Annotated in this window: 55 protein-coding genes (2 of these 55 cut by a window edge); 32 read left to right on the forward strand and 23 right to left on the reverse strand. The window is 59.6% G+C overall.

What is annotated here, in order from left to right; all coding sequences use genetic code 11:
• Positions 1 to 910 carry the 5' portion of a choline-sulfatase gene (gene betC / locus BLS87_RS26965; protein ID WP_074757628.1) on the reverse strand. The gene continues 596 nt to the left of window position 1, outside the view, so only the first 910 of its 1,506 coding nucleotides appear in the window; the start codon lies at positions 908 to 910; the stop codon falls past the left edge of the window.
• A 114-nt stretch (positions 911 to 1,024) separates the two neighbouring features.
• Here betC and BLS87_RS26970 point away from each other — a divergent pair, with 114 nt between their 5' ends.
• The 3 genes from BLS87_RS26970 (at position 1,025) to BLS87_RS26980 (ending at position 3,899) form a co-directional block, all read left to right on the forward strand.
• Positions 1,025 to 1,975 (forward strand): choline sulfate utilization transcriptional regulator, encoded by a 951-nt coding sequence (locus tag BLS87_RS26970; RefSeq protein WP_074757474.1) that lies wholly within the window; start codon positions 1,025 to 1,027, stop codon positions 1,973 to 1,975.
• Between the two features lie 446 nt (positions 1,976 to 2,421).
• Positions 2,422 to 3,342 (forward strand): hypothetical protein, encoded by a 921-nt coding sequence (locus BLS87_RS26975; protein ID WP_074757476.1) that lies wholly within the window; start codon positions 2,422 to 2,424, stop codon positions 3,340 to 3,342.
• A gap of 224 nt (positions 3,343 to 3,566) precedes the next feature.
• Positions 3,567 to 3,899, forward strand: a complete 333-nt coding sequence (locus BLS87_RS26980) for a DOPA 4,5-dioxygenase family protein (protein WP_074757478.1) — start codon at positions 3,567 to 3,569, stop codon at positions 3,897 to 3,899.
• Positions 3,900 to 4,056: 157 nt separating this feature from the next.
• Here BLS87_RS26980 and BLS87_RS26985 read toward each other — a convergent pair whose 3' ends face one another.
• The 3 genes from BLS87_RS26985 to trpB form a co-directional block, all read right to left on the reverse strand.
• Complete coding sequence (locus tag BLS87_RS26985) at positions 4,057 to 4,557, reverse strand: anti-virulence regulator CigR family protein (RefSeq protein ID WP_074757480.1); 501 nt, start codon at positions 4,555 to 4,557, stop codon at positions 4,057 to 4,059.
• 125 nt (positions 4,558 to 4,682) lie between these two features.
• A complete protein-coding gene (gene trpA, locus BLS87_RS26990; protein ID WP_074757482.1) occupies positions 4,683 to 5,495 on the reverse strand; it encodes a tryptophan synthase subunit alpha in 813 nt (270 codons plus the stop codon).
• The gene (trpB, locus tag BLS87_RS26995; RefSeq protein ID WP_074757484.1) at positions 5,495 to 6,721 is read right to left on the reverse strand and encodes a tryptophan synthase subunit beta; all 1,227 of its coding nucleotides are present in this window, start codon (positions 6,719 to 6,721) and stop codon (positions 5,495 to 5,497) included. The genes trpA and trpB overlap by 1 nt, the downstream gene beginning before the upstream one ends.
• 121 nt (positions 6,722 to 6,842) lie before the next feature.
• Between trpB and BLS87_RS27000 the strand changes: the two genes are divergently transcribed.
• Positions 6,843 to 7,742 (forward strand): LysR family transcriptional regulator, encoded by a 900-nt coding sequence (locus BLS87_RS27000; RefSeq protein ID WP_074757486.1) that lies wholly within the window; start codon positions 6,843 to 6,845, stop codon positions 7,740 to 7,742.
• Here the strand turns inward: BLS87_RS27000 and BLS87_RS27005 are convergent, their stop codons facing one another.
• On the reverse strand, positions 7,743 to 8,069 hold the full coding sequence (locus BLS87_RS27005) for an ElaB/YgaM/YqjD family protein (protein WP_074757488.1): 327 nt from the start codon (positions 8,067 to 8,069) through the stop codon (positions 7,743 to 7,745).
• 202 nt (positions 8,070 to 8,271) lie between these two features.
• Between BLS87_RS27005 and BLS87_RS27010 the strand changes: the two genes are divergently transcribed.
• Together BLS87_RS27010 and BLS87_RS27015 are read left to right on the forward strand one after the other, a co-directional pair.
• A complete protein-coding gene (locus BLS87_RS27010; RefSeq protein WP_074757490.1) occupies positions 8,272 to 8,487 on the forward strand; it encodes a dodecin in 216 nt (71 codons plus the stop codon).
• Between the two features lie 150 nt (positions 8,488 to 8,637).
• Positions 8,638 to 8,862 (forward strand): DUF1161 domain-containing protein, encoded by a 225-nt coding sequence (locus BLS87_RS27015; protein ID WP_074757492.1) that lies wholly within the window; start codon positions 8,638 to 8,640, stop codon positions 8,860 to 8,862.
• A 62-nt stretch (positions 8,863 to 8,924) separates the two neighbouring features.
• On the opposite strand, the gene BLS87_RS27020 is transcribed toward BLS87_RS27015, so the two are convergent.
• Positions 8,925 to 9,926 carry an LLM class flavin-dependent oxidoreductase gene (locus tag BLS87_RS27020; protein ID WP_074757494.1) on the reverse strand — a complete coding sequence of 334 codons (1,002 nt, stop codon included), beginning with the start codon at positions 9,924 to 9,926 and terminating at the stop codon, positions 8,925 to 8,927.
• A gap of 292 nt (positions 9,927 to 10,218) precedes the next feature.
• On the opposite strand from BLS87_RS27020, the gene BLS87_RS27025 reads away from it, so the two are divergent.
• Both BLS87_RS27025 and BLS87_RS27030 read left to right on the forward strand, forming a co-directional pair.
• Entirely contained in the window at positions 10,219 to 10,650 is a 432-nt protein-coding gene (locus tag BLS87_RS27025; protein ID WP_074757497.1) for an OsmC family protein, read from the forward strand.
• Between the two features lie 132 nt (positions 10,651 to 10,782).
• On the forward strand, positions 10,783 to 11,016 hold the full coding sequence (locus BLS87_RS27030) for a DUF1161 domain-containing protein (protein ID WP_074757499.1): 234 nt from the start codon (positions 10,783 to 10,785) through the stop codon (positions 11,014 to 11,016).
• Positions 11,017 to 11,048: 32 nt separating this feature from the next.
• Here the strand turns inward: BLS87_RS27030 and BLS87_RS27035 are convergent, their stop codons facing one another.
• Entirely contained in the window at positions 11,049 to 11,465 is a 417-nt protein-coding gene (locus BLS87_RS27035) for a PA0061/PA0062 family lipoprotein (RefSeq protein WP_074757630.1), read from the reverse strand.
• A gap of 110 nt (positions 11,466 to 11,575) precedes the next feature.
• Here BLS87_RS27035 and BLS87_RS27040 point away from each other — a divergent pair, with 110 nt between their 5' ends.
• Positions 11,576 to 12,637: an aminopeptidase gene (locus tag BLS87_RS27040; RefSeq protein WP_074757500.1), complete on the forward strand. Its 1,062-nt coding sequence runs from the start codon at positions 11,576 to 11,578 to the stop codon at positions 12,635 to 12,637.
• Between the two features lie 120 nt (positions 12,638 to 12,757).
• On the opposite strand, the gene BLS87_RS27045 is transcribed toward BLS87_RS27040, so the two are convergent.
• Positions 12,758 to 13,408 (reverse strand): HAD family hydrolase, encoded by a 651-nt coding sequence (locus BLS87_RS27045; protein ID WP_074757502.1) that lies wholly within the window; start codon positions 13,406 to 13,408, stop codon positions 12,758 to 12,760.
• A 171-nt stretch (positions 13,409 to 13,579) separates the two neighbouring features.
• Positions 13,580 to 14,128 (reverse strand): gamma carbonic anhydrase family protein, encoded by a 549-nt coding sequence (locus BLS87_RS27050; protein ID WP_074757504.1) that lies wholly within the window; start codon positions 14,126 to 14,128, stop codon positions 13,580 to 13,582.
• Between the two features lie 54 nt (positions 14,129 to 14,182).
• On the opposite strand from BLS87_RS27050, the gene prlC reads away from it, so the two are divergent.
• Positions 14,183 to 16,270, forward strand: coding sequence for an oligopeptidase A (gene prlC / locus BLS87_RS27055; RefSeq protein WP_167362113.1), 2,088 nt, complete (start codon positions 14,183 to 14,185; stop codon positions 16,268 to 16,270).
• A complete protein-coding gene (locus BLS87_RS27060) occupies positions 16,267 to 16,554 on the forward strand; it encodes a YheV family putative zinc ribbon protein (RefSeq protein ID WP_074757508.1) in 288 nt (95 codons plus the stop codon). The genes prlC and BLS87_RS27060 overlap by 4 nt, the downstream gene beginning before the upstream one ends.
• 62 nt (positions 16,555 to 16,616) lie before the next feature.
• Here BLS87_RS27060 and BLS87_RS27065 read toward each other — a convergent pair whose 3' ends face one another.
• Positions 16,617 to 17,294 carry a dual specificity protein phosphatase family protein gene (locus BLS87_RS27065; protein ID WP_074757632.1) on the reverse strand — a complete coding sequence of 226 codons (678 nt, stop codon included), beginning with the start codon at positions 17,292 to 17,294 and terminating at the stop codon, positions 16,617 to 16,619.
• Positions 17,295 to 17,505: 211 nt separating this feature from the next.
• Between BLS87_RS27065 and BLS87_RS27070 the strand changes: the two genes are divergently transcribed.
• The 3 genes from BLS87_RS27070 (at position 17,506) to BLS87_RS27080 (ending at position 21,324) form a co-directional block, all read left to right on the forward strand.
• A complete protein-coding gene (locus BLS87_RS27070; RefSeq protein WP_074757510.1) occupies positions 17,506 to 18,564 on the forward strand; it encodes a PA0069 family radical SAM protein in 1,059 nt (352 codons plus the stop codon).
• Between the two features lie 361 nt (positions 18,565 to 18,925).
• Positions 18,926 to 19,654 carry a carbonic anhydrase gene (locus tag BLS87_RS27075; protein ID WP_074757512.1) on the forward strand — a complete coding sequence of 243 codons (729 nt, stop codon included), beginning with the start codon at positions 18,926 to 18,928 and terminating at the stop codon, positions 19,652 to 19,654.
• A gap of 140 nt (positions 19,655 to 19,794) precedes the next feature.
• Complete coding sequence (locus BLS87_RS27080; RefSeq protein WP_074757514.1) at positions 19,795 to 21,324, forward strand: SulP family inorganic anion transporter; 1,530 nt, start codon at positions 19,795 to 19,797, stop codon at positions 21,322 to 21,324.
• Positions 21,325 to 21,459: 135 nt separating this feature from the next.
• Here the strand turns inward: BLS87_RS27080 and BLS87_RS27085 are convergent, their stop codons facing one another.
• A complete protein-coding gene (locus BLS87_RS27085) occupies positions 21,460 to 22,110 on the reverse strand; it encodes a hypothetical protein (RefSeq protein ID WP_074757516.1) in 651 nt (216 codons plus the stop codon).
• Between the two features lie 418 nt (positions 22,111 to 22,528).
• Between BLS87_RS27085 and coxB the strand changes: the two genes are divergently transcribed.
• The 4 genes from coxB (at position 22,529) to BLS87_RS27105 (ending at position 26,911) form a co-directional block, all read left to right on the forward strand.
• A complete protein-coding gene (gene coxB / locus BLS87_RS27090; RefSeq protein ID WP_074757519.1) occupies positions 22,529 to 23,656 on the forward strand; it encodes a cytochrome c oxidase subunit II in 1,128 nt (375 codons plus the stop codon).
• Between the two features lie 178 nt (positions 23,657 to 23,834).
• Positions 23,835 to 25,421, forward strand: a complete 1,587-nt coding sequence (gene ctaD, locus BLS87_RS27095) for a cytochrome c oxidase subunit I (RefSeq protein WP_074757521.1) — start codon at positions 23,835 to 23,837, stop codon at positions 25,419 to 25,421.
• Positions 25,422 to 25,435: 14 nt separating this feature from the next.
• Positions 25,436 to 25,999 carry a cytochrome c oxidase assembly protein gene (locus BLS87_RS27100; protein ID WP_074757523.1) on the forward strand — a complete coding sequence of 188 codons (564 nt, stop codon included), beginning with the start codon at positions 25,436 to 25,438 and terminating at the stop codon, positions 25,997 to 25,999.
• 27 nt (positions 26,000 to 26,026) lie between these two features.
• Positions 26,027 to 26,911: a cytochrome c oxidase subunit 3 gene (locus tag BLS87_RS27105; protein WP_074757525.1), complete on the forward strand. Its 885-nt coding sequence runs from the start codon at positions 26,027 to 26,029 to the stop codon at positions 26,909 to 26,911.
• A gap of 193 nt (positions 26,912 to 27,104) precedes the next feature.
• On the opposite strand, the gene BLS87_RS27110 is transcribed toward BLS87_RS27105, so the two are convergent.
• A complete protein-coding gene (locus BLS87_RS27110) occupies positions 27,105 to 27,308 on the reverse strand; it encodes a twin transmembrane helix small protein (protein ID WP_074757527.1) in 204 nt (67 codons plus the stop codon).
• 71 nt (positions 27,309 to 27,379) lie between these two features.
• Here BLS87_RS27110 and BLS87_RS27115 point away from each other — a divergent pair, with 71 nt between their 5' ends.
• The 5 genes from BLS87_RS27115 to BLS87_RS27135 all read left to right on the forward strand — a co-directional run bounded on the left by BLS87_RS27115 (position 27,380) and on the right by BLS87_RS27135 (position 31,514).
• Entirely contained in the window at positions 27,380 to 28,156 is a 777-nt protein-coding gene (locus tag BLS87_RS27115) for an SURF1 family protein (protein WP_074757529.1), read from the forward strand.
• Positions 28,122 to 28,715 (forward strand): hypothetical protein, encoded by a 594-nt coding sequence (locus BLS87_RS27120; protein ID WP_074757531.1) that lies wholly within the window; start codon positions 28,122 to 28,124, stop codon positions 28,713 to 28,715. The genes BLS87_RS27115 and BLS87_RS27120 overlap by 35 nt, the downstream gene beginning before the upstream one ends.
• Positions 28,716 to 28,725: 10 nt before the next feature.
• Entirely contained in the window at positions 28,726 to 29,781 is a 1,056-nt protein-coding gene (locus BLS87_RS27125) for a COX15/CtaA family protein (RefSeq protein WP_074757533.1), read from the forward strand.
• 204 nt (positions 29,782 to 29,985) lie between these two features.
• Entirely contained in the window at positions 29,986 to 30,885 is a 900-nt protein-coding gene (gene cyoE, locus BLS87_RS27130) for a heme o synthase (protein ID WP_074757535.1), read from the forward strand.
• Positions 30,882 to 31,514 carry an SCO family protein gene (locus tag BLS87_RS27135; RefSeq protein WP_074757537.1) on the forward strand — a complete coding sequence of 211 codons (633 nt, stop codon included), beginning with the start codon at positions 30,882 to 30,884 and terminating at the stop codon, positions 31,512 to 31,514. Before cyoE ends, BLS87_RS27135 begins: the two co-directional genes overlap by 4 nt.
• A gap of 179 nt (positions 31,515 to 31,693) precedes the next feature.
• On the opposite strand, the gene BLS87_RS27140 is transcribed toward BLS87_RS27135, so the two are convergent.
• The 3 genes from BLS87_RS27140 to BLS87_RS27150 form a co-directional block, all read right to left on the reverse strand.
• Positions 31,694 to 32,467: a MetQ/NlpA family ABC transporter substrate-binding protein gene (locus BLS87_RS27140; RefSeq protein WP_074757539.1), complete on the reverse strand. Its 774-nt coding sequence runs from the start codon at positions 32,465 to 32,467 to the stop codon at positions 31,694 to 31,696.
• A gap of 66 nt (positions 32,468 to 32,533) precedes the next feature.
• A complete protein-coding gene (locus BLS87_RS27145; protein WP_062386400.1) occupies positions 32,534 to 33,208 on the reverse strand; it encodes a methionine ABC transporter permease in 675 nt (224 codons plus the stop codon).
• A complete protein-coding gene (locus BLS87_RS27150; protein ID WP_074757541.1) occupies positions 33,208 to 34,215 on the reverse strand; it encodes a methionine ABC transporter ATP-binding protein in 1,008 nt (335 codons plus the stop codon). Before BLS87_RS27150 ends, BLS87_RS27145 begins: the two co-directional genes overlap by 1 nt.
• A gap of 404 nt (positions 34,216 to 34,619) precedes the next feature.
• Here BLS87_RS27150 and katE point away from each other — a divergent pair, with 404 nt between their 5' ends.
• Positions 34,620 to 36,779, forward strand: a complete 2,160-nt coding sequence (katE, locus tag BLS87_RS27155) for a catalase HPII (RefSeq protein WP_074757542.1) — start codon at positions 34,620 to 34,622, stop codon at positions 36,777 to 36,779.
• A gap of 192 nt (positions 36,780 to 36,971) precedes the next feature.
• Here the strand turns inward: katE and BLS87_RS27160 are convergent, their stop codons facing one another.
• From BLS87_RS27160 to BLS87_RS27175, 4 genes are all read right to left on the reverse strand, one after another.
• A complete protein-coding gene (locus BLS87_RS27160) occupies positions 36,972 to 37,685 on the reverse strand; it encodes a PA5502 family lipoprotein (RefSeq protein ID WP_074757544.1) in 714 nt (237 codons plus the stop codon).
• 157 nt (positions 37,686 to 37,842) lie between these two features.
• The gene (znuB, locus tag BLS87_RS27165; protein ID WP_074757546.1) at positions 37,843 to 38,625 is read right to left on the reverse strand and encodes a zinc ABC transporter permease subunit ZnuB; all 783 of its coding nucleotides are present in this window, start codon (positions 38,623 to 38,625) and stop codon (positions 37,843 to 37,845) included.
• Entirely contained in the window at positions 38,618 to 39,442 is an 825-nt protein-coding gene (gene znuC, locus BLS87_RS27170) for a zinc ABC transporter ATP-binding protein ZnuC (protein ID WP_074757548.1), read from the reverse strand. The genes znuB and znuC overlap by 8 nt, the downstream gene beginning before the upstream one ends.
• Positions 39,442 to 39,924: a Fur family transcriptional regulator gene (locus BLS87_RS27175; RefSeq protein WP_074757550.1), complete on the reverse strand. Its 483-nt coding sequence runs from the start codon at positions 39,922 to 39,924 to the stop codon at positions 39,442 to 39,444. The genes znuC and BLS87_RS27175 overlap by 1 nt, the downstream gene beginning before the upstream one ends.
• 66 nt (positions 39,925 to 39,990) lie before the next feature.
• Here BLS87_RS27175 and BLS87_RS27180 point away from each other — a divergent pair, with 66 nt between their 5' ends.
• Positions 39,991 to 40,917 carry a zinc ABC transporter substrate-binding protein gene (locus tag BLS87_RS27180; RefSeq protein WP_208605206.1) on the forward strand — a complete coding sequence of 309 codons (927 nt, stop codon included), beginning with the start codon at positions 39,991 to 39,993 and terminating at the stop codon, positions 40,915 to 40,917.
• A 239-nt stretch (positions 40,918 to 41,156) separates the two neighbouring features.
• Here the strand turns inward: BLS87_RS27180 and BLS87_RS27185 are convergent, their stop codons facing one another.
• Both BLS87_RS27185 and BLS87_RS27190 read right to left on the reverse strand, forming a co-directional pair.
• Positions 41,157 to 42,107 (reverse strand): homoserine kinase, encoded by a 951-nt coding sequence (locus tag BLS87_RS27185; RefSeq protein ID WP_074757554.1) that lies wholly within the window; start codon positions 42,105 to 42,107, stop codon positions 41,157 to 41,159.
• A 34-nt stretch (positions 42,108 to 42,141) separates the two neighbouring features.
• Positions 42,142 to 42,429, reverse strand: coding sequence for a DUF2782 domain-containing protein (locus BLS87_RS27190; RefSeq protein ID WP_074757556.1), 288 nt, complete (start codon positions 42,427 to 42,429; stop codon positions 42,142 to 42,144).
• Between the two features lie 74 nt (positions 42,430 to 42,503).
• On the opposite strand from BLS87_RS27190, the gene polA reads away from it, so the two are divergent.
• Complete coding sequence (gene polA / locus BLS87_RS27195) at positions 42,504 to 45,269, forward strand: DNA polymerase I (protein WP_074757558.1); 2,766 nt, start codon at positions 42,504 to 42,506, stop codon at positions 45,267 to 45,269.
• 268 nt (positions 45,270 to 45,537) lie between these two features.
• On the opposite strand, the gene yihA is transcribed toward polA, so the two are convergent.
• Positions 45,538 to 46,173 carry a ribosome biogenesis GTP-binding protein YihA/YsxC gene (gene yihA / locus BLS87_RS27200; RefSeq protein WP_062386430.1) on the reverse strand — a complete coding sequence of 212 codons (636 nt, stop codon included), beginning with the start codon at positions 46,171 to 46,173 and terminating at the stop codon, positions 45,538 to 45,540.
• Between the two features lie 174 nt (positions 46,174 to 46,347).
• Here yihA and BLS87_RS27205 point away from each other — a divergent pair, with 174 nt between their 5' ends.
• The 6 genes from BLS87_RS27205 to BLS87_RS27230 all read left to right on the forward strand — a co-directional run bounded on the left by BLS87_RS27205 (position 46,348) and on the right by BLS87_RS27230 (position 53,509).
• Positions 46,348 to 46,965, forward strand: a complete 618-nt coding sequence (locus BLS87_RS27205) for a c-type cytochrome (protein ID WP_074757560.1) — start codon at positions 46,348 to 46,350, stop codon at positions 46,963 to 46,965.
• A gap of 202 nt (positions 46,966 to 47,167) precedes the next feature.
• On the forward strand, positions 47,168 to 47,809 hold the full coding sequence (locus BLS87_RS27210) for a thiol:disulfide interchange protein DsbA/DsbL (RefSeq protein ID WP_074757562.1): 642 nt from the start codon (positions 47,168 to 47,170) through the stop codon (positions 47,807 to 47,809).
• Positions 47,810 to 47,818: 9 nt separating this feature from the next.
• Positions 47,819 to 48,697 (forward strand): endonuclease/exonuclease/phosphatase family protein, encoded by an 879-nt coding sequence (locus BLS87_RS27215; RefSeq protein ID WP_074757564.1) that lies wholly within the window; start codon positions 47,819 to 47,821, stop codon positions 48,695 to 48,697.
• A complete protein-coding gene (locus tag BLS87_RS27220) occupies positions 48,694 to 50,925 on the forward strand; it encodes a diguanylate cyclase (protein WP_074757566.1) in 2,232 nt (743 codons plus the stop codon). Before BLS87_RS27215 ends, BLS87_RS27220 begins: the two co-directional genes overlap by 4 nt.
• Before the next feature lie 102 nt (positions 50,926 to 51,027).
• On the forward strand, positions 51,028 to 51,804 hold the full coding sequence (locus tag BLS87_RS27225; RefSeq protein WP_074757568.1) for an N-acetylmuramoyl-L-alanine amidase: 777 nt from the start codon (positions 51,028 to 51,030) through the stop codon (positions 51,802 to 51,804).
• Positions 51,805 to 51,886: 82 nt separating this feature from the next.
• Positions 51,887 to 53,509, forward strand: coding sequence for an EAL domain-containing protein (locus BLS87_RS27230; RefSeq protein ID WP_074757570.1), 1,623 nt, complete (start codon positions 51,887 to 51,889; stop codon positions 53,507 to 53,509).
• Between the two features lie 60 nt (positions 53,510 to 53,569).
• On the opposite strand, the gene BLS87_RS27235 is transcribed toward BLS87_RS27230, so the two are convergent.
• Positions 53,570 to 54,641, reverse strand: the 3' portion of a protein-coding gene (locus BLS87_RS27235) for a KinB sensor domain-containing domain (RefSeq protein ID WP_074757572.1). 716 nt of this gene lie beyond the right edge of the window; 1,072 of the gene's 1,788 nt are visible here — the last part of the coding sequence; the start codon falls outside the window, past its right edge; its stop codon occupies positions 53,570 to 53,572.

The following is a 54,641-nucleotide window of genomic DNA, read 5'->3' on the forward strand; positions in this document are numbered from 1 at the left end:
GCATTTTGTACCAGAGCCCACGTTCGCCGAGCATGTCGCCGTGATCGCCGGAGAACACGATGATGGTGTCGTCGGCCAGACCGGTGTCTTCCAGGGTCTTGAGCAGCTTGCCGACGTTATCGTCGATGTAGCTGCACGCGCCGAAGTAAGCGCGGCGAGCGTCGCGGATTTTGTGTTCCGGCAGCGGCTTGTCCCACAGGTCATAAACCTTGAGCAGGCGCTGGGAGTGCGGGTCCTGATCGGCTTGCGCGGGCGGTGCAGGCGGCATGGGAATCTCGTCGTCGGTGTAGAGATTCCAGAACGACTTGGGAATGGTGTACGGGTCGTGCGGGTGAGTCATCGACACAGTCAGGCAGAACGGCTGGTCACCGTCTTCACGCACATGGTCGAACAGGTACTGCTGCGCCTTGAAGACCACTTCTTCGTCGAAGTCGAGCTGGTTGGTCCGCACGCACGGGCCGGCCTGCAGCACCGACGACATATTGTGGTACCAGGTCGGGCGAACGTCCGGCTCGTCCCAATTGACCGCCCAGCCATAGTCGGCGGGATAGATGTCGCTGGTCAGGCGCTCCTCATAGCCGTGCAGTTGGTCGGGACCGCAGAAGTGCATCTTGCCCGACAGCGCCGTGCGATAGCCAAGACGGCGCAGATAGTGGGCGTACGTCGGGACATCGGCCGGGAAGTCGGCAGCGTTGTCATAAGCGCCGATTTTGCTCGGAAGCTGACCGCTGACGAGGGTAAAGCGCGACGGAGCGCACAGCGGGCTGTTGCAGTAAGCAGCGTCGAACACCACGCCGTCAGCGGCGAGGCGGCTCAAATTCGGCATTTTGATTGGAGATGAGGCGTAAATCGGCAACATCGGCGCGGCCATTTGATCGGCCATGATGAAAAGAATGTTCTTGCGCTTCATGTATTCGCGGCATTCCATAGTGAATATTTATGCGAAATTGCTGCTCCAGAGAATGAGACCCATGGGATCAGCGGTAAAGCCCATAAAACGCAATGCCTAGGATAAGCCACGCTTATGTTTGAAGCCCTCGGTGATATGTCATTGGACCTGCTGCGCGGTTTTGAAGCTGCCGCCCGGTTGCGTAGCTTTACGGCGGCCGCCGTCGAGCTCGGCACCACTCAACCGGCCATCAGCCAGCAAATCAAAAGGTTAGAAGAACAACTGGCAACGCGCCTCTTTGATCGCATCTACCGAGGCATCGAACTCACCGACGCCGGCGAGATTTTGTTCAATCACGTGCAAAGTGGATTGCAGTCGATGGATGCCGGTCTGAGCCTCATCACCGAGCAGCATCAACATGAGGTGTTGCAGGTCGCGACTGACTTTGCCTTCGCCGCGTATTGGCTTATGCCGCGCCTGCATCGCTTCCACAAAGACAACCCCGACGTGGACGTGAGCCTGGTGACCAGCGAGCGTAGCCACAGCATGCTGCGCGCGGACATCGACGTTGCCGTACTGTTTGGCGACGGGCGCTTCAAGCAGGGGGAAAGCCACTGGTTGTTCAGCGAGGAAGTATTTCCGGTCTGCAGCCCCAAGTTGCTGGCTGGACGCCCCCTGCCCTTACCCAATGAGGCGTTGAAGGAATTTCCCTTGTTGCACTTGCGTGGCGAAAACAGCACCAACTGGTTTGACTGGGGCGGCGTCTTCCGCGCGCTGAACATCGCCCAGGCGCCCGCGCCGGGACAGCTGCGATTCGACAACTACACATTGCTGATTCAAGCGGCGATCGGCGGCCAGGGTGTCGCCATTGGTTGGCGACATCTGGTGGACGATCTGCTGGATCAAGGCTTGTTGTGCCGTCCGATCGACGCGACGGCAATATCGGGTTACGGATATTACATCGTGTTGCCACAGCGAAAGCGGCGGGTGCAGATCGTGCAGCGTTTCGTCGATTGGTTAAAAAGTGAGCAAGCGTTGAGCGGGGATTCGTTGGTCGGCAAGCCGATGCCTTCCATCGCGATTTGAAGTTCTCTTAAATGCGACTGTTCCGACCCCTGACACTGGACAGAGGCTCGATTGCTCAGCCGCCCAATGAACGACGGCGAAATTTCCTACGGTTTTATCGGACGGGGCCGGGTTTACTCTCTTCTTAAATCAGGGTTACTTCTTCTCTCGAGATCAGATGAACGCTAGAGAGTATGGTGCATTCGCCCCACTGTTAAAGCGAAGACAGTTTTGAAGGAGTGCTGTATGCGACCTCAGCTACGGCGGGTACTGCTGGATATAAAAGTCGTTTTTATATCGAGTTGGAGATGGTTGGGCGAGCGAGTTAACAGAAGATTTGTAAATGTCTTCCTTAATATTATTCGATGGACACTGATCGTCTACCTAAGTCTTTTCTTCTACGGATTCTATAGCTTCGGATGGCTTCTTTAACAAAAATTATTAGATGCAGTTATAGGGAATTTATGATGCCACAAAATTTAACCCAGCAAGATCTGAAAAGTTTGGATATCTTGCTCACCCACGACTCTGTATCCTCGATGTACGCGGTCCTGCAACTTAAAGGCTACAACTATGCCATTTTGGCGGAAAATGTGGTGAGTCAAAGCTCTGCCTCTGGTGCCGCTGCTGTGGGCTTTATGAAGGCAACCGCAGAGCGTGAGGGTATCGTCGTATCAGGTGATACCCTAAATTTTATCTACACTAAAATGGCCCGAGGTTATCTGGATGCGCTGGCCGCTCAGTACAAGACTCAAGGGGTCGTTAATAGGGATATCAACTATCGCGAGGCCTGGAGTTTTCACAACAAGGCTTTCGGCGACTATGGTCTTTCCCCCGACGCCTGGACATTAAATTCGGTATTCACTGTCGTTGCAAGCGATGCAATGCGTGAATATTATTGGTCTGAAATACTTGCTTCCGCGGGTGACCCGATTGCAGAGGCCGCCATTTTGGTGAAGACGGAAAATCTCATGGCGACTGCATCTGTCATTGGTAACGCAGAGATTAAAGCCGTTGCACAGAATTGGCGTGCGCGAGTGGATACACCCTCAATGACGGCGGCCGTGTTAAATGGCACAGTTGGAATGGTCGCTGATCGCATTGGAGGTCTTTTCAGAGAGATATCCGATAACGTGTTGGGGCCGATACCTTCAGGGACCGTAATCCCTGCTTGGGTACCGCCGCCAACGCCGACTCCGTTGCCGACACCCAATGTTGTGACAGCACCGCTCCCAATCCCGAGTGCTCCGCAAGCACCCAGTCCTACGAAATATAAACCTCGGAAAAGGCCTCGGCTTCCTCCTCCGACCACTCACCAAGGCCATCCCGGCAGTGGATATGGGCCAATCGGTGGAGGAGGAAGCAAACCCAGTTTTTGGCTGGAATGACCACTAGATAGCCAGTGCATGTCTCCCTCGTCTTCGCGCTTGTTATGCGAAGACGTGTTCATGCTCCCACGGTCAACACCTCTCAATCTGATAGGGTGACAAGCGATGCACTTTTCCGGCAACACTTTTGCTTTGGTGATAGCGCTTGATGCAAAAGTATAGCGACAACCTTATCTTTGAGATTTGCCAAGTCAAAGACAGTCCCTCGTTAAAGGAGAGGCCAGATGTCATCCATCGAGGGCTATCACGCCCACGTTTATTTCGATGCCCAGACCATCGAGCAGGCGCGTGCGTTGTGCGAGACCGTGGCGGCCAAATTCGATATCCGCATGGGGCGAGTGCATGAGCGGCCTGTGGGGCCGCATCCCGACTGGAGCTGTCAGTTGGCGTTCGAGCATGCAAAGTTCGCTGATGTGATGCTGTATCTGGCGCTGAATCGCAACGGACTGGTGATCTTCACCCATCCTGATACCGGCGATGACCTTGCCGACCACACCGAGCATGCGATCTGGATGGGCGGGATTCGGGAATTGAATGTGGGGATGTTCAAGGTGTAACGGCGACACTGTTACTGCTGAAACTGTCCCCACTTTGGGAGTGAGCTTGCTCACGAAGAGGCCGGTACACCCACTGCATCATCAGGGTTTGTACCACCGCCTTCGCGAGCAAGCTCGCTCCCACAGGGCTTGTATCGTTAGCCAAATTGCGTCGGGGTCAGTTCAGAACACCTTCCAGGATCTCATACACGATCCCGCTGCCGACCGCGATCAGGACGATGTCCGGCCCCAGACGACGCCATTCGTAACCGTCGTAACGCGGCAGGTACTGCAGCGAGCGGTCATCCAGACGACGGCCGTAACCCCGTGGCAGCGGATGGCCTTTCACGATATGGATATTTGGCGGCAGCGGTTGGCCGCGGCCAATGACCTCGCGGTGTTCCTGAATCGTGCGGCGCACATCTCCAAAATCTGACGGTGGACGGCCACCACGATGATCGTTGTCACGATTGTCGGCATGCTCGTCATTGCGATGATCGTTACCGTGATCATTGCCTCGATTATCCTGTGGACCGCCTTGCGGGCCTCGGTCCTGATGTTGGCCAGGGCCATGGTCGTCATTGCCGCCACGTTGATCCGGGGGTGCCGCGTGGACCAGCGCACTGGCGCTGAGCATCAGCACGCCTAACCCTGCGATCAAACGATTCGAGACTTTCATGTAGCGTGCTCCTGAGCAAATTCGAGTCAGCAAAAAGGGGTTCAGAATCAGGTTCTGAACCCCTTTGCTGTACTGCTTAGTCTGCTAACAAAGGTGGAGATTCCTCTGTATCAGAAACTTTACCTTCAGGACACACGGGCCTTACGCACGCCTTCGGACAGCTCGGCGCACAGCTTCAGCACACCGCTGACGGCCTGATCGGCCGACTGCGCGTTGGCGATTTGATCGATCAACGCAGAGCCGACTACCACGCCCTCGGCGACACGGGCGATGGCGGCGGCTTGATCCGGTGTGCGAATGCCGAAACCGATGCTGATCGGCAGGTCGGTATGGCGACGCAGACGTGTGACCGCTTCTTTCACATGCTCGATGGTCGCCGCGCCCGCACCGGTTACACCGGCCACCGACACGTAGTACACGAAGCCCGAACTGCCATTGAGAACGGTTGGCAGACGGTTGTCATCGGTGGTTGGCGTGGTCAGACGGATGAAGTCCAGACCCGCTTCCTGCGCGGGGTCGCACAGCTCGTTGTTGTGCTCAGGTGGCAGGTCGACCACGATCAGGCCATCAACACCGGATTCACGCGCTTCGGCGATAAAACGCTCTACGCCATAGTTGTGGATAGGGTTGTAGTAACCCATCAATACCAGCGGGGTCGTGGTGTCTTCGACGCGGAACTCGCGAACCATTTGCAGGGTTTTCGCCAGATTCTGCTTGGCGTCCAGCGCGCGAATGTTCGCCAGCTGGATCGCCGGGCCATCGGCCATCGGGTCGGTGAAGGGCATGCCCAGCTCGATCACATCGGCACCGGCTTTTGGCAGGCCTTTCAGGATCGCCAGCGAAGTGTCATACGCAGGGTCACCCGCAGTGATGAACGTCACCAAGGCGGCACGGTTTTGTTCTTTGAGGTCGGCAAAACGTGTTTGCAGGCGGCTCATCAGTGTTTCTCCTGCTTGGACAGATCCATATGGTGCATGACGGTTTGCATGTCCTTGTCGCCACGACCGGACAGGTTGACCACCATCAGGTGATCCTTTGGCAGCGTTGGTGCGCGCTTGAAGACTTCAGCCAGGGCGTGAGCGGTTTCCAGCGCCGGAATGATGCCTTCCAGACGGCAGCACTGGTGGAACGCGGTCAGGGCCTCGTCGTCAGTGACCGAGGTGTATTCGACGCGGCCGATGTCGTGCAACCACGCGTGTTCAGGGCCGATGCCTGGGTAGTCCAGACCGGCAGAAATCGAGTGTGCGTCGATGATCTGGCCGTCGTTGTCCTGCAGAAGGAACGTGCGGTTGCCGTGCAGTACGCCCGGAACGCCGCCGTTCAGGCTCGCTGCGTGCTTGCCGGTTTCGATGCCGTGACCGGCCGCTTCGACGCCGATGATGCGCACGGAGGTGTCATCCAGAAACGGATGGAACAGGCCCATGGCGTTGGAGCCGCCGCCGATGCACGCGACCAGGCTGTCTGGCAGGCGCCCCTCTTGGGCTTGCATCTGCTCGCGGGTTTCCTTGCCGATCACGGCCTGGAAGTCGCGGACCATCGCAGGGTAAGGGTGTGGACCGGCCACCGTGCCGATCAGGTAGAAGGTGCTGTCGACGTTGGTCACCCAGTCACGCAGCGCCTCGTTCATTGCGTCTTTCAAGGTGCCGGTGCCGGCCACCACCGGGATGACCGTGGCGCCCAGCAGTTTCATGCGGAACACGTTGGCCTGCTGACGCTCGATGTCGGTGGTGCCCATGTAGATCACGCATTCCAGGCCAAAGCGCGCGGCCACGGTGGCGGTTGCCACGCCGTGCATGCCAGCGCCGGTCTCGGCAATGATGCGCTTCTTGCCCATGCGACGGGCCAGCAGGATCTGGCCGATGCAGTTGTTGATCTTGTGCGCGCCGGTGTGATTCAGCTCTTCGCGTTTGAGGTAAATCTTGGCGCCGCCGCAGTGCTCGGTCAGACGCTCGGCGAAATACAGCGGGCTTGGACGACCCACATAATCGCGTTGGAAATAGGCCAGTTCCTTGAGGAAGGCAGGGTCTTGTTTCGCGATCTCATACTCACGGTTCAAGTCGAGGATCAGCGGCATCAGGGTTTCGGCTACGTAACGACCGCCGAACGCGCCGAACATGCCGCGCACGTCCGGGCCATTGCGATATTGGGTCTCTGTCTGGGACATAGGAACCTCCGAGGTGACGAATAGGGTGAGCCGTTAAGGCAGTGAACACACTTTAACCAGCGCAAAGGCCGATGAAAACCGATAAGATCGGCGCAACCTGTCAGAAAAACTCACAGATCCCATGAGCCGAGACCTTCCCCCGCTGAAAGCCTTGCGTGCTTTTGAAGCCACTGCCCGCCTCAACAGTGTGAGTCAGGCTGCGGAGCAACTGCACGTTACCCATGGCGCTGTTAGCCGACAGCTGAAAGTTCTCGAAGAGCACCTGGGCGTTAGCCTGTTCAGCAAGGATGGTCGCGGCCTGAAACTCACAGATGCCGGTATTCGTCTGCGAGACGCCAGCGGCGAAGCATTCGACCGACTGCGCAGCGTGTGCGCCGAGCTGAGCCAAGGCAGCGCGGATGCCCCGTTCGTTCTCGGCTGCTCGGGAAGTCTTTTGGCGCGATGGTTCATCCCTCGGCTGGGAAGGCTGAACGCCGACCTTCCCGATCTGAGGTTGCATCTGTCCGCTGGCGAAGGGGATCTGGATCCGCGGCGACCGGGGCTGGATGCATTGCTGGTATTCGCGGAGCCGCCCTGGCCTGCGGATATGCAGGTCTTCGAACTGGCGAGCGAACGAATCGGCCCTGTATTGAGCCCCCGTTTCGCGCGGTTCGAGGCGCTGTGCCAGGCGCCTGCACAGGCATTGCAGGGCGAGCCGCTTCTGCAAACCACGTCGCGTTTGCAAGCATGGCCCAGTTGGGCAAAGCAAAACGGTATCGATCCCGACGCGCTGCACTACGGTCAGGGCTTCGAGCATCTGTATTACTTGCTGGAGGCTGCAGTTGCAGGCCTTGGAGTTGCCATCGCCCCGGAGCCGTTGGTCGCGGATGACTTAAAGGCAGGACGCCTCGCTGCGCCATGGGGCTTCAGTGAAACCCCGGCGCAACTGGCTTTGTGGATACCCAAACGTGCCGCCGATGGGCGGGCGCAACAACTGGCCCAATGGCTCAGGCAAGAGCTGGCACGTTCAGGTCAGGTGTAATCAACTACCGCGCTTGCACAGCAAGTAGGCCGCCAGCAAACCGATCGCACCCACGGCGACGCCTGCGGTGGTCCAAGGATGCTCTTGGGCGTAGTCACGTGTGGCAACGCCGGTTTCGCGCGTTTTCACTTTAACGTCCTCATAGACATCGCTCAGCAGGCTGCGCGAATGACTCAGCGCGCTTTCGGCGTTGGCCTTCAAGGACTTCAGGGTTTTGCGCGACTCGTCCGAAGCGTCGGACTTCAAGCTCTCAAGTGACTTGAGCAAACTCTCGATCTCGGCTTCCATGCTTTGCAATGACGCTTTACGGGATGACGTGAATGCCATGATGTGACTCTCCTGCAGTGATGAGTGGCGTGTGTTGATTCCGACTACAGGGTTTTCAGAAAGTGCAGTGCGGGTTTCGAACAGCCGCTTTTTATGAACTTTTCAGCCGGTCCATGCGCCTCAAAGGTAGGCAAGCCACGCCGGACGTCAGGAGCAGATTCGCTGCTACGCTCCAATCGAAGACCATTTGAGGAAAACTGCCATGACTGATCACCACACTTACAAAATGCTCGAACTGGTCGGCTCGTCGACCACCAGCACCGACGATGCGATTCAGAATGCGATTGCCCAGGCCGCCAAGAGCGTCAAGCTCATGGAGTGGTTCGAAGTGCTGGAGACGCGCGGGCATATCGAGAACGGCAAAGTGGCGCACTTCCAGGTGACCATCAAAGTGGGCTTCCGCATCGATAACAGCTGAAAAACCTGAACTTTTAAACTGGCCGAGTGCCATAGCCTTCGCTATACATACCCCGCCGTTCGTGAATTCGGACGCGAGGACTCTGTGACGGGCCGCTGATCTCCAGCGGCCTTTTACGCTTGAAAAGCGCCTGACGAGGGAGTGTGACCGATGAAGAAGATTCTTTTGGCGGTTGGGTTGTTGAGCATTGCGGGCACCACCTTTGCAGCCGGAAAATCGTGCGATGACGTGAAGGCGGACATCGACGCGAAGATCAAAGCCAAAGGCGTGGCGTCTTACACGCTTGAAGCTGTGGACAAAGGCAGCGCCGCAGACGGCAAGGTCGTTGGCACCTGCGACGGCGGCAGCAAGGAAATTGTCTACAAACGCGGCTGATTCAGCCCGTTGTGCCCATAAAAAACCGACGCATCTGGCGTCGGTTTTTTTGTGTGCGCAGACTAGCCTTTCGCGACCTGCGCCAGAATCTCGTAAGAGCGCAGCCGATCAGCGTGCTCATACATGTCGCAGGTGAAAATCAGCTCGTCGGCGTCGGTCTGTTCCAGCAACACGTCCAGCTTGGCGCGGATCTTTTCCGGGCCGCCGACCATCGCAAGCCCCAGGAAGTCCATCACCGCTTCGCGTTCATGGGGCAGCCACAGGCCGTTCATGCTCTCGACCGGAGGTTTTTGCATCAGGCTCTGCCCGCGCATCAGGTTGAGAATACGCTGGTACACCGACGTCACCAGATACTCCGCTTGCTCGTCCGTATCGGCAGCCGCCAACGGCACGCCCAGCATGACGTAAGGCTTGTCGAGCACCTCGGAAGGCTGGAAATGGTTGCGATAGACCCGAATGGCTTCATGCATGTAACGCGGCGCGAAGTGTGAGGCGAACGCATACGGCAAGCCTCGCTGACCGGCCAGCTGCGCGCTGAACAGACTCGACCCCAGCAGCCAGATCGGCACGTTGGTGTTAGTGCCCGGCACGGCGATAACGCGTTGGTGCGGCTGGCGCGGCCCCAGGTAGCTCATGAGTTCCGCGACGTCATCGGGGAAGTCGTCGGCGCTGCCGGAGCGTTCACGGCGCAGGGCGCGAGCGGTCATCTGATCGGAGCCCGGCGCGCGTCCCAGACCCAGGTCAATACGGTCCGGAAACAGACTGGCCAAGGTGCCGAACTGCTCGGCGATCACCAACGGCGCGTGGTTGGGCAGCATGACGCCCCCCGAGCCGACGCGGATGGTCGACGTGCCGCCCGCCAGATACGCCAGCAGTACTGAGGTGGCTGAGCTGGCGATGCCGTCCATGTTGTGGTGTTCGGCGACCCAGAATCGGTTGTATCCCCATTTTTCGACATGTTGCGCCAGGTCCAGCGCATTGCGCAGCGAAACCGCCGGGCCTTTGTCCTCGCGCACCGGAACCAGGTCGAGGGTAGAAATCTTCACATCAGCTAATCGTTTCATAGGCCGCTGTTGATCCTCTTGGGGCTTGGTCTGGCGCCTCAGACGTTCGGGGCGTGAGAGCAAAGCCTGCGTTAAGCCTAAATATTTGCGTTAAGCCATAGGATAAGGCCGGATTTTGAGGTTGCAATGGGCAGAGAGAAAATTCCTACTAATTTGGTCGGATTTTCCATAGCCGAAAAAAGACAAATTAAGCACGCGTGTCATAACTGTTGAACTAACTCCCGCCTACACTCCTCAGACTTTTGGTCCACGTGCGATCACTTCGCACTTTTTTCATTCATGAGGAGACACCATGAGCATCGTCAAGAAAGCATCCGCCCACTGGGAAGGCGACCTGAAGACAGGTATCGGTAGCATCTCCACTGAAACCGGCGTGCTGCGCGAAGCCCCTTACGGCTTCAAGGCCCGCTTCGAAGGCGGCAAAGGCACCAACCCGGAAGAGCTGATCGGCGCAGCCCACGCGGGTTGCTTCTCGATGGCTCTGTCGATGATCCTGGGCGGTGAAAACCTGAAGGCCGACAGCATCGACACCACTGCTGACGTCACACTGGATCAGGTCGATGGCGGCTTCGCGATCACCGCTGTGCACCTCACTCTGAAAGCCAAAGTCCCAGGCGCAACTCAAGAGCAGTTCGACAAATTGACTGCAATGGCCAAAGAAGGCTGCCCGGTCTCCAAGGTGCTGAACGCGAAGATCACCCTGGATGCCACGCTGCTGAGCTGATCCTGCGTTGAGGCAACACCCGATGACCCGCACATGCGGGTCATCTGCGTTTCGGGCCAAGGAGAACCGGCTCGTCGCGGCAAGGTCATATGCAGGGCCAATGCGAATCGCACGGCATCGAAGGAGTCGAACATGAAACGCATCGCCGCAACCCTGATCATCAGTGCACTGACCACCAGCGTGTTCGCTGCTCCCAAACCCTGCGAGGAGCTCAAGGCCGAGATCGAAGCCAAGATCCAGGCGCAGAACGTCAGTTCATACACGCTGGAAGTCGTCGGCAACGAAGAGGTTCATGATCAGAACATGGTCGTGGGCACCTGTGAGAACGGCACCAGGAAGATCATCTATCAGAAGAATGATCGGTGAGTGTCGAGTGGACCCGCATCCTCTTGTAGGTCCTAAGGAATGCAAAAAATCTCGCCCTCTTCCGCCAGCACTCTGCGTTGCTCGTCTCGCAGCTGGGCGTCGATGCTGTTGGCGATGTGGCGCACGTCGAGGCGATAACGGTGGCCCGCTTCGAAATGGTCGTAGTTGATCGTCACGTAGCATGTCAGCTCGTTGTAAATGTCCATCGACAATCCCATCCCGCCCGGTGCGTATTCATAGTCGTAACGCACTTCGAGTTTGTGTTTGCCTGGCGTGACCTGAAAATAGCGGCCATCCTCCGTACGCACACCGTCCAGCTTGTCGGCCATCAGCGTCTTGCCGGTGAACGTGTGCAGGTCGACCCAGGCTTGTTGCGGATCGACCGCAGGCAATGGCCCCGCGCATCCAGCCAGCAGACTCAGAGCAATGATCGACAGGGGCAGGCGCATGGCAGACTCCGCATTCAGGCAGATGACGAGGGTGGTTGCGTCGCGGGCCGGCTCTGCGGCATAACAGTCGACGCTGTGCACCTTGTGTTTTTCTACGTTAAGGCCGCTGGATGAATCGACTCAAAACAACGTGGTTCCGGCGCGGCGTGCCGATGCTGGCGATTTTACTCCTCAGCGGCTGTTCCAGTCTTTCCTATTACACGCAGTTGGCCAGCGGTCAGTTGGCGTTGCTCAGGGCGCGCGAGCCGGTGAGCGATATCATTGCCGATCCGCAGCGTGATCCCAAGCTGCGCGACCGTCTGCTCAAGTCGCAGCAGGCTCGCGCGTTCGCCAGCCAGCACCTGCATCTGCCGGACAATCAAAGCTATCGGCTGTTCGCGGACATCCATCGGCCTTACGTGGTCTGGAACGTCTTCGCCACAGGCGAGTTTTCTCTTGATCCGGTGACCCATTGCTTCCCCATCGCAGGTTGCGTCGCCTATCGCGGTTACTACGACCAGAATGCGGCGCGAGGGGAAGCGGCGTTGCAGAAGCTCGACGGCAAAGACGTGTACGTCAGCGGCGTCGAGGCCTATTCGACCCTGGGCTGGTTCAACGACCCGATCATCAGCTCAATGATGAACTGGGGTGATGAACGTCTGGCGACGTTGATCTTTCACGAACTGGCGCACCAGCGGTTTTATGTGAAGGACGACAGCGAGTTCAATGAGTCCTACGCCACCTTCGTGGAAGAAGAAGGCACCCGGCAGTGGCGGGCAGCGCGAGGATTGCCGCCCGAGACAGCGTCCTCGGAGACGCAACGTCGTGATCAACTCACGCAACTGGTGCTCAATACCCGGGACCGTCTCAAAGCGCTTTACGCCGAGCCTCTTGGCGCGGACGTCATGCGCCAGCGCAAGACGGCAGAATTCGAGCGTCTGCGCAGTGAATACAGACAGATGCGTGACAGCCAATGGGGCGGCGACAAGCGTTTCGATGCGTGGGTGTACGCACCCATGAACAACGCCCGGTTACTCCCGATCGGACTCTATGATCAGTGGGTGCCCTCGTTCGAGGCGCTGTTCAGGCAGGTCAACGGAGACTGGGTGGCCTTTTTCGCAGCAGTCGAGAAGATGGGGGCGTTGCCCAAGGAAGAGCGCAAGGCCGCGCTCGAGCGGTTGGCGAAGCCTTGAGCCTGACCTCGGACCTGTAGGAGCGCGCTTGCCCGCGATTGCGGCCTTCCTGAAACATCAATGCCGGATGACACACCGCAGTCGCGGGCAAGCGCGCTCCTACAATGGGAAGTGGTGCGGTCAGGATTTGAGAAACGCCTGATGCAGCGCTTTCAGCGATTCAAAGTGATACGTCGGCGCTTCGGCTTCCAACTCTTCGCGACTGCCAAACCCATACCCTACCGCCGCCACGTCCAGCCCGTTGCGTTTACCGCCAATGAGGTCGTGCTTGCGGTCGCCGATCATCAATGTCTGCTTGGGATCGAGTTTTTCCTCGTCCAGAAGATGGCGAATCAATTCGACTTTATCGGTCCGCGTGCCGTCCAGTTCGCTGCCGTAGATCAGCTTGAAGTGCCGGGCAAAGTCAAAGTGCCGGGCGATCTCATGGGCGAATACCCAGGGTTTTGACGTCGCGATAAACAACGTGCGGCCTTGATCGGACAGCAGGTCGAGCAGCTCGAAAACGCCATCGAACACCAGATTTTCGTACAGGCCGGTGACCTTGAACCGCTCGCGATAGAACCCCACTGCTTCCCACGCCTTGGCCTCATCGAAATCGTAGGTGCGCATGAATTGCTGCAACAGCGGTGGCCCGATGAAGTGCTCAAGGCGAGTGATGTCGGGCTCGTCGATTCCCAGTTTGCTCAGGGCGAACTGGATCGAGCGCGTGATGCCTTCGCGTGGATCGGTCAGCGTGCCGTCCAGGTCGAACAGAATATTCTGGTAATGCATGTCGTCTCTCAGAAGCGTGAAGAGAATGTCTGGGTGATGCACGGACTCTGTGGGAGCGAATTCATTCGCGAGAGGTCCGCACATCCGCAGGGGGGGCCTCGAATGTACCGACGTCTCGCGAATGAATTCGCTCCCACAGGTTAATCAGCGTCCAGGGGAAAGCTGTCTTGCTCAGCAGGGCTTGTCGAAACCTTCGGCCAGATGCTGGTCCTTGAGCTTCACGTAATTGCTCGCGCTGTAGGGGAAGAAGGCGATTTCCTTCTCGGTCAGCGCACGAACCTGTTTCACCGGCCGGCCAACGTACAGGAAGCCCCTTTCCAGACGCTTGCCCGGCGGCACCAGGCTGCCAGCACCAATGATCACTTCGTCCTCGACGACGGCGCCGTCCATGATCGTGCTGCCCATTCCGATCAGGATGCGGCTGCCAATGGTGCAGCCGTGCAGCATGACCTTGTGGCCGATGGTCACTTCGTCGCCGATCAACAGCGGGAAACCGTCCGGGTTGAACGGCCCTGCGTGCGTGATGTGCAGCACACTGCCGTCCTGAACGCTGGTGCGGGCGCCGATACGGATGCGGTGCATGTCGCCGCGAATCACCGTCAGTGGCCAGACGGAGCTGTCGGCGCCGATCTCGACATCGCCGATAACAATGGCCGAATGATCGACAAACGCCCGGTCGCCAAGGGCCGGTGTGTGATTCTGGAAAGTACGAATAGCCACAATAGGCTCCTTCTCTGGCGCTGATAGCTGCGGTCAGCGCCGATTCTAATTAAGATGCTCAGGTGTTTCTTCCAGCCAAGGTGCCAAACCGTGAGCGCGAACAACCCTCTTTTGCAATCGTACGACCTGCCACCTTTCTCGGCGATCCGCGCCGAGCACGTAAAACCTGCCATTGACCAGATTCTTGCCGACAACCGCGCTGCGATTGCCGACATCCTCGCCAAGCAAGGTACGCAGCCTACATGGGCAGGCCTGGTGCTGGCGATGGACGAACTGAACGATCGTCTGGGCGCGGCCTGGAGCCCGGTCAGCCATTTGAACGCTGTGTGCAACAGCGCCGAACTGCGCGAAGCCTACGAGTCGTGCCTGCCGGCATTGAGCGCCTACTCCACTGACATGGGCCAGAACCGCGAACTGTTTCAGGCCTTCGAAGCGTTGGCCAACAGCCCGGAGGCCGCCGGTTTCGACGTGGCGCAGAAAACCATTCTGGAACACTCGCTGCGTGACTTCCGCCTGTCGGGCATCGATCTGCCGCCCGAGCAGCAGAAGCGTTACGCCGAAGTGCAGAGCAAACTGTCGGAGCTGGGCAGCCAGTTCTCCAACCAGTTGCTCGATGCGACGCAGGCCTGGACCAAGCATGTCACCGACGAAGCCACCCTCGCCGGCCTGACTGATTCGGCCAAGGCGCAAATGGCCGCTGCGGCCAAGGCAAAAGACCTCGACGGTTACCTGATTACCCTGGAATTCCCGAGCTACTACGCGGTGATGACCTACGCCCACGACCGCAAGCTGCGCGAAGAAGTCTATGCAGCCTACTGCACTCGTGCGTCGGACCAAGGCCCGAATGCCGGCAAGAACGACAACGGCCCGATCATGGAACAGATCCTCGACCTGCGTCAGGAGCTGGCAAAACTGCTGGGCTTCGCGAGCTTTTCGGAGTTGAGCCTGGCGACCAAGATGGCCGAGTCCAGCGATCAGGTGCTGAGTTTCCTGCGTGACCTGGCCAAGCGCAGCAAGCCATTTGCCGCTCAAGACCTGCAACAGCTGAAAGCCTACGCCGCCGAACAGGGCTGCCCGGACCTGCAAAGCTGGGACAGCGGCTTCTATGGCGAGAAACTGCGGGAACAGCGTTACAGCGTGTCTCAGGAGGCACTGCGCGCCTACTTCCCGGTCGACAAGGTGTTGACCGGGTTGTTTGCGATTGTGCAAAAGCTGTACGGCATCGAAATCGCCGAGCAGAAAGGCTTCGACACGTGGCACCCGGACGTCCGTCTGTTTGAAATCAAGGAAAACGGTCAGCACGTCGGCCGCTTCTTCTTTGACCTCTATGCCCGCGCCAACAAGCGCGGCGGTGCGTGGATGGACGGTGCGCGTGACCGTCGTCGCACATTGGCCGGCTCGCTGCAAAGCCCGGTTGCCAATCTGGTGTGCAACTTCACCCCGGCGGCACCGGGCAAACCTGCCCTGCTGACCCACGATGAAGTGACGACGCTGTTCCACGAGTTTGGCCATGGTCTGCATCACTTGCTGACGCGTGTTGAGCACGCGGGCGCCTCGGGCATTAATGGCGTGGCGTGGGATGCGGTCGAGCTGCCAAGCCAGTTCATGGAGAACTGGTGCTGGGAGCCGGAAGGTTTGGCGCTGATCTCCGGTCACTACGAAACCGGCGAGCCGCTGCCACAGGATCTGTTGGAAAAAATGCTCGCGGCGAAGAATTTCCAGTCCGGCCTGATGATGGTCCGTCAGCTGGAGTTCTCCCTGTTCGACTTCGAACTGCACGCCACCCACGGCGACGGTCGCACCACGCTGCAAGTACTGGAAGGCGTGCGTGACGAGGTTTCGGTCATGCGTCCGCCTGCCTACAACCGCTTCCCCAACAGTTTCGCGCACATCTTTGCAGGCGGTTACGCCGCCGGCTACTACAGCTACAAATGGGCTGAAGTACTGTCGGCAGATGCCTTCTCCAAGTTCGAAGAAGACGGCGTACTCAATGCCGAAACCGGTCGCGCGTTCCGTGAGGCGATTCTGGCCCGTGGCGGTTCGCAGGCGCCGATGGTGCTGTTCGTCGACTTCCGGGGACGCGAGCCTTCGATTGACGCACTCTTGCGCCATTCCGGCTTGAGCGAGGAAGCGGCAGCATGACCGATACACCGCACGTGATTACCAAGAAACGCTTCATCGCCGGGGCGGTCTGCCCGGCGTGCAGCGAGCCCGACAAGTTGATGATGTGGAGCGAGGACGATGTTCCGCACCGCGAATGCGTGGCCTGTGGGTATTCCGACACGCTCAATGCCCAGGGTCAGTCGATCCCGAAAGAGCTGGGCACACGCGTCAACAAGCCTGTGCCGAAACCGGCTGATCCGAAGGTTCAGGGTGTGCAGTTCTTCCCTAATCCGAAGTTGAAAAAGCCGGTTGATCCCAGCTAGACAAAAACGTGGAAATCCCGTCATGCCTCACCCATGGGCATGACAGGGATCGGCATCAAACCTCATAACCGCCACAGAATCGTCTGCACACCCACCACATCGGTCTTCTGAAACCAGCCTTTGATCGCGCAACGGGCAAACGCGCTGGTGCTGCAGGCGCCGCTGTTGAGCGCTGTCTTAAGGGCATCCACATCGACCTTGCTGATGTAATCGATGCCGTGCTTGAGGTTGTCTTCGTCGCCATAGCCGCCGTGCTCCATTTCATCGAGCGCTGCCTGTTTGCTCCAGCCTTGCACGACAATTCGATACATCGCCGCCACCAGCCCGGTACGGTCCAGACCGTGCTTGCAATGAATCAGCACCGGTCCGTTTTGCTGCGCCGTCTGTATCGCGCGCAGGCTTTCAATCATGTCGGCATCGTCGACGTGCACCGTTTGCAGTGGGATCTGTACCTGCGAAATCGAGGGGTCCGACAACCACTTTTGGTCGCTTTCCTTGATGAAGTTCACGACCGTGTGCACGCCGAGCTGTTCGATCAATGGCTGCGCAGAGGCGTCAGGTTGGCGACTGCGGTACAGCATCGGCGTGATGCGAAAAAGGTTGTAGTGAGGGTCGATCGGCTGCGCCCACTCGCTCGGTCGTGTGGTTGGCATGGACGGTGAGTCGCCGGCTTGGGAAACCTCAGAGAGAGAAAGCGCCAACAGGCTGGCAACCAGCGGGGCAAGGAAGCGAATGCGCATCGAAAACATACCGTGCGAATGAAGCATGAAGAGGTGCGGCAAGTCTCTGTCGTGCAGGGTCAAGGCGGTGTCAGGCGCGTGTAAAAACTTCGTTGAACGGGCGAGTTGCCTGCGTGCCACTTATCAGCGGACTGAAGTTTTTGCAGCGTGAGCGTGGAGAGCGTCGAACTTCCGCGGTACTGTATGTATAAACAGTAATGGGAAAGCTCGCATGTCCACCTTACTTCCCCCGCGCGGTCGCGGCACCGCCACCAATCCGCACAATCGCTTTGCGCCCAATCGCTCGGTGGTGGAGGACGACGGCTGGTATCAGGAAGTGCCCGTCACCCAAGGCACCACCGTCACGCTGGAAACCGCCAAAAGCATCATCGCGCGCAATTCCTCGCCGGACATCCCTTTCGATCGCTCGATCAATCCTTACCGTGGGTGTGAGCACGGTTGCATCTACTGCTATGCGCGGCCCAGTCACGCTTATTGGGACATGTCGCCGGGGCTGGATTTCGAGACGAAGCTGATCGCCAAAACAAACGCGGCGGCGTTGCTGGAGCAGCAATTGTCCAAGCCGGGCTACAGCGTTGCGCCGATCACGCTGGGTGCCAACACCGACCCGTATCAACCCATCGAGCGCGAATACAAGATCACACGCGCCACCCTGGAAGTGCTGCTGCGCTACCGTCATCCGGTCACGATCATCACCAAAGGCTCGTTGATTCTGCGCGATCTGGACCTGTTGGCTGAATTGGCAAAGCAGCGGCTGGTCTCGGTGTTCATCAGCCTGACATCACTGGACGACGAGCTCAAACGCATTCTCGAACCGCGAGCGGCGGCGCCCAAGGCCCGATTGCGGGCGATCAGGGTGCTGCGTGACGCCGGTGTGCCCGTGGGCGTGCTCCTTGCGCCGATGATTCCCATGATCAACGACATGGAGCTTGAAAAATTGATGAGCGAAGCCAAGGCCGCGGGTGCCTTGAGTGCGAGCTATGTGATGTTGCGGCTGCCGCTGGAGGTCGCGCCGCTGTTCGAGGAATGGCTGCAGGCACACTATCCGCAGCGCGCCGAGCACGTGATGAGCCTGGTCCGTCAGAGTCGTGGCGGCCAGGTGTACGACAGCCGCTTCGGTTCGCGAATGCGCGGCGAAGGAGTATTCGCAGAGCTGCTGGCACAGCGCTACAGTATTGCGGTGAAGAAACTGGGCCTGAACCGACGCGACAGTTTCCAGCTCGATTGCGAGGCGTTTTGTCCACCGGGCGGGCAGATGTCGCTGTTGTGACTCGCGTGGCGTCTTACCTGTATTGCGCTTGATCTGAGGAGCGTGGCTTGTCCCGCGATCTGCGGCTAAGCGGTAGTCAATGCGGTTAGCCTGTCAGAAACTGTGAGCAGGTTTACGACGGGGGCCCGCCGTTCGCGGGACAAGCCACGCTTCTACAGACTTGCTGCGATTAAGGTTTTCTTAAGCAAGACCCGCAGGCTAGAGCGATGCATTCAGTTTCAATTAAGTTTTGGCCGTTAGGGTAACTGCAAGTGACCGGCTGGTCGCGTGCAAAGGGAATTGTCCGTAATGCCAGAAAAAAGTGGGTCGTCCACCGGGAAACACGGGAATATCCACTTCAATCCGACAGTGAGGATCAGAGATGAGTAACCAGGATAAGTCGCAGTCGGCCGCCTCGACAGGCGCTTCGACTACAGAGTCCGCCGATGTAGCGCTGCAGCACATCGTTGATGGCTTCAAGCATTTCCGCCATGACGTCTTCCCGCAGCAGGAAGAGCTGTTCAAGAAACTCGCGACCGCACAGCATCCAAAAGCGATGTTCATTACCTGTGCCGATTCGCGCATCGTTCCTGAGCTCATCACCCAAAGCTCGCCGGGCGATCTTTTCGTGACGCGTAACGTGGGCAACGTCGTACCGCCTTACGGGCCGATGAACGGCGGCGTCTCAACCGCCATCGAGTACGCGGTGCTGGCTCTGGGTGTGCAGCACATCATCATTTGCGGACATTCCGATTGCGGCGCCATGCGTGCGGTACTCAACCCGGACACCCTGGAAAAAATGCCGACGGTAAAAGCCTGGCTGCGTCATGCCGAAGTCGCCAAGACCGTGGTGCAGGACAACTGCAGCTGCACCGGCGAGCACGAAACCATGCACGTGCTGACCGAGGAAAACGTCATCGCGCAGCTGCGCCATCTGCAGACGCATCCTTCGGTGGCATCGAAGATCGCCGCCGGCCAGTTGTTCATTCATGGCTGGGTGTACGACATCGAGACCAGTGAAATCCGCGCCTACGATGCCGAACAAGGGACATTCCTGGCCCTCGATGGCGAACACTCCATTCCAATGGCGACGCCTCGAAAGCGCTATTGACGATCAGCGACTGATCACACCCAAGAGCCTGTGAATCCACTTCACAACTGACGGTTCGAACCTCATTCAAGCTCGTAGCGGCCGCGCTTTGCGCGTGCCGTCGGGCGTTGTCACGTCTGAAGATTTACCGGAGAGTCGTCATGGCTACTACAGATCTCAAATCCTTGTTACCACGGGAGCTGCTGGCTTCCGTGGTGGTGTTTCTTGTGGCGCTGCCACTGTGCATGGGTATCGCCATCGCGTCGGGCATGCCGCCCGCCAAAGGCCTGATCACCGGCATCATCGGTGGCCTGGTGGTCGGCTGGCTTGCGGGCTCGCCGTTGCAGGTCAGCGGTCCGGCGGCAGGTCTTGCGGTGTTGGTGTTCGAGCTGGTTCGTGAGCATGGGATGGCGATGCTCGGCCCAATTTTGCTGTTGGCCGGCATGCTGCAACTGCTCGCGGGCCGCTTCAAACTCGGCTGCTGGTTTCGCGTGACGGCGCCCGCCGTGGTCTACGGGATGCTCGCCGGGATTGGCGTTTTAATCGTGCTTTCCCAGGCCCATGTGATGTTCGACAGCGGGCCCAAGCCTTCCGGGCTGGATAACCTGATCGCCTTCCCGCAGACCCTGTTGGGCGCAGTCGGCCCGGGCAGCGGAATGCAAGCGGGTTTGCTGGGTCTGGGCACCATCGCGGTGATGTGGTTATGGGAGAAGCGGCGGCCCCATGCGTTGCGTTTTGTGCCGGGTGCGCTGCTGGGCGTGGGCATCGCCACGGCGGTGAGTCTGTTCATGAGCTTGCAGGTCAAGCGCGTCGAAGTGCCGGCCAACCTTGCTGAAGCGATCGACTGGCTGCGCCCTGCCGACCTGCTGAACCTGGCGGACCCTGCGATCCTGATCGCGGCCATTGCCGTGGCGTTCATTGCCAGCGCCGAGACGCTGCTGTCCGCCGCGGCGGTGGATCGCATGCATGACGGCCAGCGTTCGGATTTCGACAAGGAACTGAGCGCTCAGGGCGTCGGCAACATGCTCTGCGGTCTGGTCGGCGCGCTGCCAATGACCGGCGTGATCGTGCGCAGCTCGGCCAACGTGCAGGCCGGTGCGAAGACGCGTCTCTCGGCGATGTTTCACGGCCTTTGGCTGTTGGCGTTCGTGTTGCTGCTGTCCAGCGTGCTGCAGAGCATTCCGGTGGCGAGTCTGGCGGGCGTGCTGGTGTACACCGGTTTCAAACTGGTGGACCTCAAGGCGCTCCGAGGTCTGGGTCGTTATGGCCGCATGCCGATGTTCATCTACGGCGCGACAGCGTCGGCGATCATCCTCACGGATCTGTTGACGGGCGTATTGATTGGCTTCGGTCTGACACTGGTGAAGCTGGCGCTGAATGCGTCGCGTCTGAAGATCAACCTGGTGGATCTGGAGGCCGAGGGGGAGATGGAGTTGCGTCTGAACGGCGCTGCGACGTTCCTCAAGGTTCCGGCGTTGACGCAGGCGCTGGGGGCTGTGCCGCCTGGCACCACGCTGCACGTACCGCTGAGCAACCTCAGTTACATCGACCATTCCTGCCTTGAGTTGCTGGAGGAATGGGGTCGCGCCAATGCCGCGCAAGGCTCGCGCTTGTTACTGGAGCAGCGTTTGCTCAAGCGGCGCGTCGAAGGACGGATCCGGACGTCAATTGGCGGCGCGGCGTTGCATTGATAATCCCGGCTTTTACCTGACCTTGTAGGAGCGCGCTTGCCCGCGAAGCGACATGACAGCCGACAAATGTATGTCGACTGTACTGGCCTCTTCGCGGGCAAGCGCGTTCCTACAACGGCGGCTGAGTCGAAGTCATCAATCCTTCGCGCATTCCATCTCAAGCCCCACCCCTAGCTGGCGAGACAAGCTAGGCCAGCGCTTCCATGCCGCTTCGGTATCCGGGCTGGCGAGTTGGTCGCGGTAGGCTTCTACCGATTCCAGCGAGAAACTGTCCTCGTCCAGCAATTCATCAATGGCGTGATGCACCACTTCATCGAGCTGGTTGGCAAAGTCCTCGCCGATCAACTGATGCGCGATGACGCTGGCGACGGTGGTGTTCACCGGGATCAGCGGCTGACCGAAATGCACGATGTACAGGTCGTTGACCTCTTCCACCAGACGATGGGCCAGGTAGGCTTCGTCGAGCAGGCCGTCGAGACCTTCATGACCGGCCATGATCGCCGGCGGCGCGATGAAAAACTGCTCGGCAATTTTCAGCACGGGTTTGATCTGGCTGTCGATCCCGGCTTGCAGCGCGACGTCGTGGGCGGCGTCCAGCAAATCCGGAACCTGCTCGATGTAGGCGATCACAAAACGCGCCAGTACACCTCTGGCATCGACATCGGGCAAATGGATGGCAGGGTGCAAATGGGGAAGTTGCAATTCGAGTTGGCGCAATAACTGACCGGTCTGGGTCTCGTGTTCCTGTGCTCGTTTGATCTGCTCGCGCAACGCGGCGGTGTTCATGGATGCTCCATAAGGCAATAAAACCAGGCAGTCATTATAGGGAAGTCATACGTTAGCTTGCTTATCAACTGCGCTAAGACGTAATTGTCATAACCATTTCATGGTTATGTGCATCCGCTATTAAAAGGCCACTTTTTGCCGTTTCAGGCCGTTTTTTTTCAGTAAATGCGCGTGCGTATAGCTGGGTTTCGCGGATTCTCCAGCGCATTGCGGACGCATTGCCCGTGTCTATACTCGGATTTGTGATGAGTTGGCTGATGAAACTGGAATGTGACGCAGGCTTGGCCCCGGTCCTCTAGCTGCTTACTTGACCGCTCCCTCGCCCGCACAGGCATTTGTGAAGACATTGCGCACGGCATTGTCTTCACCCGCCTGAAATGACTGCCGGCAGATAAGAAGAACAAGAGGGGAACCCGCAATGATGCGACATCCACATGTCTGGATGGGCCTCCTGTTGTGGTCGATATTCGGTCAGGCACATGCCGCCTGGACCACGAATATGGCACCTGGAGCGACCGAGGTAAGTCACGAAGTTTTCGACCTGCACATGACCATTTTCTGGATATGTGTGGTGATCGGGATCATCGTGTTCGGCGCGATGTTCTGGTCGATGATCGTACATCGGCGCTCAACCGGGCAGGTTGCCGCCAAATTCCATGAAAGCACCACGGTGGAAATTCTCTGGACCGTCGTGCCTTTGTTGATTCTGGTCGTCATGGCAATCCCTGCGACCAAGACCCTGATCCAAATGTACGACAACACTGAATCGGGTCTGGATATCCAGATCACCGGTTACCAGTGGAAGTGGCAGTACAAATACCTGGGTCAGGACGTCGAGTTCTTCAGCAACCTGGCCACTCCGGCCGATCAGATTCACAACAAGGAAGCCAAAGGCGAGCACTACCTGCTTGAGGTGGATCAGCCGTTGGTGGTGCCTGTGGGTGTGAAAATCCGCTTTCTGGTGACCGCCGCCGACGTCATTCACTCCTGGTGGGTGCCTGCATTCGCGGTCAAGCGCGACGCCATTCCCGGGTTCGTCAATGAGGCCTGGACCCGGATCGAAAAGCCCGGGATCTATCGCGGCCAGTGTACGGAGCTGTGTGGCAAGGATCACGGCTTCATGCCGATCGTGGTCGAGGCCAAGACGCAGGCCGATTACGACACCTGGCTGGCCGAGCGCAAGGCTGAATCCGCGAAGCTCAAGGAGCTGACCAGCAAGGAATGGACGCTTGAAGAGCTGGTTGCCCAAGGCGACAAGGTCTACCACACGGCCTGTGTGGCCTGTCACCAGGCCGAAGGTCAGGGCCTGCCACCGATGTTCCCGGCGCTCAAAGGCTCAAAAACCGTGTTGGGCCCGAAAGAAGAACACCTCGCCACCGTATTCAACGGCCGAGCGGGCACAGCGATGGCCGCGTTCGGCAAGCAGCTGTCGGAAGTCGATATCGCCGCCGTCGTCACCTACGAACGCAATGCGTGGGGCAACAACAAGGGCGACATGGTGACCCCGAAAGACGTGCTGGCGCTGAAACAGGCGGCCGCGAAATGAACGCAATGAAACAAGTACGCCGGGAAACCTGTGGGAGCGAATTCATTCGCGAGAGGGCGTTACATCTCACACATATCAATCGGCTGTACCACAGCATCGCGAATGAATTCGCTCCCACAGGGGTGTGTATCTCCACCGGATTCAGAGCTTGGCGCGAGATTTGCGCAGGAGACAGGACATGAGTGCAGTGATTGACGACCATGGCCACGAGGGCCATGCGCATGGTCCGGCCAAGGGCCTGATGCGTTGGGTGCTGACCACCAACCACAAGGACATCGGCACGCTGTACCTGTGGTTCAGCTTCTGCATGTTCCTGCTCGGCGGCTCGTTCGCCATGGTGATCCGTGCCGAACTGTTCCAACCCGGTCTGCAGATTGTGGAGCCTGCGTTCTTCAACCAGATGACCACCATGCACGGCCTGGTGATGGTGTTCGGTGCGGTGATGCCGGCTTTCGTCGGGTTGGCCAACTGGATGATCCCGCTGATGATCGGCGCGCCGGACATGGCGTTGCCGCGCATGAACAACTTCAGTTTCTGGCTCCTGCCTGCGGCGTTCCTGCTGCTGGTCTCGACCTTGTTCACACCGGGCGGCGGACCCAACTTCGGCTGGACGTTCTACGCCCCGCTCTCCACCACGTATGCGCCGGAAAGCGTCACCTACTTCATCTTCGCCATTCACCTGATGGGGATCAGCTCGATCATGGGGGCGATCAACGTCGTCGCCACTATCCTAAATCTCCGCGCGCCCGGCATGACCCTGATGAAAATGCCGCTGTTCGTCTGGACCTGGCTGATCACGGCGTTCCTGCTGATCGCGGTGATGCCGGTGCTCGCCGGGTGCGTGACCATGATGCTGATGGACATTCACTTTCACACCAGCTTCTTCAGCGCGGCGGGTGGCGGTGACCCGGTGTTGTTCCAGCATGTGTTCTGGTTCTTCGGGCATCCCGAGGTGTACATCATGATCCTGCCGGCATTCGGCGCGGTCAGTTCGATCATTCCTGCGTTCTCGCGCAAGCCGCTGTTTGGCTACACCTCGATGGTCTACGCAACGGCGAGCATCGCGTTCCTATCGTTTATCGTGTGGGCGCACCACATGTTCGTGGTCGGCATCCCGCTGGTGGGCGAATTGTTCTTCATGTACGCGACCATGCTGATCGCCGTGCCGACCGGCGTGAAGGTGTTCAACTGGGTCAGCACCATGTGGCAGGGCGAACTCACGTTCGAGACGCCGATGCTGTTTGCCGTGGCCTTCGTGATCCTGTTCACCATCGGCGGGTTCTCCGGGCTGATGCTGGCGATTGCGCCAGCCGACTTCCAGTACCAGGACACCTACTTCGTCGTCGCGCATTTCCATTATGTGCTGGTGCCGGGTGCGATCTTCGGCATCTTCGCGTCGGCCTATTACTGGCTGCCGAAATGGACCGGCCACATGTACGACGAAACCCTGGGCAAGCTGCATTTCTGGCTGTCCTTCATCGGCATGAACATGGCGTTCTTCCCGATGCACTTTGTGGGATTGGCCGGGATGCCGCGTCGGGTTCCGGACTACAACCTGCAGTTCGCCGACTTCAACATGGTCTCTTCGATTGGCGCGTTCACCTTCGGCGCTACGCAGATCTTCTTCCTGTTCATCGTGATCAAGACTATCCGTGGCGGCCCGCCAGCCCCGGCCAAACCCTGGGACGGTGCCGAAGGGCTGGAGTGGACGGTGCCTTCGCCTGCGCCGTATCACACCTTCGTGACCCCGCCGGAAGTGAAGTGAGAGAGCGAAGAGAGATGAGCGATACACCGCGTCCGAACAAGCCACTCGTTACCCGCCTGCTCATTTTGGTGGTGGCGATGTTCGCGTTCGGTTTCGCGCTGGTGCCCTTGTACGACGTGATGTGCAAAGCGCTGGGCATCAACGGCAAGACCGGGGATCAGTACACACAGACTCAACAGGTCGATGACAGCCGTCAGGTGCGGGTCCAGTTTCTGGCCACCAACAATGCCGACATGACGTGGGGTTTCTTTCCCAAGGCCCAAGAGCTGACGGTGCACCCTGGGGCCGTCAGCGAAATGCTCTTCGTGGCTCAGAACCCGACCGACAAGCCGATGACGGCGCAGGCAATCCCGAGCATCTCGCCCAGCACCGCCGCCGTGTATTTCCACAAGACCGAATGCTTCTGCTTCACCCAGCAAATGCTGCAACCGGGCGAGCGCATCGAAATGCCGGTGCGCTTCATCGTTGACCGCGACCTGCCCAAGGATGTGAAACACCTGACGCTTGCTTACACGCTGTTCGATATCACCGCTCGCATGCCGCCGGTTATCCGCCCCGTTGCGGCATCAGGCGGTTAGGCCGATAAGGCCGAGGAGATTCAGAAGATGGCAACGCATGAGCATTATTACGTCCCGGCGCAGAGCAAATGGCCGATCATCGCCACGGTTGGCATGTTCATCACCATGTACGGGCTGGGCACCTGGTTCATCGACATGAAGGCGGGCCGTGAATCCCACGGCCCGATTTTCTTCGCGATTGGCGGCCTGATAGTGGCCTACATCATGTTTGGCTGGTTCGGCACGGTGATCAAGGAAAGCCGAGCGGGGCTGTACAGCGCTCAGATGGACAGGTCATTCCGCTGGGGCATGAGCTGGTTCATCTTTTCGGAAGTGATGTTTTTCGTGGCGTTCTTCGGCGCCTTGTTTTACGTGCGCAACATTACCGGGCCTGCGTTAGGTGGCGAAGGTCCGAAGGGCATTGCGCACATGCTGTGGCCGAACTTTCAGTACGTCTGGCCGCTGTTGCACACGCCCGATCCGACACTGTTTCCGCCACCCAAGGAGATCATCGACCCTTGGCATTTGCCGCTGATCAACACGGTGTTGCTGGTCAGCTCGAGCGTCACGGTGACCATCGCTCACCACGCGTTGAAGAAAGGGCATCGGGGGGCGCTGAAACTCTGGCTGGCACTGACCGTCTTGCTGGGCCTCGCGTTTTTGATGCTGCAAGCCATGGAGTATCACGAGGCGTACACCGAGCTGGGCCTGACCTTGGGATCGGGCATCTATGGCGCGACCTTCTTCATGCTCACGGGTTTTCACGGCGCCCACGTGACCATCGGCACGATCATTTTGTTTGTGATGTTGATGCGGATCCTGCGCGGCCATTTCGATGCCGAGCATCAGTTCGGTTTCGAGGCCGCGAGCTGGTATTGGCACTTTGTGGACGTGGTGTGGGTGGGATTGTTCGTTTTTGTGTATGTCTTGTGATCGCCGGAAAGTTGGCCTCCCGGAAGCCTGTAGGAGCGTGGCTTGTCCCGCGATCTGCCGCGAAGCGGTAGCGAATCCGGTAAACGCGGTCAGCCTGTGATACCGAGTATGCAGGTTTTACGACGGGTCCCGTCGGACGCGACCCCGGCGCGATCGCGGGACAAGCCGCGCTCCTAGAGAGAACGGTGTTGGGTTACCAAGGTGTGTGATAAACCAGCTGCCCGCTGAAATACCCATAGGCAATCAACGCCAGGGTAATGGCGGCGCAGGTCACGCGCACGGTCAGGGCTTTGACCAGGCGCGTGGATGACGCGTCGTCCTTGACCAGAAAGAACAGGCCGCTGAACAGACTGATCACCGTGGCGATGAGCATAAAAACAATGGCCGCTTTGAGCATCGGTTAACTCCGGGAGCAAACGCTATGCAAAGGAGTATAGGTGGGGCGCGTCAGCAGGCGCGGGAAGCGTAATGAAGCGCTTTCAGCCCGGCATTGCCCCAACGCTGGTGGTGCTCCTGTTGCTGCCTGTGCTGATTTACCTGGGCTTCTGGCAGCTGGGACGCGGTGAAGAAAAACGCCTCATGCTCGCCAACTACGCCGAGCGTCGTGCAGCGCCGCCGATGTCGGCCCAATTGTTGCCCTCCACTGCCGATCCCGCCTACCGACGTGTGCAACTGCGCGGCAGCTTCGACGCCGAACACAGCCTGCTGCTGGACAACAGCACCCGCGAGGGCAAGGCCGGTGTTGAGCTGATACAGCCTTTCCATGATCAATCGAGCGGTGTGTGGTTGATGGTCAATCGCGGCTGGCTGCCCTGGCCGGACCGTCGCACGCCTCCTGTTTTCGAGACGCCGACGCAATCGCTGAATCTGGACGCGTGGGTCTACGTATCGCCCGGCGCGACCTTCCAGCTGCATCCCGATGCGCAGAACGGCAGTTGGCCGAAATTGGTCACGGCGATCGATCCCGCCAAGGTCTGGCCTGAACTGAATCGCGAAGGCTTCGCCCATGAACTGCGTCTGGAGGCAGGGCCGGCGGCGTATCGCGCCGACTGGCCGGTCGTTGCGATGGGGCCTGAAAAGCACCTGGGTTACGCCGTGCAATGGTTCGCCATGGCCACCGCGCTGGTCGGGCTTTATCTGTATCTGGGTTTCAACACGACCCGAAATACCAAGCGCACAGACACGCACAATAAAAAGAAGGAGAAACCGCATGGGAACCGCGATGAATCCAGCCAGCATGTCTGAAACCCGTCCGCCGAGAAGCCGGCGTCGCGGTCGTCTTCAGCTGATCCTGGTGTTGCTGGTGGCGCTAGGGCCGATGGTTCTTGCCACCACCATGTACAAATTCAAGTTCTGGGTGCCGGACAGCCGCAGCTTTCATGGCGAACTGATCGGCAATGGCGAAAGCCGCACCGAACTGGGTGTGCAGTCCGACGAGAAGCGCTGGCAACTGCTGGTCACGGCGCCCAATCAGTGCGACGCCGACTGCCAGCAACTGGTGTATCTGGCGCGGCAGATCCAGATCGGCCTGGGCCGGGATGCTTCTCGGGCCAGCCATGCGCTGACCACCGCCCAGCCGCTGAACCCTGAATACGACGCCAGGCTCACCCGCGAATACCCGCAGTTGCAGCGCTATCCGCTGGACCTCAAGCGCTACCACCGAATGGCGCCGGGTGTGGAGTTGCCCCAACTCTGGATCGTTGACCCGCACGGCAACCTGGTGTTGCGCTATGGCGCGGAGGTCAACGGCAAGGACCTGCTCAACGACCTGCGCCAACTGCTGAAACTGTCGAACATCGGCTAAGGGGGTCATGATGACCAGACCCGGATTTCGTCTCGCACTGTGTGCAACCTTGTTGGCGCTGGTGGTTGTGCTCCTCGGCGCCTACACGCGACTGACCCATGCCGGCCTCGGCTGTCCCGACTGGCCGGGCTGCTATGGCTTTATCAGCGTGCCCAAGACCGAGGCGCAACTGGCCCATGCCGAACTGCGCTTCCCGGATGCGCCCGTGGAGGAACACAAAGGCCGCAACGAGATGGTGCATCGTTATTTCGCCGGCGGCCTGGCGTTGATGATCATGATGCTGGGTGTTCAGGCCTGGCACCGTCGGCACCTCTCCGATCAACCGGTCGGCCTGCCGCTGTTGCTGGTGGGGGTGGTCTTCGCCCAAGCGGCCTTCGGTATGTGGACGGTGACGCTCAAGTTGTGGCCTCAGGTGGTGACCGCCCATTTGCTGGGCGGTATCACGACGTTAAGTCTTTTGTTCTTGCTGACGGCCCGGCTGAGTGGTGTGTTCACGCCTATGCCACAGGTGAGTCCGCGCTTGCGGCGTCTGGCGGCGGTCGGTCTGGTGCTGGTGGTGGTGCAGATTGCGCTGGGCGGTTGGGTCAGTTCCAACTATGCGGCGATGGCCTGCACCGACCTGCCCACGTGTCAGGGGCAATGGTGGCCCGACGCTGATTTTGCCAACGGCTTTCATCTGACCCAGCACATCGGCCCCAATTACTTGGGCGGCAAGCTCGACAGCACGGCGCGGACCGCGATTCACCTGACCCATCGCATCGGCGCACTGCTGGTGACGTTTTCTTTGCTGATGCTCGCCTGGCAGCTGCGGCGTGCCGGGCTCAAGGGTTTGGCAGGGTTGTTAACGGTGGCGCTGGGTCTGCAGATTGCGTTGGGTGTGAGCAACGTGCTGTTCCATCTTCCGCTGGCCGTAGCCGTCGCGCACAACGCAGGCGGTGCGGCGCTGATGCTGACCATGACCCTCATCAATTACCGAGTCAGGCCGGCATTCGCCGTTTCACGCAGGCACGCACCGAGCTTCTGGCAACACGCGCATGTGCTGCTGCATCTGGGGCCGCATCGTTGAACGACGGACTGTCGACGCTCTCTTGTAGGAGCGTGGCTTGTCCCGCGATCTGTCGCGAAGCGGCAGTAAATACGGTAAATGCGGTGAGTCTGTCACACCGGGTGAGCAGGGTTGACGACGGGGCTCGTCGGACGGGACCCCGGCGCGGTCGTGGGACAAGCCACGCTCCTACATCGTTCGCGTAGTTTCGACAGGAGGAAACACATGACAACCGCAACCGGCGAGCAGCATCGCCAGGCGCTGTGGCGGGACTATCTGGAGCTGACCAAGCCCAAGGTCCTGGTGCTGATGCTGATCACGTCGCTAGTGGGCATGTTCCTCGCCACCCGTGCCGGCGTGCCGTGGGCGGTGCTGCTGTTCGGCAATCTGGGGATCATGCTGTGTGCCGGCGGCGCGGCGGTGGTCAATCATGTGGTCGACCGACGCATTGATGCCTTGATGGCCCGCACGCACAGACGGCCCATCGCCGAAGGGCGTGTTTCACCTGCTGCCGCCCTCACCTTCGCCGCTCTGTTGGCGATCGTCGGTCAGGCGTTGCTGCTGACGTTCACCAACCCGCTGGCCGCCTGGCTGACCCTTGCCTCGCTGCTCGGCTACGCCGTGATCTACACCGGCTTTTTAAAGCGTGCGACACCGCAGAACATCGTTATCGGCGGGCTGGCGGGTGCTGCGCCGCCGCTGCTCGGCTGGGTCGCCGTCACGGGGCACGTCAGCGCCGAGCCCTTGCTTCTGGTGCTGATCATCTTCGCCTGGACGCCGCCGCATTTTTGGGCGCTGGCCATCCATCGAAAAGAGGAATACGCCAAGGCCGACATCCCGATGCTGCCGGTCACGCACGGCGAGCGTTATACCAAGCTGCACATCGTGCTCTACACCTGCGTGTTGCTGGCCGTGAGCCTGATGCCGTTCGTGATCAAGATGAGTGGCATGCTTTACCTGATCTGCGCTGGCCTACTGGGGATTCGCTTTCTGCATTGGGCTCTGGTGTTGTACCGTGGCAGCCGGCCGCACGCCGCGATCCACACCTTCAAGTACTCGATCTGGTACTTGCTGCTGCTGTTCATCGCGCTGCTCGTAGATCACTACCTAGTGTTGAATTTATGACCCGAACGCAAAAGACCGTCTTTATTCTCGTGGCCATCGTAGCGGTGGTGTTGGGCCTTACCGTTAACCGTGTGCTGTCGGGCAAGGGTCAGGGCGACCAGACTGCGCTGATCGACGCGGGTGTGATTCTGTTGCCGCAAAGCCGCAATGTGCCAGATCTGAAAATGGTCGACCAGGACGGCCAGCCGGTGTCGCTGGGCTCGTTGAAGGACAAATGGACGCTGCTGTTCTTTGGCTACACCTTCTGCCCGGACATCTGCCCGACCACCCTCGCCCAGCTGCGTCAGATCAAGAGTGAGCTGCCGAAAGAAACCGTCGACAAACTGCGTATCGTGCTGGTCAGCGTCGATCCCAACCGCGATACCCCGCAGCAGCTCAAAACGTATCTGGGTTACTTCGACAAACAGTTCGTGGGCCTGACCGCGCCGGTGGACAGCATCCAGAAACTGGCCAATGCGGTGAGCATTCCGTTTATTCCAGCCGACACCAGCAAGCCCAATTACACGGTCGACCACAGCGGCAACCTCGCCCTCCTCGGTCCGGACGGCACCCAACGCGGTTTCATCCGCGCGCCGCTGAACAACCAGAAGCTGATCGCGCAGTTGCCGGGGTTGGTTGAAAGGAAGTAATGGGGGATTGTTCGCTACACATGGTGTGGCAGATGCCAGACCTGTTTTGATCGTTCCCACGCTCCGCGTGGGCATGCATCTCGTGACGCTCCGCGTCACAGTGGACGCAGAGCGGCCTGATCGGCATTCCCACGCGGAGCGTGGGAATGATCAGTCAAAGCGGTGTCGCGAGGTTCTGATCAGAACGCCGGAACCACCGCCCCTTTGTACTTCTCAAGAATGAACGCTTTGGTTTCCGGGCTGTGCAGCGCGGCAACCAGTTTCTGGATGGCCGGCGAATCCTTGTTGTCTTCGCGGGTGACCAGGATGTTCGCGTACGGCGACTCCTGGCCTTCGATGACCAGCGCGTCCTTGGTCGGATCAAGCTTGGCGGTCAGCGCGTAGTTGGTGTTGATCAGCGCCAGGTCCACCTGAGTCAGCACGCGTGGCAGCGTGGCCGCTTCCAGCTCGCGGAATTTCAGCGCTTTCGGGTTCTGCTGCACATCGCTTGGCTTGGCAGTGATGCTGTTCGGGTCTTTCAGGGTGATCAGGCCGGCCTTGACCAGCAGCAGGAGTGCGCGGCCTTCGTTGGTGGCGTCGTTCGGCAGCGCGACGGTCGCACCATCAGGCAGGTCGGCGAGGTTCTTGATCTTGTCCGAGTAGGCACCGAAAGGCTCGACATGAACCTTGGCCACGCTCACCAGATGTGTGCCTTTGCCCTTGTTGAACTCATCCAGGTACGGCTGGTGCTGGAAGAAGTTAGCGTCCATGCGCTTCTGATCGACCTGCACGTTTGGCTGAATGTAGTCGTTGAAGACCTTTACGTTCAGCGTCACGCCTTCTTTGGCCAGCGTCGGTTTGACGAATTCGAGAATCTCGGCGTGCGGCACCGCGGTGGCGGCAACGGTCAGGGTTTCATCGGCGTGGGCGGAAAAGGCAGCCACGGCAGCGAATACGGCCAACAGTTTTTTCATGGGTTCTACTCCTTGAAATGCGCGCGGTGTGGCGCGCATTTGCCGATCTACGACCGGCGAATTCAATTAACGGTGCGAAAAATGCGCGACCAGTCTGTCGCCCACGGTTTGCAGGATCTGCACCAGCACCAGCAGCAATACGACCGTTACGAACATCACATCGTTCTGGAAGCGCTGGTATCCGTAACGAATCGCCAGATCGCCCAGACCGCCAGCACCCACGGCGCCCGCCATCGCGGTGAAGGACACCAGTGCAATCGCCGTCACCGTGATCGCCGCGAGAATGCCCGGACGGGCTTCAGGCAGCAGCGCCTTGACGATGATCTGACGGGTTGTGGCGCCCATCGCCTGAATCGCTTCGATAATGCCGCGATCCACTTCCCGCAATGCTGTTTCGACCAGACGCGCGAAGAACGGCGTGGCGCCTGCGATCAGCGGCGGCAGCGTGCCGAGAATCCCCAGCGAGGTGCCGGTGATGATTTCGGTCAGCGGCATCATCACGATCAACAGGATGATGAACGGCAAAGCCCGCAGCATGTTCACGATCAGGCCGACGGTGGCATAGACCGGCTTGTTCTCGAGCAACTGACGCGGCGAGGTGAGGAACATCAGCACGCCGAGCGGCAGGCCCAGCAGCACGGTGAAGGCCAGTGACACGCCAAGCATGATCAGGGTATCGCCAGTGGCAACCCAGATTTCGTACCAGTCGACGTTGGAAAACAGATTGATCAGGGTGTCCATCAGCGCAGGATCTCCATGTGGACGTCAGCCGCGGTGAAGCGGGCGAACGCAGCGTCCATGTCGCCGCCCGTGATGGCCAGCGTCAGTTGCCCGTAAGGAGTGTCCTTGATGCGGTCGATGCGGCCGGCCAGGATGCTGTAGTCCACGCCGGTTTCCCGCGCGACCGTCCCCAGCAGCGGCGCATAGGTCGCTTCGCCCTGGAAGGTCAGGCGCACGATACGGCCCTGAACATGAGCGAAGTCGGTGTTCTGTTCGTTCTCGTCGACCTGTTCGTCTTCCTGGACGAAGCGTCGGGTCGTCGGATGCTTGGGGTGCAGAAACACGTCGGCCACGGGGCCTTGCTCGACGATCACCCCGGCGTCCATCACCGCCACCTGATCACAGACGCGACGGATCACGTCCATCTCGTGAGTGATCAGCACGATGGTGAGCTTCAACTCCCGGTTGATCTCGGCCAGCAATTGCAGGACCGACGCCGTGGTTTGTGGGTCGAGGGCGCTGGTGGCCTCGTCGCACAGCAGGATCTTCGGCTTGGTCGCCAGCGCGCGAGCGATGCCGACGCGCTGTTTCTGGCCGCCGGACAATTGCGCGGGGTACTTTTTGGCGTGGTCGGACAGCCCGACGCGGGCCAGCAGTTCGGCCACTCGCTGATCGATCTGGGCGCGGGACATGTCCCCGGCCAGGGTCAGCGGCATGGCGACGTTATCGGCGACAGTCTTGGACGACAGCAGGTTGAAGTGCTGGAAAATCATCCCGACCTGTCGGCGAAAGCCACGCAGGCCATCGGCATCCAGGGCGGTGACATCGACGTCATCGACCAGAATCTTGCCGCCGCTTGGCGCTTCCAGGCGGTTGATCAGGCGCAACAGGGTGCTTTTACCCGCACCGGAATGGCCGATCAGGCCAAACACCTGGCCGTCTTCGACCCGCAAGCTGGTCGGGTGCAGCGCGGGGATTTCCCTGTCGGCGACCCGATAGGTTTTATGGACGTTTTGAAACTCGATCACTTAGCGAACCTTGTGGGGGCGCGGTAGAAAAAACAGGGTGTGAGGAAAGCTCGAACACACTGCTGGGCGATGCCATTTCGGCCGTTTATCGCCTCGGCTGGATAAACCGGGCGCGCATTTTAGCCTGTCGGGCCAAGGTTGGGCCCAGAATTCTTAGCATTTATTTAGCGGATCACCTGCCGAATGGTCATAACGCCATTTTCGGTTGGCCTGCCCTTGGCTGAAGCAACGTTAGACCAAAGGTCAGAAAAAACACGGAACGGCCATTTTTTCCCTCAGTCACTTAATAAGCGTCGCGATTTCCCGTGTCTTCTGTCCGGGAAATCCTTGCTTAACGAGCTTATTTCGCCTTTCGCCTATGGAAGAACGAGAAAGAGCCGCCTGAACCGAGGAGTTTTAGACTGATGGCTACGAAGAAACCAGCACCTGTAAGTCCGACATCCAAGAGTGACCTGGCCGGCACCGATACGTTGGATCGAGGCAACACGAACGAGAAGCTCGAGAGTCTTGAGCAGTTCCGTTCAGACGCGACCGGTCAGGCCCTGCGCACCAACCAAGGCGTGAAAGTCTCCGACAACCAGAACACGTTAAAGGTCGGTAACCGCGGCCCGTCGCTGCTCGAAGACTTCATCATGCGCGAGAAAATCACGCATTTTGACCATGAGCGCATTCCGGAGCGCATCGTTCACGCACGTGGCACCGCCGCCCATGGTTACTTTCAGAGCTACGAGAACCATTCAGCGCTGAGCAAAGCCGAATTCCTGCGTGATCCGGGGAAGAAAACCCCGGTATTCGTGCGCTTCTCCACAGTGCAGGGCCCACGCGGTTCCGGCGACACGGTGCGTGACGTGCGCGGATTTGCGGTCAAATTTTACACAGGCGAAGGCAATTACGACCTGGTCGGCAACAACATGCCCGTGTTCTTCATTCAGGACGCGATCAAGTTTCCAGACTTCGTGCACGCCGTGAAACCCGAGCCGCATAACGAGATCCCCACCGGCGGCTCGGCCCACGACACCTTCTGGGATTTCGTCTCGCTGGTCCCTGAATCCGCGCACATGGTGCTTTGGACGATGTCGGACCGGGCGATTCCGAAAAACCTGCGCAGCATGCAGGGCTTCGGCATTCACACCTTCCGCATGATCAACACCGAGGGTAAATCCTCGTTTGTGAAATTCCACTGGAAACCCAAGTACGGCACCTGCTCGCTGCTCTGGGACGAAGCCCAGAAACTTGCGGGTAAGGACACGGACTTCCACCGTCGTGACCTGTGGGAGTCCATCGAGTCAGGTGACTATCCAGAGTGGGAACTGGGCGTGCAGATCGTCGCTGAAGAAGACGAGCACACGTTCGACTTCGACCTGCTCGACCCGACCAAGATCATTCCCGAGGAAATGGTGCCAGTGACGCCGTTGGGCAAAATGGTGCTCAACCGCAACCCCGACAACTATTTTGCCGAAACCGAGCAGGTCGCTTTCTGCCCGGGCCACGTGGTTCCAGGCATCGACTTCTCCAACGACCCGCTGCTGCAGGGCCGTCTGTTTTCCTACACCGATACGCAGATCAGCCGTCTTGGTGGCCCGAACTTCCACGAGATCCCGATCAACCGCCCGGTATCGCCAAACCACAGCGGTCAGCGCGACGCTCAGCATCGCATGACCATCGACAAGGGCCGTGCGTCCTACGAGCCAAACTCCATTGACGGTGGCTGGCCGAAAGAAACACCGGCCGGTCCGCAAGATGGCGGCTTCGAGACGTATCAGGAGCGCGTTGAAGCGCACAAGGTGCGTGAGCGCAGTCCGTCGTTTGGCGATCACTTCTCCCAAGCCACCCTGTTCTTCAATAGCATGAGCGAGCACGAGAAAGAGCACATCATCGCGGCGTACAGCTTCGAGCTTGGCAAAGTCGAGCGCGAGCACATTCGCGCCCGTCAGGTGAATGAGATTCTGGCGAACATCGACATGACCCTGGCCAAGCGGGTCGCCGAAAACCTCGGGTTGCCTGCACCAAAAGGTCCGACCGTCAAACCTCAGAAGACTGGCAAACCGACGGTGGATCAGTCGCCATTGCTGAGTCAGGCCAACCTGCTGCCGGGCGATATTGCCTCACGCAAAGTGGCGATTCTGGTTGCTGACGGCGTGGACGAGAAAGCCGTTGCCGCCATGAAGGCGGCGCTGGAAGCCGAGTCGGCTCATGCCAAGGTGCTTGGGCCAACCTCGGCGCCGGTGAAGACAGCGGGCGGCGGTACATTGGCCGTCGATGCCTCGGCGGAAGGCCTGCCGTCCATCGCGTTCGATGCGGTGTTCATCCCAGGTGGCGCGGCTTCCGTGAAAGCCTTGAGCGGTAACGGCGTGGCGCTGCATTACGTGTTGGAAGCTTACAAGCACCTCAAGGCGATCGCTTATGCCGCAGATGCCAAACAGCTGATCGACACGCTGCACCTGGACCCGGATGCGGGATTGTTGGCGGTCTCGGACAGCAAATCGTTAGGTGCCTTCTTCGATGCAATGAAGCAGCATCGAGTTTGGGCGCGGGAGCCGAAGGCCAAGGCGATTCCGGCCTAAGGTCAATCGCGGTGGGCTCATTCACCGCGAAACTGTAGGAGCCGGCTTGCTGGCGAACGCGACCGGTCTGTGACTCATCAGGTGACGGACCCGCCGCTTTCGCCGGCAAGCCGGCTCCTACAAAGCGTTTACGCATCCAAATAAAAAGGCGTTGCCCGTGAGGGCAACGCCTTTCTTTTGATCAGAATCTGATCAGAGCTTTGCGGGTTTCAGGATGATCTGCGCAGGCTCGGTTTTCTCGATCTCACGCTGCATCTGCAACTCGAAGTCCGGGTTGATCTTCGTGACGCGCTTGGTCAGCAACGTTGCCAGCCAAGGGTAGTCATCCGTGCGGGGCACCTGAACGGTCACTTCGCAATTGAACGCAGCGATATCGGCGGCGATGTCGTTCAGTTGGCGACGCAATTGCCTTGAATCGGCAATGTTCAACTTGATCGTCGTGCTTTCCACGGTCGGGTCGATGACCTTGGCAGTGCGCCTGGCCTCAGCCGCGCGCAAATCGGCTTCAGCCTTGTCGAGTTCGGCCTTGCGAGCATTGGCGATCGCGCCATTCACGCCGCTGGTTAACGCAGGCGCTTTGGGCATGAGTGCGCGCGCACGGCTCAGGGCGGTGGCGGCGGCGTTGACGTCTCCTTTTTGAAGCACAATCTGACTGCGGCTCAAATACGCCTCGGCCAGTTGACGTTGGTACTGCTCCAGGCGCGGGTCGTCAGGGTTCTTGCTCTGCAAAGCGGCCAATTGATCTTCAGCGGTGGCCAATTCGCTGCTGGCAATATTCTGATCCAGTTGCTGATACGCATCGGGCGCCGCGACAGGCGCGGGCTCTTCGACGGGCTTGCTTTGGCAGGCGACCAACAAGGTGGAAAATGCAGCAAGCAGCAGATAACGGGATGCGAACGGCTTCATTCCTGCGATTCTCTATTTGCGCAAAAAACGAGCAAGTCTACACATAAGTGCCTTGCACCGAAAATAACTGATCACCATCGGCGGCGCTGTACCGAATCATTGCATATTGCCGCCATTCAATTATTGCGGAGTATGACTGTTCTTCCAGTCCAAGGTTCTACCGCTTGGGTAAAAGGAAGCTCAGCAAAAACAGCGCGGCGGCGCAGACCACGATGGACGGGCCTGCCGGGGTGTCCTTGAACCAGGACAGCGCGAGCCCGCCACAGACTGCAAGCACACCAATGATGCTCGCGCCCAACGCCATTTGCTCGGGCGAGCGGGCGTGACGTTGTGCCGCAGCCGCCGGAATGATCAGCAAGGATGTGATCAGCAGTACGCCAACGATTTTCATCGCCACCGCGATGACCACGGCGATCAGCAACATCAGTGTCATGCGCAGGGCCGCGACCGGCAGCCCTTCGACCGTCGCCAGTTCTTCGTGGACCGTGATGGCCAGCAGCGGCCGCCACAGCGCACAGATCAGCACCAGCACCGCCGCGCTGCCGCCCAGGATCCACGAAAGATCAGTCGGGCTGATCGCCAGCAGGTCGCCGAACAGATAGCCCATCAGGTCGATGCGCACTTCGCGCATGAAGCTCAGTACGACGAGCCCCAGTGAAAGCGTGCTGGGCGCGAGAATCCCCAGCAGCGTGTCCGAGGCGAGTGGCTGACGTTGTTGAAGGGTCACCAGCAGAATCGCGAGCAGTAGGCAGCCCACCGTCACCGCGATGGTCGGGCTGATGTCCAGCAAAAAGCCCAGCGCCACGCCCAGCAAGGCGGCGTGGGACAAGGTGTCGCCGAAATACGCCATACGACGCCAGACCACGAACGAGCCTAACGGGCCTGCGACGATCGCCAGAGCAAGTCCTGCGAGCAAGGCATAGAGCAGAAAATCAGCCATGCTTGCAGCTGTCTCCGTGGTCATGGTTGTGAGGGGGCGTGTGTGCTGGCGCAGGATCATGACGGTGATCGTGCGCAACCGCGGGTTGGCACACTTCACCGTGCAGGTCGTGCGCATGGTCGTGGTGGTGGTGATAGATCGCCAGGCTCGGCGCGTGCTGACCGAACAGCTCGACGAACGCCGGGTCGTTGCTCACGTGTTCCGGGTGGCCGGAGCAGCAGACGTGACGGTTCAGGCAGACCACTTGGTCGGTGGTGCTCATCACCAGATGCAAATCGTGGGACACCATCAGCACACCGCACTGATGACGGTTACGCAATTGGGTGATCAGCGCATACAGTTCGGCCTGGCCTGCAACGTCGACGCCCTGCACGGGCTCATCGAGCACCAGCAACTCAGGCTGTCGCAGCAGTGCACGGGCCAGCAGAACCCGTTGCATTTCCCCGCCTGAAATACCCTGCAACGGACTGTCGATGACTTTTTCGGCGCCGACTTCGGTCAAGGCCGCGAGCGCGGTGTCCCGGTCGACACCCGGCACCAGGCGCAGGAATCGCAGGACGGACAACGGCAGCGTGGCGTCTATATGGAGCTTTTGCGGCATGTAGCCGATGCGCAGTCTGGGTTTGCGCCAGACATCGCCTGAATCAGGCTTGAGCAATCCGAGCACGGCGCGCACCAGCGTCGTCTTGCCCGCGCCGTTAGGGCCGATCAGGGTGACGATCTCGCCGGGACTGACGCTCAGCTGGATGTTCTCCAGCACGCTCTGGCCGGCACGAGTGACGCTGACGTCCTTCAGGCGGATCAGTGCGTCGCTCATCAGGCGGCCTTGCAGCCAGCACACACACCGACCACTTCAACGGTCTGGCCTTCCACGTCAAAGCCGACTTCATTGGCCGCGTTGACGATGGCTGCACTGATAGCCCCGTGCTGCAGTTCGATGGCTGCGTGACATTCGCGGCAGATCAGGAACTGGCCTTGATGCGCGTGGGTCGGGTGGTTGCAGCCCGCGAACGCGTTCAGCGAGGCAATGCGGTGCACCAGACCGTTTTCCAGCAGGAAATCCAGCGCACGGTACACGGTGGGCGGCGCGGCACGACGACCGTCTTCTTCGCTCAAGACCGCGAGGATGTCGTAAGCCCCCAGTGGCTTATGGCTTTGCCAGACCAGCTCCAGCACACGACGACGCAGAGCGGTCAGCCGCAGGCCTTTACCGGCACACAAGGTATCGGCTTCAGTAAGGGCGCTGTGCACGCAATGAGAGTGATCGTGGGGGCGACTGGCCAGTGGTGTTTTAGACATGGGCGGCGACGGCTTTTGAGAGAGACGTTATTATGTTACCCGTTCCTGCCCCCATGAGTGGTCACCGTGTCCCGACTTTTTTTACTTTTTGTCGTATTCATCACCGGATTTCTTTCCATTGCTCCCGCCCAGGCCGAGGTTCGAGTGCTCACCAGCATCAAGCCGCTACAGCTGATTGCTGCGGCGGTGCAGGACGGAATCGCGGTGCCGGAAGTCCTGCTGCCGCCGGGCGCATCGCCGCATAACTACGCGCTGCGTCCGTCCGACGTACGGCGCGTCCAGGACGTCGACCTTCTGTACTGGATCGGCCCTGACATGGAAACGTTCCTGCCTCGCGTGCTGGCGGGACGAACCAAGGCGTCTGTGCCGGTGCAGTCGTTGCCGGGCATGCATTTGCGCCACTTCACCGCGAGCAGTGATCACCATGACGACGACGGTGATGCTGACGAACATGATCACGACCATCGTCCGGGCAGCGTTGACGCACATCTGTGGCTGTCCTCGGTCAACGCGCGGGTGATCGCGGCGAAAATGGCTGCCGATCTGAGTCAGGCCGACCCGGCCAACGCGGCGCGCTACGAGAGTAACGTCAAGGCATTCGATGCACGCATGGATGCAGTGGACGCGAAGATCAAACAGCGCGTGGCGGGCATCACCGACAAGCCGTATTTCGTGTTTCACGAAGCCTTCGATTATTTCGAAGAGGCTTACGGGCTCAAGCACGCGGGTGTGTTTGCGGTCAGCAGCGAAGTGCAGCCGGGTGCGCAGCACGTCGCCGCCATGCGCACGCGACTGGCAACCTTCGGCAAGACCTGCGTGTTCAGCGAGCCGCCGCTGCGCCCGCGCCTGGCCGAAACCCTGAGTGCGGGGTTGCCGGTGAAACTGGCTGAGCTGGATGGGCTTGGCGGATACACGCCTGCCACGGCCCAGGGGTATGAGCAGTTGTTGAGCAAGCTGGCTGATGATCTGGCGGGGTGCCTGGAGAGTTTGTAGCGTCTGGGAAAATGTTATCGCGGGCAAGCGCGCTCCTACAATTGAAGCGCGCTCTTCTGTGGGAGCGCGCTTGGTCTGGGCGGCATTCCGACGAATGCGGTGGGTCAGCAACTTCAACGGTGACTGGCACACCGCATCGCTGCCCTCGTAACCTCGGACGTCTCCTACAGGGATCGGGTTGATGCACGGACACCTGTTCGGCCCCAGCCCTGTGGGAGTGAGCTTGCTCGCGAATGCATTTACAACGCGAACGGCAATGGAATATGCGTTTCCTGGCGCTGTTCCAGGCGTTTGCGGAATTCCGACGGGTCGTGGATCAACACGTCCTGTCCGGCAAAGCTTTGCGCTGCAATCAGGCGCGACAACCAGAACCGTACGCAACCGACGCGCAACATCGTTGACCACAGCTCAGCTTCCGCCGCCGTAAACGGACGCAATGCCGCGTAGGCGCCCAGCAAGGCGCGAGCACGCGGCGCATCGATCTTGCCGTCCTCGAACGAGCACCAGTCATTCACGGCGATCGCGACGTCATACAGCATCGGTGCGGAGCAGGCGTTGTAAAAGTCGATTACGCCCGTCAGGTGAGTCCCTTCAAACAGCGTGTTGTCGCGGAACAGATCGGCGTGCACGTTGGCGCGCGGCAGGGCCATGATCTTGTCTTTCTGACGCTCGATTTCTTCGACGGAGCGCTTCAGCAGAGCGCCTTCCGTTTCGCCGAGGTGCGAAATGAAGTTAGTGCCTTCCTTCAGCATCCAGTCCAGACCGCGATCGGTCTTGCGCTCGATGGGCTTTTCACGGGTCGCCAGGTGCATGTGCGCCATCAGCTCGCCGATCTGCGCGCAGTGCTGAGTGTTCGGTTCGGTCGGGTGTTTGCCCGACAGGCGCGGTTGCAGCAGCGCGGGCTTGCCTTTGAGCTCGCGCAACGCCTGCCCGTCGGTGGTACGCAGGGCGTAGGGGACCGGCAGGTTCGCGTCGTGCAGCACGTCCAGCAGTTCGATGAAGAATGGCATTTCCTGCACGGGGCCGCGCTCGACCAGCGTCAGGACGAACTCGCCCTTTTCCATGCTGATGAAGAAGTTGGTGTTTTCACTTCCGGCTGCGATGCCTTGGAAATCACGCAGGTGGCCGAGCCCGTACGGGGCGAGAAAAGCTTCCAGCTCGGGCCGAGCCAGGGGAGTAAAAACGGACATATGAACACTGCCAGCAAAAGGTGAATGTAAGGCGTTACCAGCTGAATAGTACCCACTGGGGGATCAGCATGTCCGGTTGATCCGAACGAATGAATTGACCGCTGGTGCCATCGGCGCGCACCAGATAGTACGGTTTGCCGTATTTCGGCGTGATTTTTACCGCATAAACGAAGCCGTTTGCCTTGTATTCCTGCACGAAATTGTCACCTTCCTTGCGGATCGTGACGTCAGGTTCAGCCGACGGGGCTTCGTCTTCGGCTGCCGCCGCGATCAGCGGGGCAACCAACAGAGCGAGCAGTAACAAGCGATTTTGTGTACGCATGATAACCTTGCTCCTTTGTCGTCAACGGTCCTCGCATTCTAGCGCCGACCCCGCCGAAAAGGTTGATCCTGCACATGAGTCTCGCGCCCCTCGTCCTGGTGGACGGTTCTTCTTATCTGTACCGCGCCTTCCACGCGCTGCCGCCACTCACCACGTCCAAGGGCCTGCCTACCGGTGCGGTCAAGGGCGTGTTGAACATGCTCAAGAGCCTGCGCAAACAGTATCCGGAAAGTCCCTTCGCCGTGGTGTTCGACGCCAAAGGCGGGACCTTCCGCGATGAAATGTTTGCCGAGTACAAGGCCAATCGTCCGAGCATGCCTGACGACATGCGCGTGCAGATCGACTTTTTGCATAACTGCGTCAAAGGCCTGGGTTATCCGTTGCTGTGTGTCGAAGGCGTGGAAGCCGACGACGTGATCGGCACCCTGGCGCGCAGCAGTGCTGCCGCCGATCGTCCGGTGGTCATCTCCACCGGCGACAAGGACATGGCGCAGCTGGTCGACGGGCACATCACTCTGGTCAACACCATGACCGGTAGCGTGCTGGACGTGGCGGGCGTGAAAGAGAAATTTGGCGTCGGCCCCGAGCACATCATCGACTATCTCGCGTTGATGGGCGACAAAGTCGACAACATTCCCGGCGTTCCCGGCGTGGGTGAAAAGACCGCCGCTGGCCTGCTGGTGGGTATCAACGGTGGCCTCAAAGAGCTCTACGAGAACCTCGACAAGGTCCCGAGCCTGGCGATTCGTGGCGCAAAATCGCTGCCCGCCAAGCTCGAAGAGCACAAGGAGATGGCATTCCTTTCCTACCAGCTGGCGACCATCAAGATCGACGTGCCGCTGGACATCGAACTGGATGCGCTGCACTGCGGCGAGCCAGACCGCGAAGCCTTGCTGGCGCTGTACACCGAGCTTGAGTTCAAGAGCTGGGTCAACGACCTGCAGCGTGAAGCCAAACAGGAAGGGACCGAGATTGCGCCTGCCGAAGAGGCTGCGCCGGTTATCGAGGCCAAATATGAGCTGATTCTGGAGCAGACTCAGTTTGACGACTGGCTGAAGAAACTCCAGGCCGCCAACCTGTTCGCCTTCGTTGTGCAGAGCAACGGTACCGATGCGCAACGCGCTCAAATCGTCGGCCTGTCGTTCGCGATCAAGACCCACGAAGCCTGCTATATCCCGTTGACCCACTCCTACATGGGCGTGCCGCAGCAACTGGACCGCGATGCGGTACTCAATGCCGTCAAGCCCATGCTGGAGGACGCGAGCAAGATCAAAGTCGGCCAGCACGCCAAGTTCGCCATCAACCTGCTGGCGAACTGCGCCATCGGAGGCGACCAGAGCCAGGGCATCAATGTTCAGGGTGTGAAGTTCGACACCATGCTCGAATCCTATGTGCTCGACTCAACGGCCACTCGGCATGACCGCGACAGTCTGGTCGCCAAGTACCTGGACCACACGCCGGTGAATTTCCAGGACATCGCGGGCAAGGGCGCCAAGCAACTCTCCTTCGACCAGATCGCGCTGGAGCAGGCAGGCATCTACGCCGCCGAGGAAGTCGACCTGACCTTGCGCCTGCATGAAGTCCTGCAAGCAAAACTGGACAAGATCCCGACGCTGGCGCCGGTGTTGAACGAGATCGAAATGCCGCTGATGCCGGTCCTGGCACGCATCGAGCGCCAGGGAGCGCTGGTCGATGCCAAGTTGCTGGGCATCCAGAGTGTCGAGCTGGGCAACAAGATGACCGAGCTTGAGCGTGAGGCGTTCGCCATTGCGGGCGAGGAATTCAACCTCGGTTCGCCCAAGCAACTGGGCGTGATCCTGTATGAAAAGCTCGGCATGCCGATTATCAGCAAAACTGCCACCGGACAGCCTTCCACGGCAGAAGCGGTGCTGGCGGAACTCGCCGAACAAGAGTTTCCGCTGCCCAAGGTGCTGATGCAGTACCGCTCGATGAGCAAACTGAAAAGCACTTACACCGACCGACTGCCCGAGCAGATCAACCCCCGCACCGGGCGGATCCACACGTCCTATCACCAAGCCGTGGCCGTGACCGGACGCTTGTCGTCCAGCGACCCCAACCTGCAGAACATTCCAATCCGCACTGCCGAAGGCCGTCGGATTCGCCAGGCGTTCGTGGCGCCGCAAGGGTACAAGCTGCTGGCGGCGGACTATTCGCAGATCGAATTGCGGATCATGGCGCATCTGGCCAAGGACGAAGGGCTGCTCCACGCCTTCCGCAACGACCTGGATGTGCACCGTGCGACGGCGGCCGAGGTGTTTGGCGTCGAATTGCCAGAGGTGACGAACGACATGCGTCGAAGTGCCAAGGCGATCAACTTCGGTCTGATCTACGGCATGAGCGCATTTGGTCTGGCCAAGCAGATCGGTGTCGACCGCAAACAGTCGCAAGCGTATGTAGACCGGTACTTTGCGCGGTATCCCGGTGTGCTCGAGTACATGGAGCGCACCCGCACTCAGGCGGCCGAGCAGGGTTTCGTCGAAACGATTTTCGGGCGTCGTCTCTACCTGCCGGACATCAATGCGAAGAACCAGGCGCTGCGCAAAGGGGCTGAGCGCATGGCGATCAACGCGCCGATGCAAGGCACGGCGGCGGACATCATCAAGCGTGCCATGGTCGCGGTGAATGGCTGGCTGGACACGTCAGGTCTTGATGCCAGGGTGATTCTGCAGGTCCACGACGAACTGGTGCTGGAAGTGCGCGAGGATCTGGTCGAGCAGATCAGCAAGGACATCCGCGTCCACATGAGCGGCGCAGCCGATCTTGACGTGCCGCTGCTGGTGGAAGTGGGCGTGGGGAGCAACTGGGACGAGGCGCACTAAGCGCTTTGTTGCCTTTCCCGCAGGAGCGCGTTCCTGCGGGCCGCGCCCGGAATCACGGTCCGGGCTGGACTGCCAACATTAAATTTCCGCAGATTTTGAACTTCCGCGGACAAAACCCGGTCAGAGTTTGCGAGTGGTTGACGTAACCACTCATGCTCCTATGTTGTGTTAAGTGTTGGCAGATATCCGGACCTCTCCCTAGTGGTCTGGACTTAGACCCCGAACTTCCCCTCCCCATATGAAGTCCGGGGTTTTTTTTGCCTGCGATTTACGCCGCAGGCGCCTTGTCTTCCAGTTCCATCCAGTCGGCCAGCACGGTGTACGCTTCTTCCAGGCCCATGCGCTTGGGTGCCGAGAACAGCTGGATGGTGACCGCGTCGCCCCAGCCCTTGCGAATTTCCGATTGCACCTTGAGCAGCGTGTTCTTGGCCGCGCCGAAGGTCAGTTTGTCCGCCTTGGTCAGCAGGATGTGCATGGGCATGCCGCTGGCGATGGCCCAGTCGAGCATCAACAGGTCGAAGTCGGTCATCGGGTGACGGATGTCCATCATCAGGATCAGACCTTTCAGACTCTCGCGGCTGCCCAGGTAAGCCTCGAGGTGACGCTGCCAGTGTTGCTTGAGCGGAATGGGTACTTTTGCATAACCGTAGCCGGGCAGGTCGACCAGACGCCGATCATCGTCCAGACTGAAGAAGTTCAGCAGCTGCGTGCGACCCGGCGTTTTCGAGGTGCGTGCCAGGCTGGCGTGGGTCAGGGTGTTCAGCGCGCTGGATTTGCCGGCGTTGGAGCGGCCGGCAAAGGCCACTTCAAAACCTTCGTCGTCCGGGCATTGGTCGACTTTGGCGGCGCTGAGCATGAACTTGGCTTGTTGGCACAAACCGAGGATCGGGTTCTTGAGTTGCATGGGATATCCGGTGAGGGCGTTGCGGCAAGGGTGCGGCAACGGGGTGTCGTTTCCGTTTGATGGGCGCAAGTATATAATGCCGCAGATTTTGTGTGTGCTTTGTGCGTCAGCAGGATGAAGTTCGCGCAAGTCGGACTAACCTTACTCCAACAATAAAATGTACTGGATTAGCCGATGAACAAATTACTGTTGAGTCTGCTGTTGATCTTGGGCATCTCAAGCACCACCCAGGCCGCTGATGCGGTAAAGGGCGATCCTGCCGCGGGCCAGGCTAAAACCGCTGTCTGTGGCGCCTGCCATGGCCCGGATGGTAACAGCATGGCCCCCAACTTCCCTAAACTCGCCGGACAAGGTCCGCGCTATCTGCTCAAGCAGTTGCACGAAATCAAGGACGGCAAGCGTGTCGTGCTGGAAATGACGGGTCTGCTCAACAACCTCAATGAGCAGGACCTGGCGGACATCGCCGCCTACTTCGCCAGCCAGAAAGGCAGCGTCGGTGCAGCCGATCCTAACCTGGTGGCGCGAGGCGAAGCACTGTTCCGTGGCGGCAAGCTGGATCAAGGCATGCCGGCGTGTACGGGATGCCACTCGCCCAACGGAGCGGGCAACGCTGCTGCCGGTTTTCCACACCTGGGTGGGCAGCATGCCGACTACGTCAAGAAGCAGCTGACCGCGTTCCGCGAAGGCGAACGCACCAACGACGGCGACACCATGGTCATGCGCTCCATCGCCTCCAAGCTGAGCAACAAGGATATCGACGCGTTGTCGGCCTACATACAGGGTCTGCATTAAGCCTCGATTAAGGCTGCAGGCCCCGTCGCAGGCGGATTGACGATCAGAAATGTTTGCACATGTTTCATGTGCAGGCGGGCCAAAAAGGATAGCGAACGGCTGCCCTTTTTTATGCGCGCAGGCGTTACACTTGCGAACTCACATCACCCCGTCCGGTCCAACAGCCGCTGTCGAGGTGACTTTTCATGCCCAGGAGTTAAGCATGCGTAATCTGATTCTCAGCGCCGCTCTGGTATTCACCAGCCTGTTCGGTCTGACCGCTCAAGCTGCAGAGCCGATCGAAGCCGGCAAGCAATATGTCGAGCTGAGCAGCGCCGTCCCTGTTTCCGAGCCAGGCAAGATCGAAGTCGTCGAAATGTTCTGGTACGGCTGCCCTCACTGCTACGCGTTCGAACCCGTGATCAATCCATGGATTGAAAAACTCCCGGCCGACGTCCACTTCATCCGCGTGCCTGCCATGTTCGGCGGCCCATGGGATGCCCACGGCCAGCTGTTCATCACGCTGGACACCATGGGTGTCGAGAAGAAAGTCCACACTGCCGTGTTCGACGCCATCCAGAAAGGCGGCAAGCGCCTGACCGATCCGAACGACATGGCCGAGTTCGTCGCCACTCAAGGCGTCGACAAGACCAAGTTCCTGGAAACCTTCAACTCGTTCGCCGTGAAGGGCAAGATCGCCCAGTACAAAGAATTAGCCAAGAAGTATGAAATCACGGGCGTCCCGACCATGATCGTCAACGGCAAGTACCGTTTCGATCTGGGCACTGCCGGTGGTCCTGAGCAAGCGCTGCAAGTGGCCGATCAGCTGATCGCCAAAGAGCGCGCAACGCTCACCGCCAAGTAAGCGCCGGCGATGACGCGCTGGGGTACTGAACGCACTGTTGCCCGGCACACCCCCAAGGTCAACGAGCGACATGTGCAGGAATCCGGATTGCCAGCCGATGGCCGGCTCCGGTTGCTCAGCTTCAACATTCAGGTGGGCATCAGTACCGAGCGTTACCGGCATTACCTGACCCGTGGCTGGCAGCACTTGCTGCCCCACAACGGTCGGGCCGGAAATCTGCAGAAGATCGGCAACCTGCTTAACGACTACGATCTGGTCGCCTTGCAAGAAGCCGATGGCGGCAGCATGCGTTCAGGCTACGTCAATCAGGTCGAACACCTCGCCCAGCTCGGTTCTTTTCCGTACTGGCATCAGCAGCTCAACCGTAACCTGGGACGTTTTGCCCAGCACAGCAATGGTGTGCTGAGCCGGTTGCGACCCTGGGATATCGAAGATCATCCGCTGCCAGGCCCAGCCGGGCGTGGCGCGATTCTGGTTCGCTTCGGTGAAGGCGAAGACGCTCTGGTCGTCGTCGTGATGCATCTGGCATTGGGTGCGCGCACCCGTACCCGGCAGCTCGCGTATATCCGCGAGCTGATCGGCGGCTACAAGCATCAGGTCCTGATGGGCGACATGAACACCCACGCGGCCGATTTGCTGGAAACCTCTCCCTTGCGTGATCTTGGCCTGCTCGCGCCACAGATCGAAGCCACCTTTCCCAGCTGGCGCCCGCAGCGCTGCCTGGACCACATTCTTCTGAGTCCGACCCTGACGCTTGAGAAAGTCCAGGTGCTGGCTCAGCCCATTTCCGATCATCTGCCCGTCGCGGTGGAGATTCGCTTGCCGGCCTCATTAATTGGCGACTCGCTGCCGATAACAAGCACATCTCCTCGCGGACCCTCGGAATGAGCGACGAAGCCCAACGCTGGAAAGAAAAGTACCTCAAGAGCATCGAGCAGCAAGACAAGCTGGAAAAGCGTTGGAACGCTCGTCTCGACCTGCTCCGGCGTGGCCTTGTGCGCAGCAGCCTGGCGGCCGAAGGCGCTGACAAGGCGGTCGATCAGTGCATGAAGGAGATGCGCGAGATCGTTCGCAAGGACGACATGGACGCCGGTCTGGCAGCCTTGATCCCGCGTCTCGAAAAAGCCGTGCTGGACTCCGAACAACGCCGCGAAAAGCGCGTGGAGCAAATGGGCACAGCGTTGACCTCGCTGGTCGCACAGCTGCAATCGCTGCCATTGCCCCGAGAAGTCGCCAAACCGCTCAAGCGCTTCGCCAAGAATCTTGAAGACCGCGTCAATCAGGCCCGTGAACTGCCGCTGCTGCTCAGCGAACTGGGCGGGCTGCAAAGTCAGGCCCTGGCTCAGCTTGAGCACCCGGAAGAAGCCGCTCGCCCCGGTTTTCTCCAGCGTCTGTTTGGTGGTCGGGATGCGCACGAAGAGGGAGAGGCGACTCCGTCTGCCCACCCTCACGTCGAAGCACTGAAGCCTGCGCCAGCCAGTGCTCATCAGCCTGATCTTGAGGAAGACGACGAAAGCGCGGCACCGGCGCGCGGCACGCCTCAGGCCGCTCAGTGGACGAACGAGGCACCCGCGCAATCAGAGGCGGCGGTAACGACTGGAAAGCCTGCTCCTGCCGCGATGGCTCCAGCAAAGACAGGTGCGCCGGTTGCTGCTGTGGCCGATACGCCGGCGGTGCCCGACGCCGTGGTGCCTGCTGTCGAGCCGGAGCGTGAGCCCGAGCCGCGAGAGACAGCCGCGCCAGCTGCTGAACCGGCGTCTGTCGCGCCGCCAGCGTCTGAACCCTCGGTGGTCGAAACTCAAGCGACGCCCGCAGAGCCCAGCGCTGAGTCAGCGCCAATCGAAGCTGCGCCTGACATCGCGCCTGCTGAGTCAGACGCTGCTGAGGTGAGCGACGGGCCAACGCCGGACAGCGAAGAACATGCCATCGCGCAGGCTGAAGCCGCGTCCAGCGAAGATCAGGAGGCCGCAGCGCAGGCTGACGAAGAGACGGACGGTGAAGACAAGCCCGGCGCCGAGGGCGATGTTGAAGAAGACGGACCCTATGCGCTGCCCTCTTCGCCCGAGCCGAGTTATAGCTCGGTCGCTGCGCACATTGAAGAAACCCTGCTGGGTTTACTCAACGATCTGACGTTGCCCGAACATCACCGCCCTCAAGCCGAGGCCATGCGCTCCCGGCTCGAACATGGATTGAACTGGTACGAGTTGTTGCCGATCCTCGACGATCTTGCCGTCTTGATGCTGGCGATCACCGACAGCGGTCAGCATGAGTTCGAGCTCTATCTCAAACAGCTCAATGAGCGGCTGGAGTCGTTCCAGAGCAACCTGCAGGCCGCCAGCGAGGACCACGCGGGGCAGCAGTCTGCTTCGCGAGAGCTGAACGATCAATTACGAGAGCACGTGGGCGGCCTGCAAACCAGCGTGCAGGAAGCAGCCGATCTCGACAGCCTGAAGAATGTGCTGGAGAGCCGTCTGGAAGGCCTGATCGGCACCATGGACGAGCATCAGAAACAACGTGATCAACGAGAGCAGGAGGTCGCAACGCGTCTGCAATCGTTGGCCAGCCGCGTGGCAACCATGGAGCAGGAGGCGCAGGGGTTCCGCGCGCACCTTGAAGAGCAGCGGCAGAAGGCCCTGATCGATACCCTCACAGGTTTGCCTAACCGTGCGGCCTGGAACGAGCGGCTGGATCATGAGGTTGACCAGCTACAGAAGCACCGCTCCAGTCTGCTGCTGGGGATTCTCGACCTGGACCATTTCAAGCGTATCAACGACGGCTACGGTCATCTGGCGGGCGACAAGGTCTTGAAGATCATTGCCACGCAGTTGCAAAAGCGCGTGAGGCCGTCAGACTTCATTGCGCGTTTCGGCGGTGAGGAGTTTGTGTTCCTGCTCCCTCACACCCAAATGGCCGAGGGTCTGGCGTTGCTCGAACGGTTACGCGTGACCATTGAGGCCTGTCCCTTTCACTTCAAAGGCGAGCCGGTGACCATCACGGTGTCCATGGGCATCACGACGTTCAAACCGGGCGAGCGCAGCGATCTGGTGCTTAAACGCGCGGATCAGGCGTTATACCGAGCCAAAGCCGAAGGGCGTAATCGCATCGAGCAAGGATAAGGGCATCGCCGTTGCCGGTGATGCGCGGCAGCAGCCATTTTTGAGCGAGGCGCGGGCATTACGTTACACTGTTGCATTACTTGCCTATGTGTTCTGCCCTTTATGAAGTCATTTTCAGCGTTTTTCCTTCTGTTGTTGCTGACCGCTTGCACCAGCGGTCCGAAGCTCGACACCAGCCACCCCTCCGCCAATTTCGACAGCCGCACGCAGTTTGTCGTGGTGCATTACACGTCGGCCTCGCTTGAGCGTTCGCTCGCATTGTTGACCCACGGTGAGGTCAGCGCGCACTACCTGATCGGCGACGGCCCGGCCACGGTCTACAAGCTCGTGGATGAAAGTCAGCGCGCCTGGCATGCAGGTGAAAGCGAATGGGACGGCCGAACCTGGCTGAACTCCAGTAGCATCGGCATCGAAATCGTCAATCCGGGCTATCGCGACACGCCAACGGGGCGGCTCTGGTATCCGTACAGCGAAGCGCAGATTCAGTCTCTGATCGCGCTGCTCAAAGACATCGTCAAACGCAACAAGATCGAACCCCGGCATGTCATCGGGCACAGCGATATTGCGCCCATGCGCAAACTGGACCCGGGACCGTTGTTTCCATGGAAGCGGTTGGCGCAGGAAGGGTTGGGGATCTGGCCAGACGAACAGCAGGTTGCGCAGCGTCAGTCGCAGATGATGGGCGTGGTGCCCAGCGCGACATGGTTCCAGCAGCAACTCGCGCTCTTGGGCTATGCGACGCCGCAAACTGGGGAATGGGACATTGCGAGTCGCCACGTCTTGGCGGCTTTCCAGATGCATTACCGTCCGCAGAAATTCGACGGCGAACCTGATCTGCAAAGTGCAGCTATTCTTCAGGTGCTCAACCTCAGGCACTAAATTACCCGCGCTGTCGGTTTTTACCGGGCTATTTCCGCGCTTGTTGCTATACCTCATTGGTATCCATCTGGAAAACCGGCCGATGTTCACGGCTTCACCGCAACTGCGCTCAGTTCTTTATCGCCCTTCACTCCTGGCACTGCTGGCGGCGTTGTTGAGCGCTGTCGTGTTGCTGGCGGCCAGTTTCGGCCTGGCGATGCATCAGGCTCGGCAGGAAGAAAGCGCGCAGATGAACGCTCAGGGCGAGCGTTTTCTGGTGCGTCTTGAGCAGTTGTTCGGGCAACTACGCGCAGGTCTGGACCAGCTCGAAGCACAGCCGCTACGCGGTTGTGGCCCGGCGATGATCGAGCAATTGCGACAGGTCAACTCGCGATTTCGCTTCATCTATGAAGTCGCCTACGTGGATGACACGCAGATCTGCTCCAGTTGGTGGACCCGGCAGAGCATGATGGGCAAACCACGTGCGCCGGACATTCGTGGGCCCACGTATGACTACTGGCTCAACACATCGACTCAACCTGATGACAACCTCGCTTCGTTGATGCTGGGACGCGGGGATTTCCGTGTATCGACCTCGCGGGGGCACCTGACAGACGTGGTGGATCTACCACCTGGCGGAAGTCTGTTAGTGGTGCTGGACCAAGGCGCGAAGGCTGTGCCTGTATTGGGTGCACCTCAAACCTGGCCACCCACACCCGATTGGACCCCGACTTCTGTTGAAACGCTGATCACCACGCAGGACAAGTTGGTTTACCGGATGCCGACACAGAGCCCGGAATACCAGTTGGTGCTGATTACACCGCGTAACGGTCTGCAGCAGAAAATTACCGGCGCCTGGTGGCTGTTAGTGCCTGCGAGCGTGCTGGTGTCGTTGTGCATCGGGATTCTGGTGCTGCAACTGGTCCGGCAGCGACAGTCTTTGGGGGGCGAGTTGCACGGTGCGCTGCGTCGCGGTGAGCTGAAGGTTCTGTATCAACCCATTTTCGACCTCAATACCCGGCTGTGCGTGGGCGCTGAGGCCTTGGTGCGCTGGCGACGACCCGACGGCACGCTTACCAGCCCTGACCTTTTTATTCCACTGGCCGAGAACACCGGGCAAATCCGGCAGATCACTGACTTTGTGCTGCAGCAGTTGCTGGAGCAGCTCGGTCACCTGTTGCGGGCGAATCCGCATCTTTACGTGTCGGTCAACCTCGCGGCCTGCGATGTGATGGCGCCTCGCATCGGTCGAGTGACGGCCAAGCTCCTGGCGCTGCATCGAGTGGCGCCCCGGCAGATTGCCTTTGAGGTGACCGAGCGCGGTCTGGTTGACGTGGTGGTGGCGCGCAATCACCTGCAGGCACTGCGTGATCGTGGCCATCAGGTGTTGATCGACGATTTTGGCACGGGTTATTGCAGCCTCGCCTATTTGCAGACCTTGCCAGTGGACTGCCTGAAGATCGACAAGGCGTTCATTGATGCGTTGGGTCACGACGCTGCCAGCAGCGGTGTCGCGCCGCATATCATCCGCATGGCGCACGCGCTGCAGTTGAGGGTGATCGCTGAAGGGATCGAGTTCGAGTCTCAAGCCTTGCTGCTCAAGAGTGAAGGCGTGATCTATGGTCAGGGCTGGCTGTTCGCCCGGCCGTTGAGCGCGAACAAGTTTACCGAGTTGGTGACGGGTGGACGGCGCAGCGCAGGGCGACGTACGGATGATGTGGCGTGACGGGGTCGGGCGACCCAAAGGGCTGGGTTCTCCTTAAGAGGTGAGCCTACAGGCCTACACCTACAGAGGCAGCGCCATGTAGAACTGCGTGCCCTGCCCCGGTCGTGAATACACACCCATGCGGCCCCCGTGCAACTGCACGATCTCCTTGCACAGTGCCAGTCCCAGGCCTGCCCCGCCTTTCTTGCGCCCGACTTGAACGAAGGGCTCGAAAATCCGCGCCTGCTGCTCGTAGGCAATCCCCTCGCCGTTGTCTTCGACGCTGATGATCAGGCGTTCGCCGTGCCGACGCGCTTGCAGGCGGATGAGCCCGGATTGAGAGGTGTGGCGCAGTGCGTTATCCAGCAGGTTGTCCAGCACGCGCTCAAGGTGCGCTTTGTCGGCTTGCAGGCGCGGTAAGGGTTCCTGCATTTCCAGCAGCACCATCACGTCCTGTTCCCGTGCCGATTCGGCAAATCGCTCACGGGTTTCATGAAGAAGCTCGGTGACGTCACACGGTGCGAGGGTGAGTTTCTGCAACCCATTCTGATAGCGAGAGAAGTTCAGCAGGTCGTTGATCAGCTGCATCAAACGCTGCATTTCTTCGTTAACCGTCTTGAGCAGGTCGGTTTCCCGGGACTCGGGCGGGAAGTGCACCCGTTCCTGCAACAACCCGAAGGCCATGTGCATGCCGGTGACCGGCGTGCGCAACTCGTGAGACGCGCGCAGGACGAACTCACTGCGCACGCGCTCGAACGCTCGCTGCTCGGTGACGTCGTGCAGCACCATCACGGCCCCCAGTACGTGGCCTTGAGTGTGGCTGACGGGGGTCAGGCTGTAAGTCAGGAGTCGGGCTTCGCCGTCGATCTCAATGGACAGGTCGTCCGGCGCCCGCTCAAGCGTCCCTCCGCGCAGAACCAGATACAGCTGTTCATCCAGTTCAGGCCGTTGCAGCGCTTCGCCCAACCCTTGACCGAGCTTGCTTTCTTCCCAGCCGAGCTGGCGCTGAGCCACGGGGTTGAGGTGCTCGAGTCGACCCTGACGATCAATCATCAGCAAGCCATCGTCGATGCTGTCGAGGACCGCCTGTAAGCGCTGCTGGCCGGCCAGCAGTTCGTCGACGTTGGTGACCTGATGCTGGCGCAAGGCCTCG

It is taken from the genome of Pseudomonas abietaniphila, from assembly GCF_900100795.1.
Classification (GTDB): domain Bacteria; phylum Pseudomonadota; class Gammaproteobacteria; order Pseudomonadales; family Pseudomonadaceae; genus Aquipseudomonas; species Aquipseudomonas abietaniphila.

What these genes read in the sequence shown, in the direction of transcription:
- BLS87_RS26970 (WP_074757474.1), top strand. Translation starts at nt 1,025, where the DNA reads ATGTTTGAAGCCCTCGGTGATATGTCATTGGACCTGCTGCGCGGTTTT.
- BLS87_RS26975 (WP_074757476.1), top strand. Translation starts at nt 2,422, where the DNA reads ATGCCACAAAATTTAACCCAGCAAGATCTGAAAAGTTTGGATATCTTG.
- BLS87_RS26980 (WP_074757478.1), top strand. Translation starts at nt 3,567, where the DNA reads ATGTCATCCATCGAGGGCTATCACGCCCACGTTTATTTCGATGCCCAG.
- BLS87_RS26985 (WP_074757480.1), bottom strand. Translation starts at nt 4,557, where the DNA reads ATGAAAGTCTCGAATCGTTTGATCGCAGGGTTAGGCGTGCTGATGCTC.
- trpA (WP_074757482.1), bottom strand. Translation starts at nt 5,495, where the DNA reads ATGAGCCGCCTGCAAACACGTTTTGCCGACCTCAAAGAACAAAACCGT.
- trpB (WP_074757484.1), bottom strand. Translation starts at nt 6,721, where the DNA reads ATGTCCCAGACAGAGACCCAATATCGCAATGGCCCGGACGTGCGCGGC.
- BLS87_RS27000 (WP_074757486.1), top strand. Translation starts at nt 6,843, where the DNA reads ATGAGCCGAGACCTTCCCCCGCTGAAAGCCTTGCGTGCTTTTGAAGCC.
- BLS87_RS27005 (WP_074757488.1), bottom strand. Translation starts at nt 8,069, where the DNA reads ATGGCATTCACGTCATCCCGTAAAGCGTCATTGCAAAGCATGGAAGCC.
- BLS87_RS27010 (WP_074757490.1), top strand. Translation starts at nt 8,272, where the DNA reads ATGACTGATCACCACACTTACAAAATGCTCGAACTGGTCGGCTCGTCG.
- BLS87_RS27015 (WP_074757492.1), top strand. Translation starts at nt 8,638, where the DNA reads ATGAAGAAGATTCTTTTGGCGGTTGGGTTGTTGAGCATTGCGGGCACC.
- BLS87_RS27020 (WP_074757494.1), bottom strand. Translation starts at nt 9,926, where the DNA reads ATGAAACGATTAGCTGATGTGAAGATTTCTACCCTCGACCTGGTTCCG.
- BLS87_RS27025 (WP_074757497.1), top strand. Translation starts at nt 10,219, where the DNA reads ATGAGCATCGTCAAGAAAGCATCCGCCCACTGGGAAGGCGACCTGAAG.
- BLS87_RS27030 (WP_074757499.1), top strand. Translation starts at nt 10,783, where the DNA reads ATGAAACGCATCGCCGCAACCCTGATCATCAGTGCACTGACCACCAGC.
- BLS87_RS27035 (WP_074757630.1), bottom strand. Translation starts at nt 11,465, where the DNA reads ATGCGCCTGCCCCTGTCGATCATTGCTCTGAGTCTGCTGGCTGGATGC.
- BLS87_RS27040 (WP_074757500.1), top strand. Translation starts at nt 11,576, where the DNA reads ATGAATCGACTCAAAACAACGTGGTTCCGGCGCGGCGTGCCGATGCTG.
- BLS87_RS27045 (WP_074757502.1), bottom strand. Translation starts at nt 13,408, where the DNA reads ATGCATTACCAGAATATTCTGTTCGACCTGGACGGCACGCTGACCGAT.
- prlC (WP_167362113.1), top strand. Translation starts at nt 14,183, where the DNA reads ATGCTCAGGTGTTTCTTCCAGCCAAGGTGCCAAACCGTGAGCGCGAAC.
- BLS87_RS27060 (WP_074757508.1), top strand. Translation starts at nt 16,267, where the DNA reads ATGACCGATACACCGCACGTGATTACCAAGAAACGCTTCATCGCCGGG.
- BLS87_RS27065 (WP_074757632.1), bottom strand. Translation starts at nt 17,294, where the DNA reads ATGCGCATTCGCTTCCTTGCCCCGCTGGTTGCCAGCCTGTTGGCGCTT.
- BLS87_RS27070 (WP_074757510.1), top strand. Translation starts at nt 17,506, where the DNA reads ATGTCCACCTTACTTCCCCCGCGCGGTCGCGGCACCGCCACCAATCCG.
- BLS87_RS27075 (WP_074757512.1), top strand. Translation starts at nt 18,926, where the DNA reads ATGAGTAACCAGGATAAGTCGCAGTCGGCCGCCTCGACAGGCGCTTCG.
- BLS87_RS27080 (WP_074757514.1), top strand. Translation starts at nt 19,795, where the DNA reads ATGGCTACTACAGATCTCAAATCCTTGTTACCACGGGAGCTGCTGGCT.
- BLS87_RS27085 (WP_074757516.1), bottom strand. Translation starts at nt 22,110, where the DNA reads ATGAACACCGCCGCGTTGCGCGAGCAGATCAAACGAGCACAGGAACAC.
- coxB (WP_074757519.1), top strand. Translation starts at nt 22,529, where the DNA reads ATGATGCGACATCCACATGTCTGGATGGGCCTCCTGTTGTGGTCGATA.
- ctaD (WP_074757521.1), top strand. Translation starts at nt 23,835, where the DNA reads ATGAGTGCAGTGATTGACGACCATGGCCACGAGGGCCATGCGCATGGT.
- BLS87_RS27100 (WP_074757523.1), top strand. Translation starts at nt 25,436, where the DNA reads ATGAGCGATACACCGCGTCCGAACAAGCCACTCGTTACCCGCCTGCTC.
- BLS87_RS27105 (WP_074757525.1), top strand. Translation starts at nt 26,027, where the DNA reads ATGGCAACGCATGAGCATTATTACGTCCCGGCGCAGAGCAAATGGCCG.
- BLS87_RS27110 (WP_074757527.1), bottom strand. Translation starts at nt 27,308, where the DNA reads ATGCTCAAAGCGGCCATTGTTTTTATGCTCATCGCCACGGTGATCAGT.
- BLS87_RS27115 (WP_074757529.1), top strand. Translation starts at nt 27,380, where the DNA reads ATGAAGCGCTTTCAGCCCGGCATTGCCCCAACGCTGGTGGTGCTCCTG.
- BLS87_RS27120 (WP_074757531.1), top strand. Translation starts at nt 28,122, where the DNA reads ATGGGAACCGCGATGAATCCAGCCAGCATGTCTGAAACCCGTCCGCCG.
- BLS87_RS27125 (WP_074757533.1), top strand. Translation starts at nt 28,726, where the DNA reads ATGACCAGACCCGGATTTCGTCTCGCACTGTGTGCAACCTTGTTGGCG.
- cyoE (WP_074757535.1), top strand. Translation starts at nt 29,986, where the DNA reads ATGACAACCGCAACCGGCGAGCAGCATCGCCAGGCGCTGTGGCGGGAC.
- BLS87_RS27135 (WP_074757537.1), top strand. Translation starts at nt 30,882, where the DNA reads ATGACCCGAACGCAAAAGACCGTCTTTATTCTCGTGGCCATCGTAGCG.
- BLS87_RS27140 (WP_074757539.1), bottom strand. Translation starts at nt 32,467, where the DNA reads ATGAAAAAACTGTTGGCCGTATTCGCTGCCGTGGCTGCCTTTTCCGCC.
- BLS87_RS27145 (WP_062386400.1), bottom strand. Translation starts at nt 33,208, where the DNA reads ATGGACACCCTGATCAATCTGTTTTCCAACGTCGACTGGTACGAAATC.
- katE (WP_074757542.1), top strand. Translation starts at nt 34,620, where the DNA reads ATGGCTACGAAGAAACCAGCACCTGTAAGTCCGACATCCAAGAGTGAC.
- BLS87_RS27160 (WP_074757544.1), bottom strand. Translation starts at nt 37,685, where the DNA reads ATGAAGCCGTTCGCATCCCGTTATCTGCTGCTTGCTGCATTTTCCACC.
- znuB (WP_074757546.1), bottom strand. Translation starts at nt 38,625, where the DNA reads ATGGCTGATTTTCTGCTCTATGCCTTGCTCGCAGGACTTGCTCTGGCG.
- znuC (WP_074757548.1), bottom strand. Translation starts at nt 39,442, where the DNA reads ATGAGCGACGCACTGATCCGCCTGAAGGACGTCAGCGTCACTCGTGCC.
- BLS87_RS27175 (WP_074757550.1), bottom strand. Translation starts at nt 39,924, where the DNA reads ATGTCTAAAACACCACTGGCCAGTCGCCCCCACGATCACTCTCATTGC.
- BLS87_RS27185 (WP_074757554.1), bottom strand. Translation starts at nt 42,107, where the DNA reads ATGTCCGTTTTTACTCCCCTGGCTCGGCCCGAGCTGGAAGCTTTTCTC.
- BLS87_RS27190 (WP_074757556.1), bottom strand. Translation starts at nt 42,429, where the DNA reads ATGCGTACACAAAATCGCTTGTTACTGCTCGCTCTGTTGGTTGCCCCG.
- polA (WP_074757558.1), top strand. Translation starts at nt 42,504, where the DNA reads ATGAGTCTCGCGCCCCTCGTCCTGGTGGACGGTTCTTCTTATCTGTAC.
- yihA (WP_062386430.1), bottom strand. Translation starts at nt 46,173, where the DNA reads ATGCAACTCAAGAACCCGATCCTCGGTTTGTGCCAACAAGCCAAGTTC.
- BLS87_RS27205 (WP_074757560.1), top strand. Translation starts at nt 46,348, where the DNA reads ATGAACAAATTACTGTTGAGTCTGCTGTTGATCTTGGGCATCTCAAGC.
- BLS87_RS27210 (WP_074757562.1), top strand. Translation starts at nt 47,168, where the DNA reads ATGCGTAATCTGATTCTCAGCGCCGCTCTGGTATTCACCAGCCTGTTC.
- BLS87_RS27215 (WP_074757564.1), top strand. Translation starts at nt 47,819, where the DNA reads ATGACGCGCTGGGGTACTGAACGCACTGTTGCCCGGCACACCCCCAAG.
- BLS87_RS27220 (WP_074757566.1), top strand. Translation starts at nt 48,694, where the DNA reads ATGAGCGACGAAGCCCAACGCTGGAAAGAAAAGTACCTCAAGAGCATC.
- BLS87_RS27225 (WP_074757568.1), top strand. Translation starts at nt 51,028, where the DNA reads ATGAAGTCATTTTCAGCGTTTTTCCTTCTGTTGTTGCTGACCGCTTGC.
- BLS87_RS27230 (WP_074757570.1), top strand. Translation starts at nt 51,887, where the DNA reads ATGTTCACGGCTTCACCGCAACTGCGCTCAGTTCTTTATCGCCCTTCA.